The following is a 57671-nucleotide window of genomic DNA, read 5'->3' as shown; positions in this document are numbered from 1 at the left end:
GCCGTCGCCAGCGCAAAACCAAGCGCGTATTGCGCACCTGATGCATTCAGCGGCATTTCCATACCGTGCGCCACGCCATGAAACATTGCAAAGCCTCCTGCAATGGCCGCGCATGCTACAACAGGCAAGCGCTTCGCCCCCAGCACTAAAGTACCGAGTACGATGACAGACAGCACGATACCTTGCTCAACAAACGGCACACTCAACCCAGCCATTGCCGCGCCACCCCCTAGTAACATCATAGCCACAAATGCGACCGGTACAGCATATAATGCACGACCACCTAAACTAGCGGCCCAGAGTCCTACTGCCACCATCGCCAATAAGTGATCTAACCCACCCAGCGGATGACTAAAACCAGACATAAAGCTCGACGTGTGCTCATGACCTGAATGCGCAAGTACTGCGCTTGAACTGACCGCTAACGCGCTTACGAGTACAATTTTCTTTATTACAGACTGCATTTTATTCCCCTTAACACATCGATTTAGCATTACACCACGGCTTTAGCAGGTGGGATTTCTTTTGCTTCCAACATACCTTCAGACACGATCAGCTGAATGATCTCGTCTAATCCCTGTGCCGCTTTTAAATTTGAAAACACAAACGGACGCTCGCCACGCTGTGCTTTTGCATCTTCGTCCATGACTTCAAGGGAAGCTCCCACGAGCGGCGCTAGGTCAATCTTGTTAATAATCAACAGGTCCGACTTAGTAATCCCTGGGCCACCTTTGCGCGGAATTTTATCCCCAGCAGAGACATCGATGACATAGATCGTGAAGTCTGATAACTCCGGACTAAACGTCGCACTGAGGTTGTCTCCTCCCGACTCCACAAACACCACATCCAACTCGCCGTGACGTTCCAACAACTGATCAATTGCCGCAAGGTTCATCGAAGCATCCTCACGAATCGCTGTATGAGGACAACCGCCAGTCTCAACACCAATAATGCGATCCGCCTCCAGTGCTTCATGACGAGTCAAAAACTTGGCGTCTTCCTGGGTATAGATATCATTGGTCACCACGGCTATGTTGTAATGCTCGCGCATGGCCGAGCACAAAGAACGTAACAGTGCAGTTTTACCTGAACCAACCGGTCCACCGACACCAACGCGTAATGTTTGCTTTGGTTTACTCATATTTCGTTCCTCTTCAAAAATGTCACACGGCTTAGACCGACTAAGATCTAAAGAGCCGCGAGTATTGTGTTTCGTGTAAACAACTGGCGATGGCGACTGCAGGCAAGCCCGCGCCAACATCGTCTTCTTCAAGCGTTTTCGCCAAGGTAATGGCATCCGATAACACAGGTTGTAATTCACCGAGCAATAACTGTGCTTGAGTTTGTCCAAGCGGCACTAATTTGGTCGCTGCGGCGATCTGGTTTTCCAGCCAAGACCACGAAAACCCTAATGCGGCGGTATCAAATTCAATTTGCCAATGAGTCGCAGCAATGGCGAACAACACCACAAAACTAATGTCTTCCAAACGCACAAACGGCGTCTCAATCTCTAAGCTACGCAGCAAACGTGCTAAGGCTTCACCCATTGCCGTATCGTTGAGGCGTAACTCTTTCGTCTCTCGACATGCCAGCACTAGATCATTAAGTTCAACAAGACGGGCTTCATCACGTTCCGCCCAAGCTGCCATCGCCAGACGCAATACAGGTAAATCCACTCGAGCCAACGATTGAAGTAGTTGCAACTGAGTCCAATCTAAGACATGTGCTTGCTTAGTCACCCAGCCACGATCAATGGCGTACTCCATACCTTGAGAAAACGCATACCCCCCCACGGGCAGGCTCACGCTACTGAGTTGCAATAAGCGCAACAGGCCATGATCAGTGGTGGTGATGTCCATGGCTATACGCCCCCGACTCTGGATTAAACACACCTTGTTCGTGACTCACGACTAACCCTAATAAGTGCAGCATTTCTTCCAGTACATGATCGGGCTTGATGCGTAACCACCGCTCTCCGACTTCGACTTTGGTGTGGCGATTGCCAAGGTGGTAACACGCTTTCGCGAAGTTCGCCCAATCCTCACAGCTAGCATGGGCAATGTCTTCAACAGCACCAACAATCTGGATCGTTTTACCACATTCGGCGCGTAGGTATTCGCCCACTAGTAGCGGTTTACCGCGGTCTAAAAACACGCGAATGTCTTCACCATTTTCACCGGTCAACTTCAAGCGTCCGCGCTCCCGTTGCTCATGGGTTAATATGACAGTGGTGTACACCTCATCGTGACAATGGGTACCGAGGCGAGTGTAAATATCTAACATAGGACGACTCCTAATCCGATCAGCGTCGCGCATTAAAACAAGTTATAAAGCTGCGACAGTGGCAAGCTTTCCGCTGGCTCACAGGTTAATAATTCGCCGTCTGCACGCACCTCATAGGTTTGCGGATCGACAGTAATATTCGGCATCCAAGCATTGTGAACCATGTCGGACTTGCCAATAGTTCGGGTGTTTTTACAGGCGACTAAGGTACGCTCCAAACCCAGATTTTGTTTGAGATCGTTGCCTAATGCGGCTTGCGAGACAAAGGTTACAGAGGTCGCCGCGCTGGCTTTGCCAAACGAACCGAACATCGGTCGGTAATGTACTGGCTGAGGCGTTGGGATAGACGCGTTCGGATCCCCCATTGGCGCACTGGCAATCATGCCGCCTTTGATAATCAGCGACGGTTTAACCGCAAAAAACGCCGGTTTCCACAACACCAAATCCGCCAATTTACCCGACTCAATCGAGCCCACTTCATGGCTGATACCATGAGCAATAGCAGGGTTAATGGTGTACTTAGCGATATAGCGTTTGGCACGGAAGTTGTCCGCCCCAAGCTCTGCGTCTTCTGGAAGTAGGCCAAATTGCTGTTTCATTTTATGGGCCGTTTGCCATGTACGCGTGACCACTTCACCCACGCGCCCCATGGCTTGGGAATCCGACGAAATCATCGAGAACGCACCACGATCATGGAAGATGTCTTCCGCAGCGATGGTTTCTTTGCGAATACGCGAATCGGCAAACGCCACGTCTTCAGGAATGTTGCTGTCCAAATGATGGCACACCATCAGCATGTCTAAATGCTCATCGACGGTATTATTAGTGTACGGGCGAGTCGGGTTGGTGGACGACGGTAAGACGTTAGTCAGTCCGGCAGCACGGATAATGTCTGGCGCATGGCCTCCGCCAGCGCCTTCGGTATGGTAGGTATGAATGACACGATCTTTAAACGCATCCAAGGTGCTGTCGACAAAGCCTGACTCATTCAAGGTATCGGTATGAATCGCCACCTGTACATCATACTTTTCAGCCACCGTTAGGCAGCAATCAATCGACGCTGGCGTCGTGCCCCAGTCTTCATGCAGCTTCAAACCACAGGCACCGGCTTCCAATTGCTCTTCCAGAGCTTCGGGCAAACTGGCATTACCTTTGCCTAAAAAACCTAAGTTCATTGGCATACTGTCCGTTGCTTGCAACATCTTGCCAAGGTACCAAGGGCCAGACGTACATGTGGTCGCATTGGTGCCCGTCGCTGGACCCGTACCGCCACCGATCATAGTCGTTACACCAGACGTCAGCGCTTCTTCGATTTGCTGTGGGCAAATAAAGTGAATATGCGCATCGATGCCCCCTGCGGTGAGAATAGAACCTTCTCCTGCAATCACTTCGGTACCGGGGCCCACCACGATATCAACATTGTCTTGTACATCAGGGTTGCCCGCTTTGCCAACTTTGAAAATGCGGCCTTCTTTGATGCCCACATCGCCTTTGACAATGCCCCAATGGTCCAGCACCAGTGCATTGGTAATCACCAAATCCACTGCCACTTCATTGGTGAGCTGGCTTTGCCCCATGCCATCGCGAATCACTTTACCACCGCCAAATTTGACCTCGTCACCATAGGTCGTAAAGTCCTTTTCCACCTGAATCCATAAATCTGTATCGCCTAAACGGACGCGATCACCTGTGGTCGGGCCGAACATCTGTGCATAGCTTTGTCTGTCCATCTCCGCCATTATTCTGCTCCCTCTGTTAAGGTGCCCATGACGTCACCACGGAATCCATAAATAGTTTTCGTGCCTGCGTATTCTACCAATTCCACCTCGCGGCCTTGGCCTGGTTCGAAACGCACCGCCGTGCCCGAGGCGATGTTTAAGCGATAACCCTTAGCTTGCTCACGCTCGAATACCAGCGCAGGATTCACTTCGTAAAAGTGGTAATGAGAGCCAATCTGTACTGGGCGATCACCGGTATTTTCAACACGTAACGTCAGCGTTTTACGGTCTTCGTTTAATGTAATCACCCCATCGGCGACCTGAATTTCACCTGGAATCATATGGCCTCCACGGCTAGTTAATCGGGTTATGCACGGTCACTAATTTGGTACCGTCTGGGAACGTCGCTTCCACTTGCACTTCGTGAATCAAGTCAGCGACACCATCCATCACCTGTTCAGCGCTTAGTAGTGTTTTACCGAACGCCATCAGCTCGGCGACGGTTTTGCCATCTCGGGCACCTTCGATAATTTCCATGGTGATAAAGGCCATGGCCTCGGGATAATTCAACTTGAGGCCGCGATTCAAACGTCGCTCGGCTAACAATGCTGCGGTAAACACCAGCAGCTTATCCTTTTCTCTTGGTAGTAATTCCATCGTTCAAACCCTTTATTCGTCGCGATAGCGCGTAATTGATTCCGTGGACAGTAGTGCTTAGGTTGCCCAAATTCTTGGAGCACAGGCTGACTTGTCGAGTAATGCTGGCCTTATAGCCTCCCAGCAAAGTGTAAACAGACGCTTCATTGTTTCGCTGTCGTGGCTCAAGCTACGAATCACGATAAAGCCATCCACTAAAGTCACCCCCGATACGCTGTCATTCACTTGGCATTGCTCACGCAGCGTCTCAAGCAAGGCGTCTGCTACCGAGATAAAAGGACCCGCTAGCATAAGACCATTGACAGGATGCCCTTGAAGCCCTGCTTTACCTGCCATAAGTGTGCGACTGTGTTCGTCTACCAGCAAACGCTCACGTAAGCGAAGACGGCCATCAATGCGCACCTGAAAGCTTTGATCGGCTTGGCCCATACCAAAATCCAGCCGATTCACAGGTAAGCCAAAGCAGGTGATTTCCCAACCGATAAAACGCGCATTACCGTGCAATTCGACGTGATTACGCAAACGAGTATTGGCATCAGGGTAAAGAATGGTTTCTTGAGGTAACCATTCCATGCTGGCATCTGTTGGTACATGCAGATGGGTCGTTTGACATTGCAACGTGCGATCAGGACGGGCTTTGTACACACGCCCTGCTCCGGGTGTGGTGATCAGTACATGAGTATCAGAGGCCTGATTGGACTTAATCACCAATTCATCGCCAGACACCAATCCACCTGGAGGGTGTAAAAGATAGATATGAGCGGTGTCTTTGCCCTCTGGATAAAACGGCTTTTGCACATACAAAGGCCCTTTGTGATCACAGGTTTTCAATACGGTGCCACGCTTACTCTTAGCAAAGCCAAGGGTAAGATACGCTTGCCACTGACTGATAGGGGCGCCTGGTTGAGGAATGTGTGCTTCTAGGACTTGGCTCATACCGCTCCTTAAGCTGACCAAAGCGGCTTATACCGCTAAGTACTGCTTGATTAGGTCGTCGTTAAGGTTTTCCATCTTGTCTGCTGCCACAATCCGCCCCTTTTCCATTAGGCGAAATTCTTTGCCAACGCGGCGCGCAAAGCCCAGCTTTTGCTCAATCAGGATCACCGTCAGACCCTCTTCGGCATTGAGCTTTAGGATGACATCACCGATTTGCTTAACGATGTTCGGCTGTATACCTTCATTTGGCTCATCTAAAATCAGCACTTTGGGCTCCAGAACCAATGCGCGTCCAATCGCCAATTGCTGCTGTTGCCCACCAGATAAGTCACCACCACGGCGGTGTAGCATCTCTTTTAATACGGGAAATAACTCAAAGATCTTTTCAGGAATCTCTTTGCTTTTACGCACCGGTAAACCAATACGCAGGTTTTCTTCAACGGTCAGCATTGGAAAGATATCGCGCCCTTGTGGCACATATCCGATGCCCGCGTAGGCGCGACGTTCTGCACTTTGTTTGTGCAAGGCGTCTTCACCCATTCGAATTTCACCGCTTTTGATCGGTAATAACCCCATAATGGTTTTCATCAAGGTGGTCTTGCCGACACCGTTACGTCCCATAATGCAAGTGATTGATCCGGGGACGATGTCTAAATCCAAATCCCAAAGGATCTGTGTACCACCGTAAAATTGACTGACTTTGTTAATGGAAATCATGGCTACGCCTCCGCTGCTTCTTCGCCGAGGTACACCTCGATCACGTCTTTATTATTCTGAATCTGGTCCATGGTTCCTTCAGCGAGCACAGACCCCTGATGAAGCACCGTTACGGTGCGCGCAATACTGCGCACAAATTCCATATCGTGTTCCACGACAATTACGGTGCGCTCTCCTGCTAACGAGGTCAGAAGCTCTGCTGTGCGCTCCGTCTCTTGTGCCGTCATACCCGCAACAGGCTCATCGATAAGCAACAAACGTGGATCCGCTGCCAATAGCATGCCAATTTCTAACCACTGTTTTTGTCCATGGGATAAGGCACCCGCTTTCATAAAACGATGTTTCTTTAGACCAATGATGGCCAACACTTCGTCAATGCGATCGATTTCGCTTGGCGACAACCTTGCAAACAAGGTTTGGATCACACGCTTGTCGGTTTTCAATGACAGCTCTAAATTGTCAAACACAGTTTGCTCTTCAAATACCGTTGGCTTCTGGAACTTTCGACCGATGCCCAGCTGAGCAATGTCGGCTTCATCCTTGGTTAGCAAATTATGAGTTTGGCCAAAGTACACAGAGCCCGCATCAGGCTTAGATTTACCGGTAATTACATCCATTAAAGTGGTTTTACCAGCGCCATTGGCACCAATTAAACAGCGCAGCTCGCCGTCATTTACGTACAAGTTCAGGTCATTTAACGCCTTAAAGCCGTCAAAACTTAGGTTTAAGCCTTCAACATAGAGAATCATTTGATTCGATACGTCGACCTTACTTTGCTTGTCTATTAGAAAAGGCCAGACTTGATCTCGACGAAACGTCTCACGTAAACCTTGCAATGAATTTTCTAACGCACTCATGATTGCACCTCCTGTTCAGCACTTTGACGACGCTTCGATTGCAACTGGCCGTAAAGCCCCATCAAACCTTTCGGTAAGAACAACGTCACAAGGACAAACAGTGCTCCCAAGGCGAACAGCCAACCATCTGGCATGATCGCGGTAAAACGCGTCTTGGCATAGTTCACCAGCAACGCTCCAATGATTGCGCCGATCAGTGTGCCGCGGCCGCCGACGGCCACCCAAATGACAATCTCAATCGAGTTAATTGGGGAAAATTCACCTGGGTTGATAATGCCGACCTGTGGCACATACAGCGCCCCAGCGACCCCAGCAATCACTGCGGAATAGACAAATAACCATACTTTGTAGCGCTCGGTACGGTAGCCGATAAAGCGCGTACGCGGCTCGGCATCACGTACCGCCAACGTCACCTTACCCAAACGAGATGATAGGATTCGCTGGCTCGCCAGTAACACCAGAGACAAGATCACAGCGGTGGCAATAAACAGCGACACACGGGTGCTGTCAGCTTGTAAATCAAAGCCAAGGATTTCTTTGAAGTCAGTTAAACCATTGTTGCCACCAAAGCCCATTTCGTTGCGGAAGAAAGCCAGCAATAACGCATAGGTCAGCGCCTGTGTCATGATCGACAAATACACCCCCGTCACACGGGAACGAAACGCCAACCAACCAAACACAAATGCCAGCAACCCAGGCACGACCACCGCCATAACCATGGCAAACCAAAACTGATCCATGCCCAGCCAAAACCACGGCAGCTCTTGCCAGTCTAAAAACACCATAAAGTCCGGTAACTCTGGGTGACCATAGACACCGCGGTCACCTATTTGGCGCATTAAATACATGCCCATGGCGTAGCCACCCAGCGCAAAGAATGCGCCATGCCCGAGACTCAAAATGCCGCAGTAGCCCCAAATGATGTCCACCGCCAACGCCAACATGGCGTAACACAAATACTTGCCTAACAAGGTGATGCTGTAGGTGCTGACATACAGTGCGGAATCTTGTGGCAACAACAGATTGGCGGCAGACGCCAACACCGTTACGCCAAGTAACAGGATCACAAACGGCAGCGTGTATTTGCCTGACGAGCGTCCTTCGGTAAACCAATTGATTAGTTTGCTCATTCTGCTGCCCTCCCTTTTTGTGGGAACAGTCCTTTAGGACGCTTCTGAATAAAGAGGATGATGAAGACCAAGACGAAAATGGCGGCCAGTACCGCCCCAGTCGTTGGCTCTAGGAATTTGTTGGCAATGCCCAAGGTAAATGCGGCCACCAAGGTACCCAGTAAGTTACCGACACCGCCGAAAACCACCACCATGAAGGAGTCAATAATGTAAGCTTGGCCTAGGTTTGGCCCGACGTTGGTCAGCTGTGATAAAGCTACCCCTGCGATCCCAGCTATGCCGGAACCTAAGCCAAAGGTCATCGCATCCACCCATTCGGTTTTCACACCCATGGCTTTGGCCATACTACGGTTTTGCGACACCGCTCGGACATTCAGCCCTAGAGAGCTTTTCTTAAGAATCATCACCAGTGCGAAAAAGACCAGCAAGGCAAACGCCAAGATGTATAAACGGTTTAGCGTTAGAGATAACACAGGGTTAATCTCCCACGAGCCGCTCATCCAGCTCGGTGTGGATACTTGACGGTTCAACGGTGAAAAGATGGTACGTACCAGCTGCTGTAAAATCAGACTGATACCGAAGGTCGCCAGCAGCGTTTCCAAAGGTCGCCCATGCAAACGACAAATGACTAAACGTTCAATCACTACGCCCATTAATCCTGAAACGAGAAAGGCGGCTGGAATCGCCACCCAAATTGAGTAGTCGATGTAATTTGGCATCAATAGCTGCACCACATACGTCGTGTACGCGCCTAGCATGATCATTTCGCCATGGGCCATATTGATGACGCCCATCACACCAAAAGTAATTGCTAACCCAATCGACGCAAGCAACAGCACCGAGCCAAGGCTCAAGCCAAAGAACAGCTGATCCACCAACGCATAACGCTCTACTTGTCGATTAATACTCACTAATGCTTGCGTCGCTGCGCTACTGAGCACAGGGTTGTCGCTGCGTTCTAAAGAAAGCAGCACATTACGAACATCGTTTTCTAAGCTATCACCTAACACGTCAATGGCCGCTAGGCGCGCACTTTGACTGCTGTTTTGATCTTGTGCAGTGTAGATCGATAACGCCGTTTGCATCATTGACCTTACATCACTGTTCGGCTCAGTCGGGTAAATGCGCTCCAAGGTTGCAAACGTCTCTCCGTCAATGTCTGCCAACAATGCGCGCACCGCACTTTCACGCACACCGGCATCGCGGGATGTCAGTTGTATGCGAGCGATCACGCCGCGGAGTAATCCACGTAGCTTATTGTTTACTTTAATCTTGCGCACCTGCTTGCTGGTTAATCCCGCAATGGTCGCTTGAGTGTAAGGGTCTTGATAAGTGTCTACACCGTTAACGTCGACTTCAACGACTAGAGTGTTGTCGTCACGGATGTAATGTAGATCTCCGGCAAGCCACGCACGAAACACAGGTAATAGGGATTCATCCCCCGTTGCTTCAAGCTGCTGCACCATGGCCGGCATCTTCGATAATTTGGTTTGCGTCAGTTGCTGTAACAACGCATCTGTCTCGGCACTCGCCGCCAACGCAGGCGTCATACAGGCGGATAAAAAGAGACAGAGTGAGAGAAAGAGTTTCACAAGAATTCTCCAGGATTGATCAGAAGTGGCGTGAGGAAAGGGCTCCCAGAATCTTCTCTGGGAGCCAAGCTTTAACCCTGGGATGCGGTTAAATTAGTAGTTCTGACCAGAACACGATTTAGTTTTCGTGTTGTAATTGCCACACTTGATTGGAGCAGTCCAATCGGCAATCAAATCTTTTGAACCCGGTAGGAAATCAGACCAAGCATCACCTGGGACCACACCGTCCGTTTCCCATACGGTCTCGAACTGTCCATCGTCTTGGATTTCGCCAATCAAGACAGGTTTACTCAAATGGTGGTTCTTGTTCATCACGGCAATACCGCCAGTTAAGTTTGGTGTCTCTTGACCGATCATTGCTTGCTCAACTTCATCGACATCGGTTGTGCCAGCTTCGGTAACGGCATTGGCCCACATGTTAAAACCAATATAGGTTGCTTCCATTGGGTCATTACTTACGCGCTCTGGGTTCTTAGTGAACGCTTGCCATTTGGTGATGAACGCTTCGTTGGCATCGGTTTCAACACTTTGAAAGTAGTTCCAAGCGGCTAAATGACCCACCAATGGTTCAGTATCCAGACCGGACAACTCTTCTTCACCAACAGAAAAGGCGACAACAGGGATGTCTTCTGAAGAAATACCTTGGTTACCTAGCTCTTTGTAGAAGGGCACGTTGGCATCACCATTGATCGTTGATACCACAGCGGTTTTCTTACCTGCGCTACCGAACTTCGCAATGTCAGAGACGATCGACTGCCAGTCAGAATGGCCAAATGGCGTGTAGTTGATCATGATGTCTTCTTCCGCCACACCCATATCTTTAAGGTAGGCTTCTAAGATTTTGTTGGTGGTGCGTGGGTAAACATAATCCGTCCCCGCAAGCACCCAACGTTCAACCCCAAGCTCGTCTTTTAAGTAATTCACCGCGGGGATCGCTTGCTGATTTGGCGCAGCGCCTGTGTAGAAAACGTTTTTAGACGACTCCTCTCCCTCGTATTGTACTGGGTAGAACATCAAGCCATTTAACTCTTCAATGACCGGTAGCACTGACTTTCGCGACACTGATGTCCAGCCACCAAAGATCACATCCACGTCTTCTTCGGTGATCAGCTCACGGGCTTTCTCTGCAAATAAAGGCCAGTTTGATGCAGGGTCAACCACCACGGCTTCAAGCTTTTTGCCCAGTAGGCCGCCTTTTTTGTTTTGTTCTTCTACCATCATCAGCACGGTATCTTTTAGCGTCGTTTCGGATATCGCCATGGTGCCTGACAGCGAATGCAACACACCAACTTTGATGGTATCTGCCGCCATAGAAGGCAGCGCGATGAGCGTTGCACCAGAGAGTGCAATGGCAGAAGCAAGCGTCTTAAGTTTCATGATTGGAGTCGTCCTTTGTGATGTTTGTTGGATTGTCCGATCAAGAGTGCTCGGCTCTGCGGCCATGCTTGTCTTAATCAGTGCATTCAGTATCCAAAAAATCACGACAACGCGGTATGCGCCAAACACACTATAGGTATACGTCATTTGACGTATACAACAACTCAAACGACCTTTGACCCGCTTGCTAGGGCACTTAAACAGCAGGCATAAAAAAGGCCCCTATTTCTAGGAGCCTTCTTAAGTCCGATTAGCGTTGTATTACGCTTTCTTAACGAACTGGGATTTCAGCATCATGTCGCCAGCGCCGTCCACTTTACAGTCGATGTCGTGGTCGCCATCAACGAAGCGTTTGATCGTTGCTTTCGTACCAACTTTAAGCACCTGTGAAGAGCCTTTTACTTTCAGGTCTTTGATTAAAGTGACTTTGTCGCCTTCGGCTAGTAGGTTGCCGTTTGAGTCTTTCAGGATGATCGCATCTTCGTCAACGACTTCTTCGTTTGGATTCCACTCGTGGGCACATTCAGGGCAGATCAACAATGGCTGATCTTCGTAAACGTACTCAGAACCACATTTAGGACATTCTGGAAGACTCATACTTCAATAACCTCAATAAGAATAGGGAATAATGTGCGCTGCATTATAACGCAATGACAATAACATGATAATGTTTTTACGACGTTAACCTTTCTTCGATTCGTCTTCTAGCGTTTCGTTTAGGTAATCCACGTCGTGATCTTCTAAATAACCACGCATCAACTGACGTACCACTTGGGATGGTGTTAAGTCTTGCGACGCGCACAGCTTCTCGAACGCCTTTTTCTTACGCGGGTCGAGCAATACAGTAAAACGGGCAGTTTTGCTTTCCATTAGGCAGCCTTAAACGTTCAATTATTATCATTTGATTATAATGATTGAGACGAGGTAAAGCGACTGATTCTATAGCGGAGAGTTTGAAGAGTAAGATATGAATCGCTAAAGTGGCGTTTTAGGTGAAGAACTCGTAACGGAGTTCTATCAGAATAGGCGTCATAGTCTAGGTCGTCATAATGATCTATTTAGCTATCATTTTTCTATACTGTGATGACCACATTTAATAGTTATAATATAACATATTTTCCAACATCAAAGAGCAACTATGAACGAGCAACCCAAAGCCATCCCGACCAACATCATCTCTGGTTTTCTTGGTGTCGGTAAAACCACAGCCATTAATGCACTCTTGGCAAACAAACCGGACGGCGAGTCTTGGGCGGTGCTGGTCAATGAATTTGGTCAAGTCGGTATCGACCAAGAAATGATGCCCACTGAAGAAGGCCTGTTCGTAAAAGAAATGGCCGGCGGCTGTATCTGCTGTGCCTTAGGTGCCTCTCTGACCCCAACGTTAAAAGCGTTAATCGAACACGCCAATCCAGACCGTTTGATCATCGAGCCTACCGGCATCGGCCACCCTGAAGGCATCATCGACACACTGATGGGACCTGCTTTTAAAGACAAACTCGATCTACGCGCCACGGTTTGCATATTAGACCCGCGTTCACTGCAACTCGAAGAAGTAGTCAACAATGAAACATTCCATGACCAGCTTAACCTTGCTGACGTTGTCATGATCAATAAATGTGACATTGCGGAAACGGACCTGATCGAGCTAGCTGAAACCAGTTTGAGCAATATGTTTCCACCCAAGCAGCACATCGCCCGCACTACCAAAGGCGTGATTGACCCATTCCTGCTCGACCTAGTACGCAATGGCCAATTGAAAGCCCAATTTCCGGAAGCACACCATCATGATCACGGTCATGAGCATCATCACCACGACCATCACCCAGCTCAGGAAACCACGCCAGAGGCCGTCGCGGAACCGAACCAACCGATACGCAAAACAGGTAACGGCAGTGGTTTATTTAGCTGCGGCTGGATCTTTCACCGCGACGACTGCTTCGACTTCTGGGCTCTGGAAAAAATCCTAACAGAACTGGACGACATTGAACGTATCAAAGGCGTGATCCGCATCGGCCATGCATGGGTGTTCTTTAACCGCGTAAAAGACGAACACGACTTCGACAAAGTGGCCTACCGCCGGGATTCACGCATCGAAATCATCAGCTCTAAAGAACTGGATTGGGAGCAACTCGAAAAAGCCATGCTGGCTTGTCAGAGTCAGGAGTAACTTCCCCAAGCCATCGCACTGTGGCCTTAACTTTCGCTTTTTTCTATCAGACAAATCCTATACTATGAACCATATACATTTTATATATGGTTCATAGTATGGGAATTATCAAAATTTCAGATCAAGTACACGATGATGTGCGCCGCTCAGCGACCGTCATGTCACGCTCTATTAATGCGCAAGCTGAGTTCTGGATCAAGATGGGACGTCTTGCTGAACGCAACCCAACACTGAGTTTCGCTGAAATCATTCAAATGGAACTGGATAAAGCAGATCTTGCTGAAGGTGAACAAGATGATACCGTGCAGGCCATCGCATGACTGATGCAGTTTTCATCAAAACACCCGACGAAATCGAATTAATGCGGGAAGCGGGACGCTTGCTAGCACAGGTGTTTAAGCACCTGGATACCTTCGTTAAAGAAGACGTCACCACCATGGCAATCAACGACGAAGTCGAACGTTATATTCGTCATGAGCTCAATGCACGCCCAGCCAGCCTAGGGCAATACGATTACCCGTACGTGTTGAATGCGTCCGTCAACGAAGTCGTCTGCCATGGTCTACCCAAAGAGCATTACGCCCTGCACCCTAGGGATACCATCAATCTGGACATCACGTTGGAAAAGAACGGTTTTATCGCCGACTCCAGCAAGATGTACGTGATGCCCAATGCAGGACCAGAGGCACGTCGCTTGGTCAAAGCCACCTATGAAGCTATGTGGCAAGGCATTAAACAGGTCAAGCCTGGGGCCACACTGGGGGACATTGGTCACGCCATCGCCAGCCATGCTCACGCCCATCAATACAGCGTAGTGCAGGAATACTGTGGTCACGGCATCGGGCGCGAAATGCACGAAGCTCCACAAGTCATGCACATGGGTCGTCCAGGCCAAGGGTTAGCGCTTCAAGCCGGCATGACCTTTACGATTGAACCCATGATCAATCAAGGCCGCGCCAAGACCAAAACCAAGAAAGACGGTTGGACGGTAGTGACCGCCGATCGCAAGTTATCAGCCCAGTGGGAACATACAATTTTGGTGACAGAATCGGGCTATGAAGTGCTGACACTGCGTGAAGAAGAGCGAGTATGAACATAGCAGAACCCTCTTTGTAGGCGATGTTCCATGCCATTCAATTGGCTTGCGCATTGTCTTGCTTCGTTCCTCAGCATCGACGCGTCAGCACCAATCAAACGCATGGAACAGAGCTTAAGTTTAACGAATGTAATGGATCTACTCCTCTCCTATTAACTGACCTTCGCGATCTCGGTTCTTGCTGGTAACTTAATTTCGCTTACGGCGACACCCAACAAGATCACCACTGCCGCGATGGCTTGTACCACATCAAGGCTTTCTCCGAAGAAGATATAGCCGCCGATGAGGGCAAATACAGGTACCAGCAGTGTCATGGGGGCGACGCTGGAGACGGAGTATTTGACGATCATTTTGTTCCAGAACCAGTAACCTAAAAGCGTGGTTGGGTACGCTTGGAAGGCGGCCGAGAACAGTACCGAGCCGTTGATGTCGGCAATAGATTGCATCACGGATGCAGGGCCGCTGACGATCAATGCCAGTAACAACAATGGGATCGGTGCGAACGCCATGCCCCAGATATTAAACGCAAAGACTTCGCGTGTTCCGGAGCGTTTCACGATTAAGCCATTGATGCTCCAAAATACTGAGGCACTCAATACCAGCGCCAACCCCAGCGGTGTGACGGTGCCGTCTTGGTGCCAGATAATCAGGCCAAGTCCTAGCAAGGCCAACAGCGAGCCAAGCACTTTGCTGACAGTGACGTGTTCTTTGAGTAAGTAACGACCCACTAACAAGCTACTGATGACGCTCATGTCTAATAATAACGAGGCCAAACCGCCGCTCAGTCCTGCGCCAACGGACAATGTGGTCAGACCCCAAACACCAACTCCGAAGGTCAACCCATAGGTCATTAAGTAACGCCATGGCACATTGGGGCGGCGTACGAAGAAGATCAATGGTAAGACCGCTAAGCTAAAGCGTAATGCTGTTAATAAAAATGGATCGATGTTGTTCACACCGAGCTTAATCACACTGAAGTTAAAGCCCCAAAGCGCCATCAGCAGCACCAGTAACAGGCTATCTTGTCGAGTCATATCCTTGTCCTCTTTGCAGGTTGGTAAGCACTTAGTATGCCGACAGACTTGCAAAGAGATCAGATTCAATTTTTAATAAAAATAAGAGTACAATTTTAGAAAATCGATTGATGACATGAACAGGTAAGCATGATGACACTGTACGAATCGTTAGCTCAAACCTTTATTGATGACATTGTAAGTGAGCGCTTACCTATTGGCTCTCGTCTGCCTGCTTTGCGTCAGCTTGCGCAACAGCAAGGCGTTAGCCTAACGACCGCGGGTAAAGCCTACGACTACTTACAGGATGGTGGCTGGATTTATGCACGCCCGCAGGCCGGCTATTTTGTTGCCAGTCGCAGCGAAGTCGCCGAGTTCCCCACACTCAAACACCCCCGTTTAACATCACGAGACCCCCGTCAATTCGCCCCCAAACAAGGCTATAACTCAGGATTAACGGGCTTTACACCGCTCGGAACTTCGTTGCTCGCGCCAGCTTTATTACCAGAAGTCGAACTCAGCCGTACCATTAAGCGCGTGACACGTCGTGCCAGCCAAACAATTTTCAGTTATCCCGAATTACAAGGTGTGGCCAGTTTACGCCTAGCTTTGTCGGAGCACTTCTTAGACAGCCATTTTGCGTTTTCTGCGCAGGAGTTAGTAATCACTAACTCCTGCTTGGATTCAGTACGCATCGCTTTGGAATGTCTAACCAACGCAGGCGATACCATCGCCGTATGCTCGCCCTGTTTCAGTGGTTTGCTGGATCTTTTGACCACGTTAAAGAGACGTATTATTGAAATCCCCGTGACGCATGAAGGCATCGACCTTGCCGCACTCGAAACGTGTTTTTCCGAGCGAAAAGTCACCGCAGCCCTACTCAGCACTACACATTTAAACCCGCTTGGTATCACGCTGCCAACAGAGCAAAAGCAAGCCATCGCGCAGCTAGCCGCGCAATATCAGATGCCGATTATTGAGGACGATGTCTACTTTGAGTTAAGTCACCACAAGGACAAGCCGCTGCCGGCAAAGTATTGGGATAAGGAAGGTTACATTTTGTGGTGCAGTTCGATTTCCAAGACATTGGCACCGGGCCTGAGATTGGGTTGGTGTTTACCCGGCCGCTACTTTGAGCCATTCTTACATCACCACAGCCAAACCAGCATGGGCGTAAACAGCCTTGTGCAGGCGTGCATTGCTGAGTTTATCTTGTGTGGAGACTACCGCCGCCATATCCATCAGGTTCGTCCAGTGCTGCAGCATCAGATCAATCAGTATCGACAGTTTCTGAGTGAGCATTTACCCAAAGAAGCTCAAATCAGCGCCCCGCAAGGAGGGATCGTACTTTGGTTACGTATTCCAATGTTGAACAGTCATGATCTGGTACAACAAGCCGAGACTCACGGTATCGACTTTCGCCAAGGCCAATGTTTCAGCACCCATCCTGACTACAATGATTGCCTACGGATTAACTGTGGCTGGCCGCTCTATCTTGAGATAGATAATCAATCTGCAGCATCGCAACTCAAGCATCTTTGCGAATTGATTGTTAAGCAAACCAACTCTTTTACTGCAACGGCCTAATGAAGAAGCCTTGGCGATGCTTTAGCAATTTCTAGGAACAAAAAAAGCCAGCGTTAAGCTGGCTTTGTTTTTCTAGGGCTAGTTATAGTGTGAACTAGCCACCTTCCCCTTTATTCACAGCCTCTTCCATGCCTCGTTTGGCTCTTGATTCAAACAGTTTGCTGATCAAAGGCATAATTAACAAGATGAAAGCAATCACAATGATCGTTAACGTAAGTGGACGTTCCCAGATGAAGTCTAAGCTACCATCAGACATGACCAATGAACGACTTAGGTTTTGTTCCATGATGCCGCCCAGTATGTAACCTAGCAACATCGGTGCCATTGGGAATTCAAGCAGTTTTAAGAACAATGCAATCACGGTAATAAACACCATCATTTGAATATCAAAGGTATTAAAACTCACCAAATAAACGCCCGTGACCGAGAAGAATAAGATCAACGGAATCAGTATTTGACGTGGAATCGCTAACAATCGTGAGATGTATGGGATCAGAGGTAAGTTCAGGATCAACAGTACCAAGTTACCGAAGTACATTGAAATGATTACAGACCAGAATACGTCTGGATTATCAACGAACAAACGTGGACCAGGCTGTACACCCGCCGCAATTAGCGCACCCAGCATGATTGCCGTCGTACCAGAGCCCGGAATACCCAAGGTAAGCAGTGGTACAAACGACCCTGTAGACGCTGCATTATTGGCTGTTTCTGGTGCTGCTAGACCACGTAATGCACCTTTACCAAACTTCAGCTTTTCTTTTGCTGACGCAAAGTTACGCTCCATACCATACGCTAAGAAAGACGCAATGGTCGCACCAGCACCCGGTAGTACACCGATGATGAAACCAAACACAGAAGATCGAGCGACGGTTGGCGCAACTTCTTTCACTTCTTCTTTGCTAAGCTTCATGCTGCCTAACGCAGCCATATCGATTTCAGGCTCTTCTTCCAAATGCTGACGTTTCATGATGGACATAATCACTTCTGTTAACGCGAAGGTCGCCATCGCCAACAATAAGAAACTCACACCATCTAATAGATCAATCGTGCCGAATGTAAAACGAGGCGCTCCGGTCATGGTGTCGATACCGACCGTCGAGATCATCAAACCGAAAACCACCATGATCATGGCCTTGATCACCTGACCTTTACCAGAAAATGCAGCGACCGCGGTCAAACCCATTACCATCAAGGCAAAGTAATCGCCTGACTGGAAACTCAATGACACTTTGGCCAGTGCTGGCGCGGCAAATAACAAAATGATGGCACCGATCGTACCGCCGGTGAACGAACAGTAAGCAGCCAATGCCAGCGCTTTACCCGCTTGGCCTTTTTGCGCTAATGGGTAGCCGTCAAACGACGTCACCACCGTACTGGCACAGCCGGGGGCATTAATCAAAATAGAGGATGTCGAACCACCAAACACCGCACCGTAATACACACCCGCCATCAAGATAATACCCGATGCTGGGTCAAGACCATACGTGATTGGTATCATCAGTGCGACCGCAGAAATCGGCCCAAGACCTGGTAACATACCGATGAACGTACCGGCGAAACAGCCGACTACCACCATCATTATATTAAATGGCATTATCGCTGTGCCAAGGCCTGTAAATATACCTTCTAACATTGTTTTACCCTCCGAACATCGTGGTAAATAAACGCCCAGGGGCTAGATAAATATCGAGTAACTGAGAGAGCGCAAACCAAATAAAGACGGCAAACGGAATCGATGCGATAAGCAATATTTTCACTCGACGCTCGCCCAACAGCCAATAACCACCAATCAAGAATAAAATGGTAGATAACAAGAACCCTACCCACTCCAGCGCAACACTGAAAAGGATAACCAGCACCAATAATTTGACCACGATTGGGAAGTCGTATCCTTTAAGGGATAAGCGATCACCTGGGTCACGGCTCGCGGTTAAGATCAAGGCAATCGACAGAATACCGCCTAAATAGGCTAATATATTGGGTAACGTTTGCGCATTGAAGGGTTGGTATTCATCACCAGGTAACATTGAAATGTCACCTGTGTAGTAACCATAGGCAGCAGACAGGCACAGAAATACCAAACCGCCAATATGATCCTTAGTAATAATCATTGGGCTCACCTTCGACGGTCCAGATGTCCGCCTATCTAGTATCATAGGAAATAAGGGGCTTCAAAGGGGGTAGAGTGTTTGAAGCCCCGAGAAAATCGCTACGAGCGTGCGATTCTTATCTTAGGAAACCAAGCTCACGCATTAGGTTACCTACAGAGACTTCTTGTGCTTCTAGGAAAGACACAAAGTCCTTACGTGGAACGAAGATTTCAGTCCAACCGTTACGGTCACGTACTGTTGCCCACTCTTCAGTTGCGTACATTTTTTCAAGCGCCGCTGCGTATTCGTCTGCTTCTGCGTCAGGTAGACCTGGCGCACCGAAGAAACCACGCCAGTTAACGAATGATGCATCGTAACCAAGTTCTTGTAGCGTCGGTACTTCAGGCGCTGTCACTGAACGAGTATCACCTGTGATGGCTAGAATACGAACTTCTCCCGCTTCCGCTAGAGCAATCGCTTCACTGAAACCTGTAGACAATACTTGTGCATCGCCAGATAGGATACCAGCCATCGCTTTACCACCTGCATCGTATGCTACGTATTTCAGTTTACGAGCATCGCCACCCGCAGCCTTAAAGGCCATCGCTGCGACTAAGTGGTCCATGCTACCACGAGCAGAGCCGCCCGCAATCGCAACAGAGCGAGGGTCTTCTTGGAAGTCAGCAACAACATCTTTGAATGTTTGGTATTTAGAGTCTTTTGGTACAACAAATGCGCCGTAGTCACCAATAACCGCGGCAACAGGCGTTAGGTCACGGAAAGATTGCGGGAATACTTTTGTCAAAGAACGAATCACGATAGGTGTAGAGTTCACCATTAACGTGTCGTGACTTTGATCTGCTTTTTCGATTAGGCTTGCGATTGCTTTACCGCCACCGCCGCCAGATAGGTTTTCGTATGAGGCGCTTTCAATCAAACCAGACTTGGTTAGGGCTTCACCCACACCACGAGCTGTACCGTCCCAACCGCCGCCGGCGCCGCCAGGGATAAGGAAATGGATTTCATCGACTTCTGCATAAGCATTGCCCATACACAGGGTAGACGCAATCGCAGCAGCTAATAAAGTAGATTTCTTACGAGCAAGAAGTTTGGAGATCATATTGTGCCTCATTTTTATATTTGTATTGAGAAAGCCAAATATAGTCACCAATTTCGCAAGAAAAAATATTATGCACTTAAAGGCTATATGGTCCTTTAAATGCATTTTGTTCATTAAGTTCACGCAAGCGTTTAAACGAACTGGGTTATCTTTGAAACAAACTTCGTTATCATAGAATAAAAAAAGAGCAACATTGATATGGCTAAAGGTTTACGTGGTTTAAAGCTGAAAACCCGCATGACCCTAATTCTCGGAATGATCGCGTTACTACAAACGGGTTTTGTGGGCGTGTTTGCTCTGAACTATCTAAGCGAATCATTGGAAGAGCAAGTCGCTGAGCGCGCACTCAATGTGGCCAAAACCATCGCCGCGATGCCAGAAATCATTAACGCAGTTGAGCAAGGCAACACCGAGTATTTACAACCCTTAAGCTTAAAGCTTGCAGACACCACTCACGCTCGGTTTGTCGTCATTGGTGATCGCCTTGGCATCCGTTTGGCTCACCCTACCCCGACGCGTATCGGCAAGCCGATGTACGATGATGAAGGTGACTTCAACGAACCTGCTTTATTAGAAGGTCTCCCCTATGTACGCAAAGCGATTGGCAGCTTAGGCGCGTCGATTCGTGGCAAAGCCCCTATTTTTGATCAAGCGGGTGAACATGTGGTCGGCATTGTGTCAGTGGGTTTTATGCTCGACACCGTCGATACCATCATTGCCCGGTATCGAACCACTTTATGGGGGGTGATCTTGTGTGCCTTTTTATTCAGTATTCTCACCGCGGTGTGGTTTTCCAATCATTTTAAGCGCGCTATTTTCGGACTGGAGCCTGAGCAAATTGGATTGTTATTTGAGGAACGCAACGCGACCCTTGAATCCATTCGTGAAGGTATTATATCGATCAACGCCGAAGGACTCATAACCACCTTTAACCAAGCAGCAGTCAATACGCTTAATCTGTCCGACAAGTCCCTATTATTGGGTAAGCCCATTCAAGATGTGCTACCCGACAGTCTACTCATTGAAGTTTTAAACGATGGCGAGCCACAATTCGACCAAGAGTTTTGGTTGGGAGATTTGTGTCTGATTACCAACCGATTACCCGTTCGACAAGATGGAAAAATAATTGGTGTGGTCTCAAGCTTTAGACCCAAAGATGAGCTCGATATGGTCAGCCGAAAACTCACCCGGATCAAGCAATATGCAGACAGTTTACGTAGCCAAACCCATGAATATTCAAACAAACTTCATACGATTGCAGGGCTAATCCAAATCGGCGCAACCAACGAAGCTTTGACCCTTATTGGTCAAGAAACGGCTAATCATCAAGCACTGATCAAGCTACTTGTGGCTGCCGTGCCCGATCCTATTTTGGCAGGTTGCTTATTAGGAAAGTATAATAGAGCCCATGAGCTTGGGCTCACCTTGAGCATTGATCCAGACAGTCATATGACTGACATTCCGTCCCGTATACCACGTGAGCACTTGGTTAGCATCATTGGCAACCTGCTGGATAACGCTTTTGAGGCGACTCTCGCACATCAAGGCACAAGCGGCGAAGTCAGTTTGACCATGACAGATTTAGGCAACGATCTAATCTTTGAAATTGAAGATCAAGGGGCTGGAGTACCTCTTGCTGAACAGGAGCGTATATTTGAAAAAGGCGTTTCTTCTAAGCAAGAGTCCGGGCATGGAATAGGACTACATTTAGTCTACAGCCTTCTCACTCGAATTGGTGGCTATGTCACAATTGACCCCGGCGATCAGGAAGGCAGCCGCTTTACTGTTTATATACCAAAACACACACCGTCTACCGATCCAGCAAAAACGATGGGAGAGAGTTCATGAGTTCTAACATACGCGTGGTTATCGCTGAAGATGACCCACAGATCGCAGAAATTCAAAAACGCTTTCTAGAGCGCATTGATGGGTTTGAACTGGTTGGCATTGCACATGGCCTCGACGAAGCCCGCGACCTGATTGACGTATTAAAGCCGGAACTGTTGTTGCTGGATGTGCACTTTCCAACAGGTACAGGGCTAGATCTACTGCGAGATATCCGTTCGGAAGACAGCTCAACCGATGTCATACTCATCACGGCCGCCCGCGAAACGGACACCCTAAGAGCGGCTTTACGTGGCGGCATCTTCGATTACATACTCAAACCCCTTGTATTCGAGCGTTTAAAAGAAGCTTTGACGAACTATGCCACACACCTTGCGAAGCTGCGTGCGATGGAAACCTTAGCACAAGTGGATGTCGACCAATTACTGCCGCGAAACGGCCAAGCTGCTCCAGCGCCGGCCGTACAACACCTTCCAAAAGGCATCGACTCGCTCACCCTAAACAAGGTTATTGAAGTGGTGAACGACACTAAAGCGTCGCTTAATGCAGAGGATATGGGCAAAGAAATCAACGCCAGTCGAACCACCGCACGCCGTTACCTTGAATATCTCGTCAGCCGCGGTGACCTAATTGCCGAAGTCAGCTACGGCAGTGTTGGGCGCCCAGAAAGACGTTATTTAAGCAAAGCTAAATAACACTGAGCGCCTAAGCGTAAAGCGAACAACACCGTCGTATGATAGGCCTGCTTTTAGGTTTAAGCGGCTTGCTGTGTCAGAGCAATACGGCGATATTGCAAGATAATTAATAGAATCAAGAAACCAACTGCTAAGCAGAACGGAAACAGGACTGTCGTCACAGAGTACGCCTCAAGAGCAATGACAGAACACACGTTCCGTAAGATCATAATGATGAAAAACACTCGACTGTCTTCAAAAGGTCGGTGGTAAGCTTTGCGGAAGGTTGGACCAAACCCAATCATATCAATGGTTGTCAGAATAACGACCGTCCATAATGGATCATTAGTAAGGTACCACAATGGCAAGGAGGCAAAGGCTGCAATTAAGAAACCCCAATCCATTCGTGTGATCGTTGCATCGCCTCGCTTTAAGTAGGCTAAGATCGCAATCAAAATAGTGACAAAGCCTGACAGCCCTATCGGCCAAGCACCAACACCGCCCTCGGCTTCCAACTGGGCAAAGAAAATAACCGTCGTAGTAATGCCCCAAATCACCCATGAAAACACGTGAGGCTTTACCTTTCCCCGAATGATCAAAGCAATGTAAGGCACAAAGCCAACCAAAGCCAAAGCAATGGCAATAACACTAAAAATAAGCTTTATATTGAATTCCATGTGCCCTCCTAACTCCCATTAACATCGTAAACCCGATTCTACCGAGTTCACTTTCAAACAGACGGACAATATACGCCAGATTTATATCAAATGTGGTCGTTTACTGGCCTGTCCTCTTAATGTCGGAGAAAGTGCAGCTGCCTGCTGATTAACAGGGCTAGATATTCGTTTAGCCAACAACTAAACAGGGGAATGGCGTCTTAAAGTCGTATCACAAGCCTAAAGACTTGGATCAGCAGCAATACTATGCACCTGAATACCACTGTCTATTTCAAATGGACGGCTATTGTATTGGGATGGATACTGACGAATACAGTTTACGAACCAACTCAGCCTGACGATTTATGCCCATTTTCGCAAACACACTTTTCAACTGAATGCGTGTCGTACCAATTGAGATACCCTTAATGTCAGCATACTCGGACAGCGTTAGCCCATCCGCCAAAGCCACGGCAATGTTCGCTTCCGCAGGGGTTAGGGAGAATAGTATTTGCACTTCTTTTGGATCGATTGACGTGGCGGATTGCATGTCTTTTAAATACACCAATGCATAAGGCAATGCGCCCTTATTATGGAAAGGCGTCAGCATAATTTCTAAGGCACTGGTGCATTCTTCTCTAACAACCAAAATGTGACGTTCAAAGCCGCTAGATTGCTCTGTGAGACGAGATAAGATATCTCGAAACGAGTGGTTAACACTGGTATTTAAAAAGCGTAAATGTTGATTGTGCAGTGTCATAACAGCACTGCTTCGAATCATTTTTTCAGCGGCTTGGCTTTCCCAGAGAACGCCGCCTTTTTCATCAATAAGCAACAGTCCCATGGAGATATGGTCAACAATACTCTCTAACAAATGCTGCTGACAGAGATTGTTTTTGAAAGCTTGTGATATTTCTAAAGCTTGCGATAGATGCGGAGCCAAAGCATATAAAAATTGCTCAATATCCGAATCATAAGGTTGGTCATCGTTACTATGTCGATGAGCAATGAGTGACAGCAAAGTATCATTCGGCAGCACGATATCAAGCATGATGGCTTTGCCAAGCCCAGCTAAAGCCAGTCGTTTTAGGAAGCCTCGAAAAACAGGGCAGTCCTCTTTAAACACATCAACATCGCGAACTACTTGTAGAGGCTGGTTTACTTCTATCAACAGCCTTGGGTTATCCGCATTGTTCACCCACTTGTCATGCAATGCTGAATGCTCAAGGGAAAAGGAATCGCGTGCTTCCCATTGCAGGTCAACGGTTCCACTGTATTGTTTTTTGATGACCTGTATCGCCACACTGGCGACGTTCATACGGGCTTTTACTTGATCCAGAACAGAAACCCAATGAGAAGGCGCTGTGATACAGCGATATATATCAGCAAAGAGCTGATTGTCTTCTTCGTATTGCATATCCACCCCGATTGATCAAACTTCGTACGGTTAGACTATTCCTTATGAACTTAAGAAACCAATACCCACTCCGAGGTATATATTTATAAGAATACCTTACACATTAAAACCAATAAGATCATTTTATAATTTCTTCTAATAATGATTGCAAACACCACTTTAAGTCGGTTTGAAATCCGCTCTATGAAGACATCAGCTATAAAAAAAGGCTTCTAAATAGAAGCCTTTTGGTTGCTCTTAAATGTATGCCCAATCGCTATTGCAAGATCTCGTACACTCGAACAATTACATAGCTTTCATCTTTTGCAGCAACTACCGTGCCGGCAAACTGCGACTGTTTAAGCCAACTGTATTTGCCATCGGGCGCAAGGAATGTTGGATTGGTCGCAATATACCATTCGTCAGCAGGTAGCTTAGGGTCATCACTCTTATTAACTGCCACACCACGGTTATCAATCACGATATTGACACCGTCATCAGTGGTAATGGAGTACAAAGCAAAAATCTCCCAAACACCGTCCGTTCGAGCTAACTGCCAATCTGCCCCACCCGGTTTTACTGTCGCTTTGAAGCCATTACGGCCTTGGAATTCACCCCCAGTAATGGGTGCAATACCACGCAAGCCTTTGGCGGTTTCACCCACTTCAATCCATTCACCTAAATCAACGATGCCTTCAAGCACCAATTCAAGCTCTGGGGTTTCTGCTTTAGGTAACGTATCTAAAGTAGGACGTACCACCTCTGCGGCAGCGTTAAAAGCCGTTACTGTCAGCGCCATCACACACCACAGTCTCAACACTTTAGAAATAGTCATAGTATGCCTCCGTTGTTGATACTTAAAGGTGCCTTAGTGAGTCTGCCAGTTAGAGACTTTATCAAAGAAAGTAAGCGTCTCTTCTTCTAGATCGAACATCTCTTCTTGTGGGAAGTAACTCAATTTCACAATCACGGTATCGGTATCTGGATCGATGTATACAAACTGCCCTTGCAGACCAATCGCTGAGAAGGCATTTGAATTAGGCATGGTCCACCACTGGTATCCATAGCCGCCCATTTTGTCATCTTCTGGTAAGACCGGATTGGTCGATTTTTTGATGTAATCTGCACTCACAATACGGTGACCATTAAATTCACCTTCGTTTAGCACCATCTGTCCAAAACGCGCCCAGTCACGCAACGTAGCGTTAAAACCAGCTCCGGTGAATTCACGGCCTACTCCTGGCTCTCCATCCATGATAAAGAAACCGTTTTGCTGCGCACCCATTGGTTCCCATAGTTTTTGAGCCGCATAAGAGGCGACATTAGTACCACCTAATACACGCTCTAACAGCCAACCCAATACAGCTGTATCGATGGTTTTATATTCGGAAACGGTGCCTGGCTCGTACTTACGTTCAAGGGAGGTGGAAGCATCCGCAAAGCGTGCCACATTTTTAACTAAGGCTAATATGTGGTTTTTAGCTGCAACGCCCGGATTAGCGAAATCATAACGTTCTTCGTAATCGACGCCAGACGTCATCTCTAGGACTTGGCGAATGGTAACGCCTGCGTAACCACTGTCAGAAAGCTCTGGAATGTAATCCGTAATCGGCTGATCTAACGATTCAATGCGTCCTTCTTCATGAGCAATGCCCACTAACACCGACGTAATGGATTTGGTCATTGACCAGCCCATGTGTCGAGTATCCGGACGCATATTATTAAGATAGTTCTCGTAGACAATTTTACCGTCTTTCATCACCAACAATGCGTTTGTATAGGTTCGATCTAGGAACTCATCAGCGCTATACGTCTCGCCGTTATACTCATAGGTTAAGTCCATCGGTTGTTCGGTTTTCACCAGCTTAGAAATATCGCCTGACCGTCCAACCTGTCGCGTATCAAATAATGTATCCATAGAGCGGAAGGAAAGAGAGTTAACGTCTCGGTCTAACATGTGCCAACGCAGCGTTTGCACGGCGACAGGAACATCTGATTCAGGACCAACATTTGCTACTAAAGGGTCAACAACATTGGCAGCGATGCTCTGTGTAGACGCTAGAGCACATGGAAGAAGGGAAACGAGGAGGACTTTTTTGAACGTTTTTATTGTCTTCATGAGAGTTCCTATTTGCTTTATGATTTTTAATTAAATACGCAACAGCACTAAGCAGATGATTAGTAGCTATCTATATTTGACCTTTACATAAAGCCCGTCATATCCCATTTGGGATAGCGGTTTAATTAGGAATATTAATGACTATAAAACTGTATTTGACTCAAAAAACGCTCTATTAATTTAACAGACTTAGATACATTATATCGGATTTTCACGTTATTTAAGCGACAATCACGTACACCTTGACGCAGATAAAATGTCATAAGCATACACCTTGGTGAGATTAATAAACTCTTCTTTGACTCGATTAATCGCTTGAGTAATCACTACCGAAATTGGATTGCTGGGTTCAACATGGCATTGAATTTTACGCAATTCCAAGCTCAACGAGGAGTAGGTTTCTACCGCTTCTTCAAAACACTCTAGTCGGCATTGCGCTTCCACAACTTTTAAATCACTAGAGACTAAGGCCGACAAAACCGCTTGCGTATCATACCAACAGCCTAACTGCTGGCGCGCACAGGCAGAGGCTTGTTTATAACAGCTAATCGCTACATGGTTTTCACAGTGCTGAAATGCTTGATCGCCCGCTACAATGTATTGCTGCCAATTTTCCATTGGATATCTCCCAAGAAATTCAGTTCGCGCAAATAATAACAATTATCATTTGAAAAAGTCTACGCGCTTCTCGAATATTTATATTGACCTATTTGCTGCCAAAGTTTGGCACGCATCCGCCAATTGCTTAATCCAAGTGTCTAACTGCAGTTCCGTTGGGCCGGTAAAACCTAACACCAGTCCCTTTGGTGCTGCGTTGGCTACTCCGTAATGATCTTGCAACCACGACAATCTTAGTCCGTTTTTTAAACAATGTTGGTTCAATTCACGACACCAATCTTCGTCAGAAAAAGCCTTTTTGACAGAGATCACGACATGCATTCCGCCCGTCGGCTTATGCCACGTAAACCAAGGGGACAGATATTGCTCTAACAGTGCGAGCAAATAGTCGCGTTTACTGCGGTAATGACGTTTCATGCGGTTAAGATGACGATAAAAAACACCACTGGCGAGAAAGTCGGTCACAACCGGCTGCAGTGTTTGCGACGCAAACAGTCCCAACGTTTTTTGGCTGTTTAACACTCGCGGAATCTGACTCAGTGGCGCCACAATGAACCCTAATCGTAGCCCTCGAAACAGCACTTTCGAAAAGCTACCAATGTAAAATATCTGTTCACGGATACCTTGACGGTGTTGAGCTGCTTGAAACCAAGGTTTGGCAACATGACCTTGATACACAAACTCATTATCATAGTCGTCTTCTATGACAAAATTATGACCTTCTGACAATGCCGAAAACCACGCTTCGCGTGTCGCAGAGCTGGCACATACGCCTAATGGATATTGACGATTCGGCGTCAGCACAGCAGCCCAAGGCTGCGCTAATCGCAGCGGCTGAACACCCTGTTCTGTGATTGCTAAGTCTTGTGTTTGCGCGGCAGAAAAACTGGCTCGTAAAGGCGGATACGTGGGGTTCTCCAACAACCAGTTTTGCACCGTATCGGACAACACATGCTGCAACAGCGACACGGCATCATGATTACCAGCGACCAAAATGATTTGTTCGGGCTTACACTCTAGTCCACGCAGGGCATATAAGTAGTCACAAATAGCTTGCTGTAATGGAGGATAACCCGCTTCATATTCACCTTTAAGCAAGCGTGGATCAGGATTCAACCATGCTCTTCGCATGCTCGCTGCCCACGCTTTGTTTGGAAACACGTTAACATCCACACCTGAGTCAAAGCGCTGTAAACTCGGCATCGTCGACTTTGGTGCGACAGTCGCAACAGGAGAGTGAAGCCACTCACGTTGCGCAACAAATACCCCTCGCTTGGGCTGGCTTGACAGCAAACCTTCCGATATTAACTGATCGTAGGTTTGCATCACGACACTGCGCGACACCCCTAACATTTGGGCCAACGCGCGACTTGATGGCAATTTATCACCGACCTTCAGACGCTCCTGCTCTATGGCACTAAGCAACTGCTGACGCAGCTGCTCGTAACGCGGCGTGCCATTGTCTTCAATGCATAATGTCAGACTTGCGATCATTTGACGCTATCCACCCTTTGTCGCTCAATTTGACCATTCCTACCTACAAAAGCACTGTTATTTGCACTGCTGATGTAGCCATTCGTTAAATTTTTCAACCACAGAACCATCCACTCTAGAGGGTGAGACGACCGAGAAATAACCATTTGACGAGTGGGTCGTAAAATCAGTGAAAGACACTAAAAGCTCTGATTCAAGCATATCATCCAATAAAGAGCGCCACCCCAAAGCGACACCTTGACCTGCAATGGCCGCCTGTACAAGCAACGTGTAATTGTCGAACTCCATCACCGTCTGTGATGGCGACCACAACATGTTGTGCTGCTCAAAGAGTTTTTCCCATACCATCCATTTTTCTTCAGGTTCCGCATACAACTTCAACAATGGCGCTCGAGTGAGATCCTCAAGCGTATTAAAAGGACCATACTCTTCTAACAGCTTCGGGCTACACACCGGGACCACTTCCTCTTCAAACAGCTTTTTAGCCACAAAGCCTTTGTGTCTTCCATCACTAAAAAGAATCGCCAGATCAATATCTTGCAGCGCCACATCGGCATTGCTTTGCGAGGTCTGCAAGCGAATTTCTACGTCTGGGTAAAGACGACGAAAGTCCGGTAATCGCGGCATTAGCCAATACGCGGCAAAAGCAAAATCGGTCGCGACATTGATTCGCGGGGCTTTGTTTTTGTTGCGGATATAGCTGATCACTTTGCGGATCTCATTGAAGCTAGACTGGGTCGTTTTCAGCAAGATATGACCTTCATCCGTCAACTCAACCCCACGATAAACACGCCGAAATAGTGGCGTATTTAGAAACTGCTCTAATGCCTTCACTTGCTGGCTAATAGCCGGTTGAGTAGTGCCCAATTCACGGGCGGCGGCCGTAAAGCTTAGGTGGCGCGCGGAGGATTCAAATACCACAAGCATTTGTAAAGGCGGCATGTCGCTTTCAGATAACATAAGCTCAACTAATCCCACTCATAAATTTTTGGTTAGTTTACAGCATAACTAATAACGTTCAATCTAGCACGCATAAGGAATTCAGCGCTGAAACAAACATTAACCAAACTTATTTATAAGAGTCATCTGGAGTTTTGCAAAATGTCTCAAAAGCAGCCCAACATACTATTTATCATGGCCGACCAAATGGCCGCCTCTGCGCTGCCATTTTATGGTGGCAAAACAGCCAAAGTTCCACATTTAGCATCACTGGCGGAACGTGGTGTTGTCTTTGATTCAGCTTATACCAATAGCCCGCTTTGTGCGCCTTCTCGCTATGTTTTGATGACAGGCCAATTACCAACTCGCATTGGCGCTTGGGACAATGCGGCCGATTTTCCAGCCGATATTCCAACGTTCCCGTACTACTTACGCGAGCGCGGTTACCACACGGCGCTCACGGGTAAGATGCACTTCTGTGGTCCAGATCAGCTACACGGTTTTGAGCAGCGTTTAACCACCGATATCTACCCTGCAGACTATGGCTGGTTTCCTAATTGGGACGACCCAGATACACGCCCAACGTGGTACCACAACATGGCTTCCGTGACGGATGCTGGCACCTGTGTGCGCAGTAACCAACTCGACTTTGATGACGAAGTGGTGTTTCACGCTGAGCGTTATCTATACGACTACGCACGTGGTAAACAAGACCGTCCATTCTGTCTAACCGTCTCCATGACGCACCCACACGACCCTTATGCCATTACACAAGAGTATTGGGATCGTTACGACCACGATGACATCGATCTGCCAAAAGTTCGCATTCCGGAAGCAGAGCAAGACCCTCATTCTCGTCGTCTGCAAGATGTATTTGCCTACTACGATCAAGACATCAGCGATGATGACATTCGTAACGCCCGTCACGCTTACTACGGCGCTTGCAGCTACGTCGATGACCAAGTAGGCCGCGTGCTTAAAGCGTTGAAAGAGTGTGGCTTAGAAGACGATACCATCATTGTTTTCTCTGGCGACCACGGCGACATGCTGGGTGAACGCGACCTGTGGTTCAAAATGTCGTACTTCGAAGGTTCTGCTCGCGTGCCATTGATTGTATGTGCACCGAATCGTTTTGAACCTAAGCGCGTGAAAGAATCCGTCTCCACTATGGACTTACTACCCACTTTCGTGGACTGGGCGACAGACAACCAAGGCACCGAGTTTGCGATGCCGATTGATGGCCGTACATTGACCCCACATGTGGAAGGCAAAACGGGCGGACACGACGAAGTGATCGGCGAATATTGCGGCGAAGGCGCCATTGCGCCGTTGTTTATGATCCGTCGCGGTCAGTACAAATACGTACATTGCTGCATCGATCCAGACCAGCTGTACGATCTAGAGAAAGATCCGCTAGAGCTGACTAATTTGGCTAACGACCCAGCTCACGCTGAGACCGTTAAAGCGTTCCGCGATGAAGCCCTGCAACGCTGGGATTCCGACGCGATTACAGAAGCGGTCAAAATCAGCCAGCGTCGTCGTCGCTTAATCGTACGCGCAGTAAGCCAAGGCGAAACGAACATCGCATGGGACCATCAGCCACATTTCCCAGCCACCGAAATGTACATGCGTAACCATATTGACTTAGACGACTTGGAAGCAAAATCTCGCTACCCACGCGTCGTTTAATGCCGTCCAAAAACGCGTCCTGATGGGCGCGTTTTTGCTCTATTACTACCCTTGTATAAGGCCGAATATCGATAAACCCCAACGTAGACCTACTCACATAAAAAATATCCCAGAGGAACCGACTGATGAAAAAGATAAGCCTACAAAAAACGCTGCTTGCCGCGCTTGTTTCTACCACCGCTAGCGGCGCTTTCGCGGCGGTACCAGAGCAATGCCAAACGGTCACTATGACTGACCCAGGCTGGACTGATATTAGTGCAACCAATGGCTTCGCTACGACAGTATTAGAAGCGCTTGGCTACAAAACGGACATCAAATTATTAGCGGTTCCAATTGGTTTTGAGAGTATTAAAAACGGGGAGATAGATGTTTTCTTAGGCAACTGGATGCCGGCTCAAAGCACTTTCATTGAAAAGTACGCCGACAATTTAGATGTCATCCGTACCAACCTAACCGGCGTAAAATTCACGCTAGCGGTGCCTGAATACATGTACGACAAAGGAGTGCAGGACTTTAAAGACCTGAACAATTTCGCTAAAGACTTCGGCGAGCGTATTTATGGCATTGGAGCAGGCTCACCTGCCAACCAAAACCTAATGAATATGATCGACAAAAACGATTTTGACTTAGGGGACTGGCGCGTTGTTGAATCTGGCGAGCAAGCCATGCTGTCGCAAGTAGCGCGCGCGGTCAAACGCGAAAAAGGCATTGTGTTCCTAGCTTGGGAGCCGCACCCAATGAATGTTAATTTTGATCTTAAATATCTATCCGGTGGCGACGATTACTTTGGTCCAAACTACGGTGGTGCCACCATTCATACGGTAACTCGTAAAGACTACGCCAGTGAATGCCACAACGTCACTCAGTTGCTAAAAAATATGGAATTCACGTTAGACATGGAAAACACCGCGATTGCCATGGCCAGTGACGGACTGTCTCCAAATGACGCCGCAAGCCAATGGTTAGTACAGAACCCAGAGGTGCTAGATGCTTGGTTAAAAGACGTATCCACAACATCTGGCCAACCAGGTTTAGTCGCTGTAAAAAGTGCTCTAGGCCTGTAAAAAAATCACGTATATAGCCCATTAATAACACCGCTAGCGTTAGCCCATCTTCGGATGGGCTTTTTTTACACCACAATCTGGACCGGTAAAATAGTTAAAAACTGGCTATTTTTAACACCGCCAACTACTCGTATCCTAATCTCATTCGCCACATTTACATAGGATATTGAACATGAGCGACACCTTGAAAACTTCCAACAGTACCGTCAAAAGAGGACCGAAGCGGGCTCAGTACGATGTCGCGACGGCGCATAAAATTATCGATGACACACTCATTTGCCATGTCGGTCAACAGATGAACGACCAAGTGTTTGTCACACCAACCTGTCATTGGCGTGAAGGGGACTACCTCTACTGGCACGGCCATGGCAAAGCACGTAATACCCATGGCGCGAGTAAAACGGCAGCCAAAGTCTGCATCAATATTTGTGAGTTAGACGGGTTAGTACTGGCGCGCTCGGCATTTCATCATACGGTAAACTATCGCTCCGTGACTTTGTTTGGCGTCCCAGAAAACATTGAAGATTATGACGAAAAAATGCGCCATTTTGAGCTCTTTGTGAACAAGGTTTCACCTGAGCGTTGGTCACAGCTGCGTCCTGTCACCGACCAAGAAGTCAATGCGACCAGTTTAGTCCGCATAAAAATCGACGAAGCCAGTGTCAAACTTAGAGCCGAGGGTGCAATTGATGACGCTGAAGACATGGACTGGCCTGTGTGGGCCGGTGTGATGCCTCTTGAAAAGCACTGGCAACCAGTGCAACAAGATAGCCACCAAACTGAGACTTACCCTGAACCAATACCACCTAAAGCATTTTAGGCATAACCCATCCAACACGGCCAGAACAAAATCAGCATTCTGGCTGTGTTGGATGCTAGTCGCATCTTTCTTCGTAACCTTTCTTTAACATCATCGGCTGACGAAACGTCGATGGCTAATCGACATTCTCGTCGTTAAATACGGAAATCCGGCAGAGTTCTTGCTTGCTACCTTCTCTATGGGCTCAACATTTCATACACTGACCCAGATGGCTCTACGCGCCATCAATGTTTTCACTGTATCTGTTTTCGTCCACTTTTTTCTGTAGATCCCAGCATGACTATTGAAATTTCGAGCCAATATATTTTTCTTGCAGGCTTGCTCGCACTGCTCAGCATTTTAGCGAGCGTATTGTCGAGCCGTTTAGGCACACCGTTGCTATTAGTGTTCTTAGTCATCGGAATGTTGGCTGGAGAAGACGGGATTGGCGGGATTCAATTTGATGATTCGGGGCTAGCTTTCTTATTTGGTAACCTCGCTCTAGCCACCATTCTGCTCGACGGTGGTTTGGGTACTCGACGTGAATCGTTCGCGATTAGTTTAAAGCCCGCCTTTTTATTAGCTACGGTAGGCGTGCTGCTGACGGCTGGGATAACGGCTTCAGCGGTGTATTGGTTGTTTGGACTGCCATGGAAAGAGAGCCTACTGCTCGGTGCCATCATTGGCTCAACCGATGCCGCCGCGGTATTTGGCTTAATTCGTAACGCAGGCTTACGCATTAAGGAACGAACGGGGGCAACCCTTGAAGTGGAATCAGGTGCCAACGACCCGATGGCCATTTTCTTGACGATCACCATGGTCAGCTTGATCAGCAACCCGGAACAGGGCCTTGGCTGGCCCATATTGGTCAAGTTTATTCAACAAATGGGGCTGGGGCTAACCATTGGTGTATTGGGCGGTTTGCTGCTCAAACGGGTGCTACCAAAACTGCATTTAGCCAGCTCGTTGTACCCGCTTTTAGTCACCAGTGCGGGACTGAGTATTTTTGGCATCACCAACTTATGGGGCGGCAGCGGTTTCCTCGCCATCTATATTGTTGGCGTTATTTTAGGTAACTCGAATAACATGCCCTACAAACGTGATGTTCACCGTTTCCATGATGGTATGGCGTGGCTCAGCCAAATAGGTATGTTCTTGATGCTTGGCCTATTGGTCACACCGAGCGACATTGCTCCTGTTATATTACCGGCTTTGGCTATCGGCGCGGTATTAATCTTTATTGCACGTCCTGTGGCGGTACTAATATCGTTATTGCCGTTTCATTTTCCGTGGCGAGAACAGCTGTTTATCAGCTGGTGTGGCTTACGCGGCGCCGTGCCGATCATCCTTGCTATGTATCCATCTTTGTCTGGAGTCGAGCAAACCCCCGTTTACTTTAATTTCGTTTTTGTTGTGGTCATCATGTCGCTGGTTTTACAAGGCTGGACCATCCCTCAAGTCGCACGTTGGCTCAAGATCGAGCTACCGGACAAAGAAGCGACACCAAAAGCGTTTAGCATTACCTTTGATGACTACAATAATCGCCATATTTTGATTTACGAAGTACCTGATGACAGTGACCTGGTAGGGTGTTCTGTGGAATCACTACCGTCGACACCATATTCACGACCAATGGGCGTGATGCGTGGTGGACAACTGCTGGTCGAATACGATGAAGTGTTACGTGGAACAGACAAAGCAGCGTTTTTCTCTCAATTAGAAAATGACTCCGAGCTGAACCGATATTTCACCCCAGGCCAACGCATGCAACAAACTTCCATGAGTCAGTTTTATGGTGACTTTGTGGTCAACAGTGATGCAAAAATGCGCGACATTGCCTACGTCTACTTTTTCAGAGTTGAAGAGGCGTACCTCGATAGCAGTGTGAAAGAGTTCTTTCAAGAGAAATTCCACGGACGAGTCGTGATCGGCGACCGTTACCGCTTTGGCGAGATCGAATTGACGGTCAGAGAGTTTGAAAACGGTGAAATCAGCAAGTTTGGTCTTAAAATCATTCGTCAGAAGTAAGCATTTAAACGTTTACGTCATGATCACCCAGCGCTTCATGGCGCGCCGAAAATTGCTGACATCGTAGAAGCATAACGTGTCAGCAATTTGCTCAGAGCTGTAGCCTAATACATGAGCGTAATGATGACTTAGTAAGGCGCGCACGCTGTCGACTTGCTTCTGATAACTGGTGCGATGCGCTTTTAACTTGCGCTTCAGGGTTGCAGGACTCATCGCCAGCCGGTCGGCCATGTGCTGCAGTGACGGCATATCGGTTACCTGCTCCAGTAAGTAACTTTGTATGGCCCCAAGAAAGCTCGCAGGGACACTTCCAATCTGCTGACACGTCATCTGATAAAGGCTATCAGAAGCGTGAATAAACGGCTGCGTCAACTGTGCTTTAGGAATCGTCAAACAAGCAAACGCGGCGTGCTGCACATCCCCCAATAGCCAGTGGCTTTGACACTCCGAATTTAGTGCTGGCGATAAGCTGTTTAGCTCATAACGCCATTGGCGACCGTCGACGCCTTGCCCTAACCAGCAGAGCGCAGAACGCAATGCTTCCATGGTTGCCACAAACAATGTATTACGCTCGTAAGCGTCTAACAGTACACCTTGGGCATCGCTGAAATACCAGTGCAAATGACCCACACTGGTCAATGAAGTGATGTGGACCAGTGGCGACCACAGTGCTTGAGTGTGTTCTAAAAAACCCAACGCTCGCGCCACATCTGGGGCATACATTAAACCGGCGCTGTACTGCACTAAATTGCTGGGCAAAAGTTGCTGCCCGAGCCGCAATGCTAAATCGGGGTGAGTCGTCATAGCGCTGGTATTGCGATACAGCTGGGCCAGCTGCGTCGCCGAAAGCGTGACATCTGGACACTGTAAATCGTTTTGAAAGAGTTTGGTTTTACGCAGGAAAACATCAAGATGTTCGCCATTTTGGAGCATAAAATCGGTTAATTGCGCCGACCCAGCCTGTAAAGGCAGATACGAGTCGTGGTTTTCGCGCCATTCAGTCATCACTTAAGCGACTTGTACATCAGTCACTGAGTGGCGTGACCGAATGCCATCGCACTCATCCGAGAGAGTCTTTTGTACACACTGAACTTTGTCTCGCAACGCTCGCTCGCTCAAAACGCCCTCAATCAATACCGTACACGCTTTGACGTGCAAATGGCTGGCTAACACACGCTTCTCGCCATGAAAGCGCATCGCACGCAGCAGCAAGACCACATCATTGATTTGTTCTTGCGCAATCGGATTAGAGCAAAACAGCGCATAGCTCTCGCCCGTTAAATGGAATACCTTGATCGACTCAGGAACGTTCCACAGCAACATTTCCGCCAACAAAAAGCGTAGTTTACTGGTATCAGACACCGACAAAGGGGGTTGATTCGTGGTTTCGGGGGTCGCTCGCAACAGCACTAACGTGGACTGTCGATTCGGTGCTTGATCAATGGCGTTCACAAGCCCAGCCCAAGAGGGCAGCAAACTGTCCTCGTTTAGCGGTGGCTGATTCTGAAACGCTGGCGCCCGCTTGCCTAGATAGTGGTCCAATTGACGCTGCTCGCGATACCAAAATAACAGCCCAATCGCCAAGGCCGCTAATCCAAGAGGAAAAGATTCCACCCAGCCATCCCAATGCATGTGCGCCGGAATCAAAAACATTTCATCCATCACATCCTGCAAGCACGCCACATACATACCAAGAAAACCGAATGCGAGCCAATTGGTTGTGTGACCTTTCTTACGGGTCGCTAACACGATCATCATCCAAAATACGGAAAACAGTGCGAAACCACCTTCTCCGGCAATGTCTAACCAAGTCCATTCAGAAGTGGGAATGAATGCTCCCGCCGCACTGTTTGCCAATAGAATCAATGTTGTAGCAACCGGAATAGACATTAGCCAAACCCAATGCAAACTGACTAACTTAATAAACTTATGGGTATTTAGGGCGACATAATGTAGGTGTCGAATCATATAACTCTCCTAGAAACTGTACCGTTTTGTACTCCGATCACATGACATTTATGTGACAACCAAAGTCCGATCGGCTCACAGAAGACGCTAATTTTTATCAAACAACAGAATCTGGCGTTAAATATCGTCTGTTCATGCTGATAAAACACCGCTAAACCCCAGTCAAATAAGCTCAAACAGCGTCGATCTCCCACGAAACCTCCCTTATAAAGAGTTTGGGGATGATACCTGTCACAAATCTGCCATGAGTAGGTCGTACTGTGCCTGCATCGCTTTTCTTAAGACACATTTTTGGAGCATGACCATGAGCTTTTTCAAACCCACACTGATCGCCACAGCCATTCTGGCCGCTAATAGTAGTTACGCCGTTGTCACGGACACCAGCTATGAAGACATTGCCGACAGTGCGGTCTGGCAGTCCAGCGATCAGCAACAGTCTCTATTGATCGCGACCCTTGAGGGCGATGGCATTGCTGTGTATGACGCGCAAGGCAAAGAACGCCAGCGTATCGAAGGCGTTGAAGCCATGGGAGCGGACGTGCGTTATGGCATTCAAGCAGCGAATGGTGCACGCATCGACATTGCAGCCATCGCGCTGCCAGACGAAGACGCAATTGGCTTTTACCGTATTGATCCAGAGAGTAGTACCCCTTTAACAAAGCTAAATCAGCTGTCTGTTTCCATGACACCCGAAGGCGTATGTTTGGGTAAAAACGCAACGACCAGCGCATTATTTGTCGCCGCTTACGATGAAGAAGGTACCGTTAAGCAATACAAGTTAGGCTTCTATGGACATCAGATACAAAGCATTATCAACAATACTGACGGCCCGTTACCGGTTCGTATTACTCAAGTGGGCGGAGAGTTAAGCGCCTGCGCCATCGACGATGCCACCAGCACGCTATACATTGCCGAGCAAAATGTCGGCATCTGGGTGTACGGCGCCGATCCTGAAAATGTCAAAGACCGTACTTTGGTTGACGTGGTCGCCCCCATTGGCCAGTTACAAGAAATCGAAGACATGGACATTCTTTACTCTGCCGAAGGCAAAGGGGCCTTAGTGGTCGCAGACGAAGGCCAAGGCTTTTTACTCTACGACCGCGAATCGCACGCCTTCATCAATAGATTTGCGGTCGACAACATCGAAGAAGCCAAATTAATCACCACAGCCAGCAACCAGCTGTGGCTCGGCAACACAGAATTGGACGCACCGGTTTATCAGACATTATCGTGGTCAGAGCTGAAAACCTTGTCTGGCTATGATGTCACTAACGCCATCACGCCCCGTCAGCTAGAGATCACCGGTGTTGAACTGGTGCCCGCGAAAGCCGAAACAAAAGCCGTGGCGAACGGTGGCGATGCAGCCGATGATCCGGCTTTGTGGATCAATCAAGAGCATCCAGAAAAGAGTCTTATCATTGCCACCAACAAAAAAGGCGGCTTGATGGCATACAACCTATCCGGTGAAGAGGTTCAATACCTAGAAGGTGGTCGACCAAATAACGTTGATCTACGCCAAGACCTACGCGACGCCCAAGGCAACACACTAACGTTGGCGGCCGCGTCAAATCGCGACTTAAACACGATCGCTCTTTACACCATTGATGGCAGCAACACCCCGATTAAACCTCTGCCAGTGAAGCAGGGTCCCGTTCACTCGGAAGCACCAGAGCTGCTGTCTAACGTCGACGAAGTGTACGGCCTCTGTATGTCTCGCGGTGAAGACGGTACGCCGTACGTGTTTGTAAACGGCAAAGATGGGCAGATTGAACAATGGCGCATCGGCGTCGACCAGGGTGTCGCAGAAGGCAAGCGAGTCCGCACCTTGCAGGTGGCCACGCAACCAGAAGGTTGTGTCGTCGATGACGCGACTCAAACGCTTTATGTTGGCGAAGAAGACCACGCGATCTGGTCGTTTGATGCGCGCCCTGATGGTCATGATAAAGCCACCTTGTTTGCCAAGGTCGATGGCGAGCACTTGATTGATGATATCGAAGGTCTAACGCTGTATCAGACCGCGCAACAAAACCTGCTGATCGCTTCAAGCCAAGGCAATAATACCTATGCCGTGTTCGATTTAAACAACAACGGTGCGTTTGTGAAAAGCTTCGCTATTGTCGGCGATGACGCATTGGGCACGGATGGCGCGACGGATACCGATGGTATTCACGCGGTATCCGCGAACTTAGGTAAAGACTACCCTAATGGTCTGTTTATCGCGCAAGACTGGTACAACATTGACCACCAATACCAAGTCGAGAATCAAAATTTCAAGATTGTAGATTGGGATGCGATCCAAGCCATTTTGAAATAAAAAATCGCGGCTTCTATTAGTCACAAAGACGGCCTCACATGAGGACGTCTTTGTGTCGCAATGGCACAGTAGATAATTGAAAAGCTGCACCATGCCAACTCGGCATTCTTAGCAAAGAGGACAAAAAACAGAGATCATTCTCTGAAATTCGCACCAATACGAAGCTTTAGCAAGCAAAGTGCACCAAATATGAGCATTTCTTGACCTTTTCCTATTGCCAAATCCCACAGAATCGCTAGGCTTAGCCCCCTTCATTGCTTCCTCAGGAAGCATGTAATGCTTCTAGGACTCTTTAAGAGCCCATTCCCCCTGCAAATAACGACAAATAACCGGGAGTGCCTAATGGCAACACTTATCGATTCTTTGAACACCCTATTCTGGGGCTATATTCTGATTTATGGCCTGTTAGCAGTCGGCGTGTTCTTTACCCTACGTTTGGGTTTCATTCAGATTCGCCACTTTCCAGAATTTATTCGTACCGTTTTCAAAGCCCCTCAAGCTGACCGCGGCGGAATTACCCCTTTCCAAGCACTGTGTACCAGTCTGGCATCACGTGTTGGTACGGGTAACCTTGCTGGCGTCGCGGTTGCATTGGCATTAGGCGGTGCTGGTGCGATTTTCTGGATGTGGGTCGTCGCTTTGATCGGCATGGCAACAGCCTACGCTGAGAGTACCTTAGCGCAGCTGTACAAAGTGCGTGACCAAAATGGTCAGCTACGTGGTGGCCCTGCGTTTTACATCAGTAAAGGCTTAAAAGCCCCTTGGGCAGGCGCGGTCTTCTCGCTGGCATTGATCCTAGCGTTTGGCTTGGTCTTCAATGCTGTTCAAGCCAACTCGATTGCCGGTGCAATGGAAGGTGCGTTCGGTATTCCAAAGCTGACCACAGGCTTGATCATCATGGCCTTAGCCGCGATCGTGATTTTTGGCGGCATTCGTAAAATCGCTCGTTTTGCTGAAATCGTTGTGCCATTTATGGCCATTGCCTACTTGCTGTTGGCCTTGTTCGTTATTGCGATGAACATCACCGAAGTGCCGGCCATGTTTGCGCTGATCTTCAAGAGTGCCTTTGGTATCGAGCAAGCAGCTGGTGGTGTGGCGGGTGCCCTATTAAACGGTGTGAAACGCGGCCTGTTCTCTAACGAAGCCGGTATGGGTTCTGCTCCGAACATTGCGGCGGTTGCAACCCCTAACCCGCATCACCCATCGTCACAAGGTATGGTTCAGGCACTGGGTGTCTTCATTGATACGCTACTGATCTGTACGGCGACGGCACTGATGATCTTGTTATCTGGTGTACTTGGTAACGGCGAGTCAGGCATTGTACTGACTCAGACTGCTTTGTCTCACCACATCGGTGGCGCAGGTCATTACTTTGTTGCGATTGCGATCTTCTTCTTCGCCTTCACGTCGATCATTGGTAACTACAGCTACGCGGAAAACGCCCTAACCTACCTAAAATGGGCCAGCAAACCGGGTATCTTTATTCTACGCATCTTAGCGCTGGCGATGATTCCTTGGGGCGCTTACGAAAGTGTTGCGATGGTATTCAATGCCGCCGATGCGGCGATGGGTCTAATGGCGACAATCAACTTAATCGCAATCGTATTGCTGTCCGGTCTGGTTGTGAAACTGACCAAAGATTACTTCGAGCAAAACAAAACGCATACACCGACGTTTAACTCGGACGACTATCCAGAAGTCCAGAAAGACATCGACCTAAGTGTGTGGGACGAGAAACCAAAACAAGACTAATCCAGTCTCTGGAAAAGCAAAAAAGCGGTTGGCATAAGCCAACCGCTTTTTTTATACCTGTTAACCAGACTACCCAACATTCCGTTTAAATAAATACTTAAATAATGTCATCACACGTTTAGCAACAAGTGCTCACGTTCCCAAGAGCTAATTACGCGGTTAAACGTTTCAAACTCACTGCGTTTCACCCCCATATAGGCGGTCACAAAATCATTGCCTAAGATGTCACACAGTGGCTCGCAATCTTCCAACAAACGCAGACCTTCTTCGAGCGTTCGAGCAATCTCAACTTCAGGGTATTCCGAAGGTGGCTCATTACCTTGTATCGGGTCAGTGGGGTTGAGCTGTTGTTTCATACCAAGATATCCACAGGCCAGTGTCGCGGCGATCGCAAGATAAGGGTTACAGTCCGCACCAGGGAAACGGTTTTCGATGCGTGTCGCTTCAGGCACAGCATAGGGAATACGCAACCCGGCCGTACGGTTATCAAACCCCCAGTTCATGTTGATCGGCGCCGCCATCTCTGGTGAGAATCGACGATAGGAATTTACATTCGGCGCAAAGAACGAAATCGCATTGGGCGTATATCGCTGTAAGCCTCCCAAATAATGATAAAACAGCGCACTGGGCTCGCCGTTATCATCAAACACATTTCTGCCCGTCTTGGCATCAATAAGACTTTGATGAATGTGCATGGAGCTACCAGGCTCATTCCTCATAGGTTTCGCCATAAACGTGGCATAAACCCCATGTTTCAACGCGGCTTCACGCAAAGTACGTTTGAATACAAAAACTTGATCGGCTAAATCCAAAGGGTCACCGTGGATAAAGTTGATCTCCATCTGGGCCGCACCCGATTCATGAATCAAAGTATCGACGTCTAGGTTCTGTGCTTCACAGTAACTGTAGAGTGTGTCGATGATGGTATTGAACTCATTCACTGCATCAATGCTGTAGGAACGTCTAGAAGTCTCACGTTTACCAGAGCGACCAGCCGCAGGTTTCAGCTCATAATCAGGGTCGGTGTTTGGATCAATCAGGTAAAACTCCACCTCGGGTGCAATCACCGGTTGCCAGCCTTCTTTCTCATACAAAGACAAGATGTGGCGCAATATGGTGCGACTGGAAAGTGGGTGCAAGCGACCGTCCGTGGTGTAACAATCATTAATCACTTGCGCTGTCGGTTCATCTGCCCAAGGCACCATGCGCAAGGTATTTGGGTCAGGCTTGAGTACCATATCGCGGTCACTGGCGTCGACAATATCGTAGTGGTTATCGGCCCAATCTCCGGTGACACTTTGTACTAACACGGTTTCAGGAAGGCGTCCGGTTTTCTCTGCCAAGAACTTAAATGTTGGATAGAACTTGCCTCGGGCATTACCTGTCATGTCTGCTAACGTTGATTCGACTTCCGTAATGGCGTGCTCTTTTAAAAACGTCTCGAATTCTGTCATAACTCACCTTACGTGGACGGCCTTGAACATCATACAAAGCCGTACTTTGCTCTTGCGATCTGTTTGTATTGGGTTATGCTTGGCAATAAACCGAACAATACTTCGGTTTAACCATATTTTAGATTACGGGTTAAATCAACCATATCAGTTACATCGATATCAGAAAGTGATGACACATTTATAAACTGACGAAGCAACCAATTTTTAGGCTTTGATAGCAACAGGAGTGTCCTTGTTTGAGCACACATGAAACGTCTTATTACACCGCTACCGCCGCAAAAATTAAAGAGCATCCCCAGCTTGTCGGCGAACACAGCAGTGATATTTGCATCATTGGTGGCGGCTTTACCGGCACCTCTGCGGCGTTGCATTTGGCACAAGCGGGCTTTAACGTCACCATACTCGAAGCGAATAAAATAGGCTGGGGGGCCTCCGGACGTAACGGTGGACAACTTTGCCCAGGTCACAACATGAGCCATACGGATATCGCCAAACAAGTCGGCAGAGCGACAGCCGACATATTGTGGCAGAGCTCAGTTGACTCAGTGGCCTTGGTTAAATCTTTAATCAACGCCTATCAGATCGACTGCGACCTGACCGATGGCGTCTTACACGTCGCAAATAAAGCGAGGCATGCCCAAGAGATACAAGCGGCCGTCGACTATAAACACTCCACGTTGCATTACGAGGCTGTTGAATACCTTGATGCGAGCGCCGTTGCCCAAACACTGGGCACCGACCGTTATCACGGGGGCGAGTGGTACAAAGAAGGCGCTCACATCCACCCGTTAAATTTTGCATTGGGATTGGCCGACGCAGCGCAATCTCATGGGGCTCAGCTGTATGAAGATTCTGAGGTCATCGAATACACGACGGGACCGCGACCTGTGATCACCACGGCGAAAGGGCAAGTAACCTGTCGTTATGTCTTGTTTGCCTGCAACGGCTATCTAGGACACCTAAATGGCCCAGCGGCACGTAAAATCATGCCGATCAACAATTTCATCATCGCCACTGACCCCTTGCCTGAGGCTGTAGCAAATCGTATCAACCCGCACCGCTTGGCCGTTGCCGATTCAAAATTCGTGGTGAACTATTACCGCCTATCTAAAGATAGGCGCATGCTATGGGGCGGCGGTGAAAACTACAGCGCCCGCTTTCCAACAGACATCGCCAGTTTCGTTAAAAAGCACATGCTGCAAACCTATCCCGAGCTAGGCGACTATCAAATTGACTACGCTTGGGGCGGTACATTAGCCATCACACTCAATCGTATGCCACACATAGCACGTCAAGAAGACAATATCTTTGTGGCACATGGCTACTCAGGTCATGGTGTGGCCATGGCCACTTATGCAGGTGCTATCTTTGCCAAAGCCGTGCAAGGCTCACTGGAAGGCATCGATGCGTTTGAGCGGCTGCCGATGCGAGACTTCCCTGGTGGCACGCTATTACGCTGGCCCGGCTTAGTCGCAGGTATGCTCTATTATTCTATGCTCGACCGGTTACCCTAGCGCCACAAACCACGTGCTGACACTGAACAAAGATATTCAGTGTGAAATCGGAAGTGTATAATTTCAGTCTACGACTCACCGTCATTAGCTAACAAGGATGCCACCTCATTATGGCCAAGCCCAACGAGACGATGAAAACCCTGCAATCTGTTTCTCCACGCAGCGAGCCGGTACAATCGCGCTCGATTAAACGCACACAACAGATTTTAGATGTCACCAGTGAACTGCTCGAAACGGTTGGTTTAAATGACTTAAATACGGCGATCATCGCTAAAGAAGTGGGGATCTCCGTTGGTTCTCTGTATCACTATTTTCCTAACAAGCAGGCCATTTTATACGCCATGGGCAAAACTTGGCTCGACAGTATCGAGGTCGTACTGAAAGAAATTCAAGAGTGGAATTTAGAAGCGCTGAGCCTATCGGAATTCATCGATCAGGTGGTCGATATCAACCTGCATACCTACCGCCAGCAGCGCGCGGTACTGCGACTAGTACAAGCGATGTTCTCCGTGCCTGAACTGCGTGAGCTCGACGAGCGTCATGACGACATGGTGATCTCGCAAATGTCGAAAGTCTTTAAACGCATTGGTTTGAAAAAGCATATCCGAGAGCGTGAGCGAATTGCTCGTTTATACCTTGAATTCACACACAGCACCTACCTAGTTGTGGTAAACCAAAACGAGCGCCGTGCCTTACGTACCCTTGAAGACCTGAAACTGATGCTAACCAGCCTGCTGGCGCACCACCTAAAAGCAACCGACTGATCGTACCTTCTTAACAGAAAAGCCTTGAGACACTATGTGTTCAAGACTTTTCTCGTCCTTGGCTTAATGGTTCTTTTCAAGCGCTAGGTAGTTATCAATGCCTGATATCTGGTCTTCCGCATGATGATTTACATACAATACCGTTGTTTCATGGCCTGCGCAGATTTTCTCAATCAACGCTAGCACCAGCTGGCGGTTCATGTCGTCCAACCCTAAGCACGGCTCGTCTAGGATCAATAATGACGGGTGTTTGACCATGGCACGAGCAATCAGTAACAAACGCTGATCGCCGTATGAAAGCTTATTAAACGGCTGATCAGCACGGTCTTTCATACCGAGCAGCGCAAGCCACTCATCGGCAATCTTTTTCTGATTATCCGTCGATTTTGAGTACATACCGATACTGTCGTAGAAGCCAGAAATAATCACGTTTTTACAGCTCACGCTGACGCGGTATTCCCACTGCAACGACGTCGAAACATACCCAATAAACTGTTTAATCTGCCAGATGCTTTCACCGTTACCACGCTGAAAACCAAACACAAAAATATCGTTGCTGTAACACTGCGGATGGTCACCAGTAATCAATGACAATACGCCCGTTTTACCGCTGCCGTTGGGGCCGCTTAACTGCCAATGCTTACCCGGTTCAATCGTCCAATTGAGCTTGTCGACAATCACCGTTTCATCGTATTTTATGGTGGCATCGGTGAGCTTTACCAGCGGTTGAGCAGGGTCGAGGCTTGGGAACTTAGACGCTGAATCCGGCGCGGGCACTTGCAGATCGGTGGTCTTCAGATGCAGCAGTTGGTACAACTCCGAAAAGGCGCTTTTATCCTGACGATCCACTTTGAACGCTAATAGGCCGCAATCATCGGCGGCTTTTTCTAAGTACGCCACATGGGTAATAAAGTCGGGCATTTCGTCAAAGCGGTTCAGCACCATCACCATCGGCGTGGTATCGATAATCGACGCCAAGTGCTGCTGTAACATCGCCAAGGTATCCACGTCCAAACCATCAAATGGCTCGTCTAAAATCAGTAAATCTGGCTTGCTGGAAAGCGCGCGGATCAACATCACTTTACGGGTTTCACCGGTCGATAACTTACGAAACGCACGGTCTAATAAATGGCTTAGACCAAACTTCTCAACTAAATCAGCGGCCAACTCAGGATCGGCACACGCTTCAAAAATCATCTCTTGAACAGGCGTTCCTAACGAAATGACATCCATAATGTCGGCGTCGTCTTTTTTCAGCTCTTTGGCAATCAACTCGGCTTGCGCTTCAAAGGACACCAAGCCTACGCGGCTCGGCACGCCGGATAACGTACCTTGCTCGATATCGCCAACGCCCGCCAACACCGCCGCCAGAGCCGACTTCCCTGAACCATTGGTGCCGGTAATGACCCAGTGCTGGTTCGGCTCAATCGTCCAGTTGATGTGATGTAGGTGAAAGCGATCATCAAAGTTAACGCTCAGATCGTCTAAGCAGATGGCAGTATCCATGAGAGATTCCTTTTCAAAGACTAAAACAAAAAGTAACGCGACAAAAAAGCCGAGTGCTCAATGAGTCACTCGGCTTTTTAAGCGTTTAATTTCTAAGGGAAATTAAACGATTTTTTTCATGTCAGCCATATGGCCACGTAATACAGAACCGATCGCTTCAACTGGGTGAGAACGTAGTGCTGTGTTTACTTCGATTAGGCGAGCGTTATCAACGCCGTTGTCATCAGAAGAAAGACCTTTACCGATCACGTCAGTTTTGATGTCTTTCATGAAGTCAGCCAATAGAGGTAGACACGCGTGGTTGTATAGGTAACAACCGTACTCAGCTGTATCAGAGATCGTCGCGTTCATTTCGTAAAGTTTCTTACGAGCGATTGTGTTCGCGATTAGCGGAGTTTCGTGTAGAGACTCGTAGTAAGCAGATTCAGCGATGATGCCGGCAGCTGTCATTGTTTCGAATGCTAGCTCAACGCCCGCTTTAACCATAGCAACCATCAAGATACCGTTGTCGAAGAACTCTTGCTCAGAGATTTCAACGTCACCCGCTGGTGTTTTCTCGAAGTTAGTTTCAGCAGTGTCTGCACGCCATTGTAGAAGGTTCTTATCATCGTTCGCCCAGTCTTCCATCATCACGCGAGAGAAAGTGCCGTCGATGATGTCATCTTGGTGCTTGTTGTAAAGTGGGCGCATGATCACTTTAAGCTCTTCCGCTAGATCGAATGCTTTGATCTTAGCTGGGTTAGAAAGACGGTCTAGCATGTTAGTCACGCCGCCGTACTTAAGTGCTTCAGTGATGGTTTCCCAACCGTACTGGATTAGGCGAGATGCGTAACCTGCGTCAACACCTTCTTCAACCATTTTGTCGAAGCAAAGGATCGAACCAGTTTGCAACATACCACAAAGGATCGTTTGCTCACCCATAAGGTCAGACTTAACTTCCGCGATGAAAGAAGACATTAGAACGCCTGCTTTGTGACCGCCAGTACCAACAGCGTACGCTTTTGCTAGTGCAAGACCTTCGCCTTTAGGATCGTTGTCTTCGTGAACAGCGATAAGTGTTGGCACACCGAAGCCACGAACGTATTCTGCACGTACTTCAGAACCAGGACACTTAGGCGCTACCATGATTACTGTTAGGTCGTCACGGATTTGCATGCCTTCTTCCACGATGTTGAAACCGTGAGAGTAAGATAGGCAAGCGCCTTCTTTCATAAGAGGCATAACCGCTTTAACAACTGGTGTGTGTTGCTTATCAGGCGTTAGGTTAAGAACAACGTCCGCCGTTGGGATCAAATCTTCGTAAGTGCCTACAACGAAACCGTTTTCAGTCGCGTTTTTCCAAGACTGACGCTTTTGCTCAATCGCTTCAGGACGTAGCGCGTAAGACACGTCTAGGCCAGAATCACGTAGGTTAAGACCTTGGTTAAGACCTTGTGCACCACAACCGATAACAACTAGTTTTTTGCCTTTAAGCGCTTCTACGCCATCAGAGAATTCAGAGCTGTCCATAAAACGACATTTTGCTAGTTGAGCTAATTGCTCACGTAGCGGCAAAGTATTGAAGTAGTTAGCCATGGTAAACACATCCTAAAATTTTATGTTTAAAGTACCGACATCTAAACACGCCGATATTAAAAAAGAGTGACACAAACACGCCTTGAACAAATAAGACCGTGTTGCGAGTGGGATCAATGTATAGAAGCGCAACCCTTTCGTAAATTGATATATTTGCAATATAACGTCCCATTTTTTGCAAAACAGAGCTATCATAGGATCTATGAACACAAAAGCACTTAAACAATTCCTCGCGTTAGCGGAAACACTCCACTTTGGCCGCGCCAGTGACGAGTGCCACATCAGCATTTCCGCCCTGTCCCGTAACATCCGAAGCTTAGAAGAAGAGCTGGGGGTCGACTTATTTAATCGGGACAACCGTACCGTCGCACTGACTCGCGAGGGTAAGCGCTTTGTTAAATACGCACGGGAAACCACCAGCCAGTGGAACTTAATTCGTCACGAGTTAACCGACAACTCTGATCAACTGAGTGGTGAAATCAGCATCTATTGCTCCGTCACCGCCAGTTACAGCTTTCTATTCGAACTATTGAACCGCTTTCGTCAGGTACACCCACATATTGAAATCAAGCTACACACCGGCGACCCAGACAAAGCCATCACACGCATTTTAGATGGCATCGAAGAAATCACCATCGCCGCCCGCCCAGTGTCCATACATCGAGGTCTGGCGTTTAAACCCATTACCAAATCCCCCTTGGTATTTATCGCGCCCGTCGAGCAACAACCCAACGTACCTACGACGTCACCCACTACCTTACAAGATTGGGAAAAAATACCGATGATCGTGTCAGAAGGCGGTGTCTCGCGTATTCGCGTAGACGATTGGTTTAGCGAACTCAACATCACACCGAATATCTACGCGCAAGTCGCTGGTAATGAAGCGATCGTCAGCATGGTGAGTCTAGGGTTTGGCATCGGCGTAGTACCGAAAATCGTACTGGATAACAGCCCATTGATGGAACGGGTACAGATTTTAGACGTACAACCCGAACTGGAACCGTACGACATCGGCTTGTTTACGTTAAAGAAAAGCCTGAAAAACCCACTGGTGGAAGCGTTCTGGGAACTGATGTAGTGATCAAAGCACATACGCATCAAAACAGTCGCATTAGTCTGCAAGAATGAGGCAACGCTAATCCAAACTGGCTTAGATTAGCCGATTATGCAAAAGCTAGGGGGTTGAGAAACAGTAAGTTGGGATAGGGGCAGATTATTTTTCATCTGACCCGGATTATTATATGGTTCAATCTATAACAAGTATGTCAATTATTTTGGGAATGTAAGATGCTGACTAAAATTACAGCATTTGAAAATGCGACAGGCGTTAAATGTAAAGATTTTGTGTTCGTGCTCATATTCTCAGAATTACTTTGGAATGTGGGCTTAGCTCTTATGTTAATAGACAGGGGCATGATGATAGAGTGGGAGTGGAGTATAGAAGTCTTATCGAAATATTCAGCTGCTTTTGACTCTCTGAATTTTTCATTATCTACTCTATTTATACTAGGTTTTCTCATAAATAGAGTAGGAAGCATTATAACATCTGGCTATGTCTTACTTTTTCAAAAAAAAGACTCTTTATTGTCGAAGCCTGTTGCCGTTTTCGCCTGGTTAGATCTTTCCATCGCGCTAGCTGTGACTTTTGCTTTTTTTGTCCCAACGTTGAATAAGTCAATAATGTTACTGGTAGGGATTTTATCAGTTATATTTTTATTCATTTTAAAATATTTTTTCATAAAGTTTAGTGTTAATAAAAATATTAGTTAGGAATACCAGACCAATGCAAACTAAAACACCCAAAAACGATGAGCATTTTTATACATTTAAATCCGTTGAAGATGATGACGTTGATAAATTGCTTGAGCTAGAAGAAATCGTTTGGAAAGAGCAAGGGTGCTCCAGAGAAATGATCACATCTCGAATTCAAACATTTCAAGAAGGCCAAATCATTGCTGTTACACCAACAGGTGAAGTCGTCGGTTATATTGGTACTCAATTTGTAAACGATCTTTCTGACAGCTGCCACACATGGAATCAAATCACGGACTTTGGAACAATAAAAAACTCTCATGTGAAGTCTGGCAACTACATGTTTGGTATCAGTCTAACAGCTCATCCTCAGCACCCAGGTGTTGGGATGCAATTGCAGCTGAAAGCCGGGGTAATAGGTGTCAAACATAGAAAACACGGCTGCTTCCTTGGTAGTCGTGTTCCAAAATTTCATATGGGCTCTGCTGATTACTCCATAGAAGAGTGGGTACATGGAAAAAATGATCGCTCTCGTGATCGAGAAGTAAGATACTACCAACGTGCTGGATTTAACATCGTGAAGGTAATACCTGATTATTTTCCTGATCCTGAAAGCCTTAACTATGGGGCATTAATGTTCAATACAAATCCATTTAGGTTCTTACCATTCCCTACTATATGGGCAAATCTTATCCATCGTTATGGGCATCGTCTATTCAAATAAATATGAAGAAGACATTCGTAATGTTTAAGCAAGACACACAGGTTTATAAAACAACTATTCTAATAACCACTACAAACGATATGCATTTCTGTTTACTGGGCTATTTTTTATCTGACCCCAATTATTATTCTGATTTCCAAGTATGTCCAACACCTACAAGTCTCCGATTTATTGGAGATATTTCTGTTATCCCTTGAAGATTATTTTTCATCTGACCCTAATTATTCCAAATGCGCTATAACGCCAAGCTCTCCGCAATATGTGTCCGCGTGCAGCTTTTTGTTATAGCTTAACTCTGGATCGGAGTACATAACTCGATTAAGATGCCAGACGGACAACGAACGTAAGAAACAACTTGCCCCCAAGGTTTTGTTTCAGGTGACTTTAACTCAACTGCACCATATTGTATTGCGCGCTGATGTATGCCACTAACATCATCGGTTATGAGTGCTATTTCAATGCCTAATGGTTTTTCTGAATCAGTAGAACTTATATATCCGCCAGAGAAGTTTGATAGTCCTAATTCATGAGATGCGAAAGCCAGAACTGTTTCACCCGTATCCAATTCACCATAGTCATTTTCGTCAGTGATAAAGCGTCGTGTCATTTCAAATGCTTTCTCAAAGAATGACAAGGCTATATCCACATCACGCACATAATTGATTGTATATCCGAATTTCACCATTCGATAGTTTCCTTTAGTTGTTCACTGCTTGACTAACAAAGTACTCGACGTTTTTTTGAACGACATCGTCATTTTCGTATATCTTTATGTGCCGCCTCTTTTTACCAGCACCCTCCAAGATCGAATAATTATCAATAAAGTCCGCGCCATTACTGAACTCAATTGAAACATGTTCTTTATATGAATAAATGCCTCCTATCAACGCATCTGACACGTTAAAGACCAGACCACCATATTTAACACCTTCAACTAATTCTTCATTGGCCCTTAAGAAGATATCTCTTATTGCAATCACCATATCAAACTGCTCAGAGGATATGGACTGTATATCAGAAAGGAAATCGTTTACTTTGTCGCTCGTTGAAATATTCATATTTTTCATACTCCGGATGCTGAAGAGCTATAACATTTTATTAATGCGCACGCTCGTTTATCCAATAAACCGTGCGTGCGTATTATTCTGGTTTAGCTACTTGTATCAATCACATTAACCCTTTGATTTATTTAATATAAACCATAAAAACATATTTACTCTTCGCATAATCCGGCCTGCTTGTTTTTATAAATAACCGTGCGAGTTAAGGAGGGGAGAAGATGTGCGGGTTCTCGTCTTCCTTGACGCTATGCTGACACCCTAATCTATTTTCAAATGAGTGCCAATAAAAATAGGCTGAAAGAGTTGAACCCTGCTCATTGACATCCAGGGTGCTGGCTTGTACCCGATACAATCGGGTCGTACAAACGCCTTGCTAGCGATGCCATGCGTTTGATTAGCGCTGACGGTCTCGGAACGAGACATTGCACAAGCGAAGGAAATGCATGGCTGCTCCAGCCAGCAGATGAGAAGCGGAGCAGAGGCGGATTGCCTCGCGCAACGAGGTACAACTTGTCCCCGATACAATCGGGTCGTACAAGCGCCTTGCTAAGCGATGCCATGCGTTTGATTCGCGCTGACGGTCTCGGCACGAGACATTGCGCAAGCGAATGAATTGCATGGCAGCGCATGCCAGCAGTAATTCGGCGAAGCTCATTGTTGCTGAGAACGCTAGTTTTTTCCCACGCGCAGCGAGGCCGTTTATAGGGGGTTTTAGATGAAACGCAGCAGATAACAATATCCCCTAGGCATTACCTAGTCGGGGGTATATGTTCCATATTGTGTTTCAAGGTAGTTTTTAAGTCATAACAATTATTCTACTAATCGGGAACACGTCATGGAACAAGTCATTAAGGTAATGAAAGCCATTCATCCTAAGCGACATCTGTTGCTCTCTATATTAATTACGCTCGCCGCTATTGCTCTATTTTGGTCACTGTCGGTCAACCACTCACCGGGGGAAGAGTGGGGTATTCAATCTCTATTTCCCACACTGTTCGTCCTCGCGATTGCTCTGATATCACGCGCGCCGTTTGAATCTCTACTGATCGGTGTTGTCGCCGGTTTAATCATGCTGGACAACACAACGGTGGTCACGTCATTCACGGATACTATTTCTGCTGTCATGGGCAACGACACCATTGTCTGGGTAGTGTTGGTCTGTGGTTTGATGGGCGGGTTGATTGTGCTACTGGAAAAAAGCGGCTGTCTTAATAGCTTCAGTGACTGGCTCAAAGGGCGCATAAAGTCCCGTCGCCAATCGTTATTAACGACCTTTTTTATCGGTTTAGTGGTTTTCATAGACGACTATTTAAACTGTCTAGCCGTCTCGTCTACGGTTAAAAAAGTCACCGACCATTACAAAGTATCCCGTGAAAAACTGGCGTACATCATCGACTCGACGGCGGCGCCAATGTGTATCTTGGTGCCTGTGTCTACTTGGGCGGTGTTCTTCTCTGGTCTGTTAGAAGAAAACGACTTAGCCGCTACAGGCAAAGGTCTTAGCGTTTATATGTCGGCAATCCCATTCATGGTCTATGGCTGGGTTGCACTGGTAGTGGTGTTCTTGGTTGCCAGTGGCATGCTGGGTAACTTCGGCCCGATGAAGAAAGCTGAACAGCGCGCGATGAATGGTCAGCCATTGCCGGATGACTACACTGGGGACAACATGGAAGCGGCTGCACCTGAATACCGCAAAACCAGCAACTTGGTCGGCATGCTTAACTTTATCGTCCCTATGTTGATCCTTATTGGTGCCACCATCTACTACGATATTGACCTTTTGAAAGGGATTATCGTCACGCTCGCCATCACTGTAGCAATGTACTATGTGCAAGGCTTGCTTTCATTAGAAGATCAAATGAAGGGCATCTTTGAAGGCTTTAAAGTGATGCTGTACCCACTTTCGACGGTAATCGCCGGTTTTATGCTTAAAAGCGTGAACGATGACTTGGGCATGACCAGCTACATAGTGAGCGTTGTAGCACCACTGATGACGGCAGAATTGATGCCTGCACTGGTATTTGTCGTAATGGCCGCCGTGGTCTTTGGTACCGCTTCAAGCTGGGGATCGTTCATCATTGCCATTCCAATCGTGGTACCAATTGCTTTGGGCGTAGATGCCAATATGGCATTGATCATTGGTGCCCTGTTGTCGGCGTCATCATTCGGTAGCCATGCGTGTTTCTTCAGTGACTCGACGGTGCTCGCGGCCCAAGGTGCAGGTTGTTCGCCTATGTCGCACGCGCTTACTCAACTCCCGTATGTCGCCATCGGCGCCGTTATAAGCTTCGCTATCTTTGTTGTACTGGGCTACACCGTTTAGCAAGCACATACCTCTCAACGCAAAAACCAGAGCGCTCACTCTGGTTTTTTGAATCTAAAGTCCGTCATTTTTCCAACGTCATATCAATGTGCTCAATACCGTCTTCCAAATACATCGTCGACGAGGGCTGAAAACCGTGGCGCTGATAAAAAGCGGACAAATGATGCTGCGCACCGATCTCGATCGACTCATTAGGCCATAGCGTTTCACAGGCCTTTAACGCCTCTTGCAACAATTGATGCCCCAAACCCCCTCCACGATGCTTTTCTGAAATCGCCACCCGACCAATACTGACCGAAGGGTAGCTCAGCCCTTGAGGCAATAGACGCGCGCACGCAACAAGCACCTCTCTTTGATAGCCTAATAGATGATGTACCCCTTGATGGTGGTCTTTATCATCCAGCTCGGCATAAGCACACTGTTGCTCAACAACGAACACATCCACTCTGAGTTTGAGCATTTGGTACAACTGCAAGGTTGTCAGCTGAGAGAAACGTCTAATTTGCCAATTGATCATGTTATGTCTTCTTTCGAGTTTGTTGACTTGAAATTAAGGGTAAGGATGCCCCGGCTCACAGTCCAACAAACAGTGTCATTTTTAACGACCTTGAATAACGAAATTCAGCAAAGGTCGTTAAACTTCCACGCACAGCGAGATCGTACAACGCGTCCTCGATACAATCGGGTCGTACAAAAGTCTTGCTAAGAGGTGCCATGCGTTTTGATTCGCGCAGACGCTCTCGGCACGAGACATTGCGCAAGCGAAGGAAATGTATGGCATCTCTAGCCAGAAATTTAGAAGTGAGCAGGACGGGTTCCCTTGCGCAGCGGGGTCGTACAACGTGTCCCCGATACAATCGGGTTGTACAAAAACCTTGCGAAAAGGTGCCATGCGTTTTGATTCGCGCAGACGGTCTCGGCACGAGACATTGCGCAAGCGAATGAATTGCATGGCAACTAAAATCAGCGAATTAGAAGGGGAGGCGGGGGAGAATCCTCGCACGGCGCGGTCTTACAACGTGTCCCCCGAAGAATCGGGTCGTACAAAAGCCTTACTGAGAGATTCCATGCGTTTTGATTCGTGATGACGGTCTCGGCACGAGACATTGCGCAAGCGAATGAAATGTCATGGATTCTCTCTAAGACTCTTCCCCTAAGAGGATTTGGCTTTTAGGAATTGTCCGATCCAAGCCATGAGTTGAGGGCTTTGAATGTCGTCTTGTGCCACACTATGACGTGCTTTGCTGGCGACTTCAGACGTTAACGTAACCCCATCATACAGCTCGATCAGTTCGTTTTCGTATTGCTTCGAAAACTCTGGATGACCTTGGAAGGTCAATATACGATCTTGATAAATAAGCCCTGCATGCTGACAGAAGTCACTGGTTAAAAACGTCTCTAGCTTCTCTGGTTTCTCAAGCACTTGGTCTTGGTGAAACGCACAGAACGCAATGTCTTTTTGGCCTACTGGCGTATCAAATCCATCCACGACTTGGTAGTGATGAACCCCCACGCCCCAGCCGTTTTGGAATTTTGCCACACGACCACCCAATGCTCGGGCAATCACTTGATGCCCAAAGCAGATACCGACCAAGACTTGGCCTTTAGCATCCACCTCGCGAATAAAATCACACAGCTGAAGAATCCACGGCTCATCGCCGTAGGCATCCGATTTAGAGCCCGTAATGAGCCAACCATCACACACATCGATGCTGGCTGGAAACTCATCTAGGCGTACGTCGAAGATTTCAAACGCGAGCTCAGGTTCATGCGCTTGAAGCTGTTGTGCAAACATTTGAGCGTAAGTCGGATACTGCGACTGCAATACCTCGGGGGTAATGCCCGCCGCGAGAATACCTATTTTCATTGACTATCTTCCTCTAACTAACCGCAATTAGGGCCCTTGAGATGGATTTTGACGACATCGTGATCAGAACCGCCAGCGATCAAAATACGCATGCATTACGTTTTATTTTGGGCCCCATTATAGGCCAACCATGATTGGCCTATTCCAGTTGTGACATTATTTTTTTGTTTGCTTATAAATAGGCTTCATATTCTACATTGGATATGCGCGCATAAATTTTTTGTTGTTCCTGTTCTTTTGCTGAGCCATAAACGCGGACAAATTCAGGCCCTAAGTAATCCAATAAAAAGGCGCTATCTAGGAACGATTCAGACGCTAACTCCCATCGATTAGGCAGTGCTTCAAAGCGTTCAGACATTGCGTAGGCATCGCCTTCAATAGGTTCTGGTGGCGACATTTTCGCTTCAATACCATGTAGGGCAGCGCCCAGCACGGCGGCTAAAACAAGGTAAGGGTTCGCATCAGCACCCGAAACACGGTGCTCAATACGGCGGGCAATGTTTTCGCTTTCCGGTATACGAACCGCTACGGTGCGGTTTTCATAGCCCCAGCTGGCGAAGGTGGGTGCATGAGCGCCATTCTGAAAACGGCGATAAGAGTTTAAATGCGGCGCAAACACCAACATAGAATCTGACATGTGATTCAGCAGTCCGGCAACGGCTTGTTTTAATAAACCTGAGCCTTCTTCCGTGCCATTGTCGAACACGTTATTACCTTGCTCATCCAGCAAGCTGAAATGTACGTGGAAGCCATTACCACTCTTATCCGCGTACGGTTTCGCCATGAAGGTCGCGCCGAAATCATGTTGGCGAGCCACGCCTTTGATTAAACGCTTGAACATGATCGCGTGGTCCGCAGCAAGTACCGCATCATCGGTGTGCTTCATATTAATTTCGAATTGACCTGGGCCTAACTCCGAAATGATCGTATCCGCTGGAATGCCTTGCGCTTCACAGGCGGCACGTACTTCGGCGAAAAAGCCTTCTAGGCCATCCATTTCTTCAATGGAATAACAATCTGTCTTGCTAAGACGGCAGCCATTGCCATCAACAATGACCGGTGGCGAAGGGACACGCTTGGCTTCAGACGAGCCATCCAACAGATAAAACTCTAATTCTGTTGCAACCACTGGGGTATAACCGAGATCTTTAAAGCGCTTTACGATGCGCGTTAGGATTTGACGAGGATCTGGGTAAAACGGTGTGCCATCGGCATTAAACATCATCGCTAAGAGCTGATCACGTGCCGACTCGGCCCAAGGTACAGAAATCGGTGCATCATGAACAGGTAAACAAATACCGTCGCTGTCGCCTGTTTCAAACACCATGCCATTTTCAAGCACGTCATCTCCCCAGTGATCAAAACCGATGACAGAGTGAGGCAATTTCACTCCTTGCGTCATCACGCTTTTCAAACCACTCGAAGGCATA

At 47.7% G+C, this 57671-nt stretch carries 54 protein-coding genes (2 of these 54 cut by a window edge); 18 read left to right on the top strand and 36 right to left on the bottom strand.

The annotated features are described in order from the left end of the window. The 15 genes from AYW75_RS00795 to AYW75_RS00725 all read right to left on the bottom strand — a co-directional run. A protein-coding gene (locus AYW75_RS00795) for a HupE/UreJ family protein (protein WP_067035053.1) crosses the window boundary here: on the bottom strand, positions 1-464 show its 5' portion. It extends 121 nt beyond the left edge of the window; 464 of the gene's 585 nt are visible here — the first part of the coding sequence; it begins with the start codon at positions 462-464; its stop codon lies off the left edge, out of view. A gap of 29 nt (positions 465-493) precedes the next feature. Then, on the bottom strand, positions 494-1141 hold the full coding sequence (gene ureG / locus AYW75_RS00790) for an urease accessory protein UreG (RefSeq protein WP_067035055.1): 648 nt from the start codon (positions 1139-1141) through the stop codon (positions 494-496). A 40-nt stretch (positions 1142-1181) separates the two neighbouring features. Next, positions 1182-1859: an urease accessory protein UreF gene (locus AYW75_RS00785; RefSeq protein ID WP_067094010.1), complete on the bottom strand. Its 678-nt coding sequence runs from the start codon at positions 1857-1859 to the stop codon at positions 1182-1184. Next, the gene (ureE, locus tag AYW75_RS00780; RefSeq protein ID WP_067035061.1) at positions 1840-2283 is read right to left on the bottom strand and encodes an urease accessory protein UreE; all 444 of its coding nucleotides are present in this window, start codon (positions 2281-2283) and stop codon (positions 1840-1842) included. Before ureE ends, AYW75_RS00785 begins: the two co-directional genes overlap by 20 nt. Before the next feature lie 32 nt (positions 2284-2315). Beyond that, on the bottom strand, positions 2316-4022 hold the full coding sequence (gene ureC, locus AYW75_RS00775; protein ID WP_067094007.1) for an urease subunit alpha: 1707 nt from the start codon (positions 4020-4022) through the stop codon (positions 2316-2318). Next, positions 4022-4342, bottom strand: coding sequence for an urease subunit beta (locus tag AYW75_RS00770; protein ID WP_067094004.1), 321 nt, complete (start codon positions 4340-4342; stop codon positions 4022-4024). The genes ureC and AYW75_RS00770 overlap by 1 nt, the downstream gene beginning before the upstream one ends. 13 nt (positions 4343-4355) lie before the next feature. Next, positions 4356-4658 (bottom strand): urease subunit gamma, encoded by a 303-nt coding sequence (locus tag AYW75_RS00765; RefSeq protein ID WP_067035070.1) that lies wholly within the window; start codon positions 4656-4658, stop codon positions 4356-4358. Positions 4659-4715: 57 nt separating this feature from the next. Further along, positions 4716-5594 carry an urease accessory protein UreD gene (locus tag AYW75_RS00760; RefSeq protein WP_067094001.1) on the bottom strand — a complete coding sequence of 293 codons (879 nt, stop codon included), beginning with the start codon at positions 5592-5594 and terminating at the stop codon, positions 4716-4718. 27 nt (positions 5595-5621) lie between these two features. Continuing rightward, complete coding sequence (gene urtE, locus AYW75_RS00755; protein ID WP_067093999.1) at positions 5622-6311, bottom strand: urea ABC transporter ATP-binding subunit UrtE; 690 nt, start codon at positions 6309-6311, stop codon at positions 5622-5624. Between the two features lie 2 nt (positions 6312-6313). Beyond that, on the bottom strand, positions 6314-7168 hold the full coding sequence (gene urtD, locus AYW75_RS00750) for an urea ABC transporter ATP-binding protein UrtD (RefSeq protein ID WP_067035078.1): 855 nt from the start codon (positions 7166-7168) through the stop codon (positions 6314-6316). Further along, entirely contained in the window at positions 7165-8298 is a 1134-nt protein-coding gene (gene urtC, locus AYW75_RS00745) for an urea ABC transporter permease subunit UrtC (RefSeq protein WP_067035081.1), read from the bottom strand. Before urtC ends, urtD begins: the two co-directional genes overlap by 4 nt. Further along, complete coding sequence (gene urtB, locus AYW75_RS00740; protein WP_067093996.1) at positions 8295-9848, bottom strand: urea ABC transporter permease subunit UrtB; 1554 nt, start codon at positions 9846-9848, stop codon at positions 8295-8297. The genes urtC and urtB overlap by 4 nt, the downstream gene beginning before the upstream one ends. Positions 9849-9983: 135 nt before the next feature. Then, positions 9984-11267 (bottom strand): urea ABC transporter substrate-binding protein, encoded by a 1284-nt coding sequence (gene urtA, locus AYW75_RS00735; RefSeq protein ID WP_067035086.1) that lies wholly within the window; start codon positions 11265-11267, stop codon positions 9984-9986. A 261-nt stretch (positions 11268-11528) separates the two neighbouring features. After that, positions 11529-11864 (bottom strand): zinc ribbon domain-containing protein YjdM, encoded by a 336-nt coding sequence (locus AYW75_RS00730; RefSeq protein WP_067035089.1) that lies wholly within the window; start codon positions 11862-11864, stop codon positions 11529-11531. Between the two features lie 84 nt (positions 11865-11948). Next, positions 11949-12137 carry a CopG family transcriptional regulator gene (locus tag AYW75_RS00725; RefSeq protein ID WP_067093993.1) on the bottom strand — a complete coding sequence of 63 codons (189 nt, stop codon included), beginning with the start codon at positions 12135-12137 and terminating at the stop codon, positions 11949-11951. A gap of 268 nt (positions 12138-12405) precedes the next feature. Between AYW75_RS00725 and AYW75_RS00720 the strand changes: the two genes are divergently transcribed. The 3 genes from AYW75_RS00720 (at position 12406) to map (ending at position 14530) form a co-directional block, all read left to right on the top strand. Continuing rightward, entirely contained in the window at positions 12406-13437 is a 1032-nt protein-coding gene (locus tag AYW75_RS00720; RefSeq protein ID WP_067093990.1) for a CobW family GTP-binding protein, read from the top strand. 98 nt (positions 13438-13535) lie between these two features. Further along, positions 13536-13757: a ParD-like family protein gene (locus AYW75_RS00715; protein ID WP_067093987.1), complete on the top strand. Its 222-nt coding sequence runs from the start codon at positions 13536-13538 to the stop codon at positions 13755-13757. Then, complete coding sequence (gene map, locus AYW75_RS00710; protein WP_067093984.1) at positions 13754-14530, top strand: type I methionyl aminopeptidase; 777 nt, start codon at positions 13754-13756, stop codon at positions 14528-14530. The genes AYW75_RS00715 and map overlap by 4 nt, the downstream gene beginning before the upstream one ends. A gap of 155 nt (positions 14531-14685) precedes the next feature. Here map and AYW75_RS00705 read toward each other — a convergent pair whose 3' ends face one another. Beyond that, complete coding sequence (locus tag AYW75_RS00705; RefSeq protein ID WP_067093981.1) at positions 14686-15567, bottom strand: EamA family transporter; 882 nt, start codon at positions 15565-15567, stop codon at positions 14686-14688. 129 nt (positions 15568-15696) lie between these two features. Here AYW75_RS00705 and AYW75_RS00700 point away from each other — a divergent pair, with 129 nt between their 5' ends. After that, positions 15697-17133: an aminotransferase-like domain-containing protein gene (locus tag AYW75_RS00700; protein ID WP_231886116.1), complete on the top strand. Its 1437-nt coding sequence runs from the start codon at positions 15697-15699 to the stop codon at positions 17131-17133. Between the two features lie 94 nt (positions 17134-17227). On the opposite strand, the gene AYW75_RS00695 is transcribed toward AYW75_RS00700, so the two are convergent. From AYW75_RS00695 to AYW75_RS00685, 3 genes are all read right to left on the bottom strand, one after another. Then, entirely contained in the window at positions 17228-18769 is a 1542-nt protein-coding gene (locus AYW75_RS00695; protein ID WP_067093975.1) for a tripartite tricarboxylate transporter permease, read from the bottom strand. Positions 18770-18773: 4 nt separating this feature from the next. Continuing rightward, positions 18774-19247, bottom strand: coding sequence for a tripartite tricarboxylate transporter TctB family protein (locus tag AYW75_RS00690; RefSeq protein WP_067093972.1), 474 nt, complete (start codon positions 19245-19247; stop codon positions 18774-18776). 115 nt (positions 19248-19362) lie between these two features. Continuing rightward, a complete protein-coding gene (locus AYW75_RS00685; protein WP_067093969.1) occupies positions 19363-20346 on the bottom strand; it encodes a tripartite tricarboxylate transporter substrate binding protein in 984 nt (327 codons plus the stop codon). A 198-nt stretch (positions 20347-20544) separates the two neighbouring features. Here AYW75_RS00685 and AYW75_RS00680 point away from each other — a divergent pair, with 198 nt between their 5' ends. Together AYW75_RS00680 and AYW75_RS00675 are read left to right on the top strand one after the other, a co-directional pair. Then, positions 20545-22194 (top strand): ATP-binding protein, encoded by a 1650-nt coding sequence (locus tag AYW75_RS00680; protein ID WP_067093966.1) that lies wholly within the window; start codon positions 20545-20547, stop codon positions 22192-22194. Further along, on the top strand, positions 22191-22886 hold the full coding sequence (locus AYW75_RS00675; RefSeq protein WP_067093963.1) for a response regulator: 696 nt from the start codon (positions 22191-22193) through the stop codon (positions 22884-22886). Before AYW75_RS00680 ends, AYW75_RS00675 begins: the two co-directional genes overlap by 4 nt. A 59-nt stretch (positions 22887-22945) precedes the next feature. On the opposite strand, the gene AYW75_RS00670 is transcribed toward AYW75_RS00675, so the two are convergent. The 7 genes from AYW75_RS00670 to AYW75_RS00640 all read right to left on the bottom strand — a co-directional run bounded on the left by AYW75_RS00670 (position 22946) and on the right by AYW75_RS00640 (position 30108). Next, a complete protein-coding gene (locus AYW75_RS00670) occupies positions 22946-23542 on the bottom strand; it encodes a hypothetical protein (protein ID WP_067093961.1) in 597 nt (198 codons plus the stop codon). A 283-nt stretch (positions 23543-23825) separates the two neighbouring features. Continuing rightward, positions 23826-24938 (bottom strand): helix-turn-helix domain-containing protein, encoded by a 1113-nt coding sequence (locus AYW75_RS00665; protein ID WP_067093958.1) that lies wholly within the window; start codon positions 24936-24938, stop codon positions 23826-23828. A gap of 256 nt (positions 24939-25194) precedes the next feature. Next, entirely contained in the window at positions 25195-25752 is a 558-nt protein-coding gene (locus AYW75_RS00660; protein WP_082856326.1) for a DUF3237 family protein, read from the bottom strand. Positions 25753-25785: 33 nt separating this feature from the next. Then, the gene (locus AYW75_RS00655) at positions 25786-27036 is read right to left on the bottom strand and encodes a serine hydrolase domain-containing protein (RefSeq protein WP_067093955.1); all 1251 of its coding nucleotides are present in this window, start codon (positions 27034-27036) and stop codon (positions 25786-25788) included. A 231-nt stretch (positions 27037-27267) separates the two neighbouring features. Then, complete coding sequence (locus AYW75_RS00650) at positions 27268-27654, bottom strand: hypothetical protein (protein WP_067093952.1); 387 nt, start codon at positions 27652-27654, stop codon at positions 27268-27270. A gap of 78 nt (positions 27655-27732) precedes the next feature. Continuing rightward, entirely contained in the window at positions 27733-29148 is a 1416-nt protein-coding gene (gene pdxR / locus AYW75_RS00645; protein ID WP_067093949.1) for a MocR-like pyridoxine biosynthesis transcription factor PdxR, read from the bottom strand. A 57-nt stretch (positions 29149-29205) separates the two neighbouring features. After that, a complete protein-coding gene (locus AYW75_RS00640; protein WP_067093946.1) occupies positions 29206-30108 on the bottom strand; it encodes a choline sulfate utilization transcriptional regulator in 903 nt (300 codons plus the stop codon). Positions 30109-30249: 141 nt separating this feature from the next. Here AYW75_RS00640 and betC point away from each other — a divergent pair, with 141 nt between their 5' ends. The 4 genes from betC to AYW75_RS00620 all read left to right on the top strand — a co-directional run bounded on the left by betC (position 30250) and on the right by AYW75_RS00620 (position 35667). After that, positions 30250-31776 (top strand): choline-sulfatase, encoded by a 1527-nt coding sequence (gene betC, locus AYW75_RS00635; RefSeq protein ID WP_067093943.1) that lies wholly within the window; start codon positions 30250-30252, stop codon positions 31774-31776. A 125-nt stretch (positions 31777-31901) separates the two neighbouring features. Further along, positions 31902-32840, top strand: coding sequence for a choline ABC transporter substrate-binding protein (choX, locus tag AYW75_RS00630; protein ID WP_067093941.1), 939 nt, complete (start codon positions 31902-31904; stop codon positions 32838-32840). Positions 32841-33012: 172 nt separating this feature from the next. Then, positions 33013-33660, top strand: a complete 648-nt coding sequence (locus AYW75_RS00625; protein ID WP_067093938.1) for a pyridoxamine 5'-phosphate oxidase family protein — start codon at positions 33013-33015, stop codon at positions 33658-33660. A gap of 276 nt (positions 33661-33936) precedes the next feature. After that, positions 33937-35667 carry a potassium/proton antiporter gene (locus AYW75_RS00620; RefSeq protein WP_067093936.1) on the top strand — a complete coding sequence of 577 codons (1731 nt, stop codon included), beginning with the start codon at positions 33937-33939 and terminating at the stop codon, positions 35665-35667. Between the two features lie 12 nt (positions 35668-35679). On the opposite strand, the gene AYW75_RS00615 is transcribed toward AYW75_RS00620, so the two are convergent. Further along, positions 35680-36672: an AraC family transcriptional regulator gene (locus AYW75_RS00615; protein WP_067093934.1), complete on the bottom strand. Its 993-nt coding sequence runs from the start codon at positions 36670-36672 to the stop codon at positions 35680-35682. Between the two features lie 3 nt (positions 36673-36675). Continuing rightward, positions 36676-37635, bottom strand: coding sequence for a hypothetical protein (locus AYW75_RS00610; RefSeq protein WP_067093931.1), 960 nt, complete (start codon positions 37633-37635; stop codon positions 36676-36678). Between the two features lie 304 nt (positions 37636-37939). On the opposite strand from AYW75_RS00610, the gene AYW75_RS00605 reads away from it, so the two are divergent. Together AYW75_RS00605 and AYW75_RS00600 are read left to right on the top strand one after the other, a co-directional pair. Next, positions 37940-39949: a phytase gene (locus AYW75_RS00605; protein ID WP_067093929.1), complete on the top strand. Its 2010-nt coding sequence runs from the start codon at positions 37940-37942 to the stop codon at positions 39947-39949. A gap of 342 nt (positions 39950-40291) precedes the next feature. Next, positions 40292-41701, top strand: coding sequence for an alanine/glycine:cation symporter family protein (locus AYW75_RS00600; RefSeq protein ID WP_067093926.1), 1410 nt, complete (start codon positions 40292-40294; stop codon positions 41699-41701). Between the two features lie 110 nt (positions 41702-41811). Here AYW75_RS00600 and AYW75_RS00595 read toward each other — a convergent pair whose 3' ends face one another. Continuing rightward, on the bottom strand, positions 41812-43155 hold the full coding sequence (locus AYW75_RS00595) for a glutamine synthetase family protein (protein ID WP_067093924.1): 1344 nt from the start codon (positions 43153-43155) through the stop codon (positions 41812-41814). A gap of 236 nt (positions 43156-43391) precedes the next feature. On the opposite strand from AYW75_RS00595, the gene AYW75_RS00590 reads away from it, so the two are divergent. Together AYW75_RS00590 and AYW75_RS00585 are read left to right on the top strand one after the other, a co-directional pair. Further along, complete coding sequence (locus AYW75_RS00590) at positions 43392-44669, top strand: NAD(P)/FAD-dependent oxidoreductase (protein WP_067093921.1); 1278 nt, start codon at positions 43392-43394, stop codon at positions 44667-44669. A 110-nt stretch (positions 44670-44779) separates the two neighbouring features. Beyond that, entirely contained in the window at positions 44780-45433 is a 654-nt protein-coding gene (locus AYW75_RS00585; protein WP_067093918.1) for a TetR/AcrR family transcriptional regulator, read from the top strand. Between the two features lie 63 nt (positions 45434-45496). Here the strand turns inward: AYW75_RS00585 and modF are convergent, their stop codons facing one another. Together modF and ilvC are read right to left on the bottom strand one after the other, a co-directional pair. Further along, on the bottom strand, positions 45497-46939 hold the full coding sequence (gene modF / locus AYW75_RS00580; RefSeq protein WP_067093915.1) for a molybdate ABC transporter ATP-binding protein ModF: 1443 nt from the start codon (positions 46937-46939) through the stop codon (positions 45497-45499). Positions 46940-47041: 102 nt separating this feature from the next. Next, entirely contained in the window at positions 47042-48514 is a 1473-nt protein-coding gene (gene ilvC / locus AYW75_RS00575) for a ketol-acid reductoisomerase (RefSeq protein ID WP_067093912.1), read from the bottom strand. A 202-nt stretch (positions 48515-48716) separates the two neighbouring features. Between ilvC and ilvY the strand changes: the two genes are divergently transcribed. The 3 genes from ilvY (at position 48717) to AYW75_RS00560 (ending at position 50990) form a co-directional block, all read left to right on the top strand. Then, positions 48717-49592 (top strand): HTH-type transcriptional activator IlvY, encoded by an 876-nt coding sequence (ilvY, locus tag AYW75_RS00570; RefSeq protein ID WP_067093909.1) that lies wholly within the window; start codon positions 48717-48719, stop codon positions 49590-49592. A gap of 209 nt (positions 49593-49801) precedes the next feature. After that, positions 49802-50284 (top strand): hypothetical protein, encoded by a 483-nt coding sequence (locus tag AYW75_RS00565; RefSeq protein ID WP_067093907.1) that lies wholly within the window; start codon positions 49802-49804, stop codon positions 50282-50284. A 13-nt stretch (positions 50285-50297) separates the two neighbouring features. Continuing rightward, a complete protein-coding gene (locus AYW75_RS00560; protein WP_067093904.1) occupies positions 50298-50990 on the top strand; it encodes a hypothetical protein in 693 nt (230 codons plus the stop codon). A gap of 289 nt (positions 50991-51279) precedes the next feature. Here the strand turns inward: AYW75_RS00560 and AYW75_RS00555 are convergent, their stop codons facing one another. Continuing rightward, the gene (locus AYW75_RS00555; RefSeq protein ID WP_156490787.1) at positions 51280-51675 is read right to left on the bottom strand and encodes a VOC family protein; all 396 of its coding nucleotides are present in this window, start codon (positions 51673-51675) and stop codon (positions 51280-51282) included. 13 nt (positions 51676-51688) lie between these two features. After that, positions 51689-52048 (bottom strand): DUF1801 domain-containing protein, encoded by a 360-nt coding sequence (locus AYW75_RS00550; protein ID WP_067093900.1) that lies wholly within the window; start codon positions 52046-52048, stop codon positions 51689-51691. A gap of 838 nt (positions 52049-52886) precedes the next feature. Here AYW75_RS00550 and AYW75_RS00545 point away from each other — a divergent pair. Next, complete coding sequence (locus AYW75_RS00545) at positions 52887-54374, top strand: Na+/H+ antiporter NhaC family protein (protein ID WP_067093897.1); 1488 nt, start codon at positions 52887-52889, stop codon at positions 54372-54374. A gap of 64 nt (positions 54375-54438) precedes the next feature. On the opposite strand, the gene AYW75_RS00540 is transcribed toward AYW75_RS00545, so the two are convergent. The 3 genes from AYW75_RS00540 to AYW75_RS00530 all read right to left on the bottom strand — a co-directional run. Further along, positions 54439-54891, bottom strand: a complete 453-nt coding sequence (locus AYW75_RS00540) for a GNAT family N-acetyltransferase (protein WP_067093895.1) — start codon at positions 54889-54891, stop codon at positions 54439-54441. A 636-nt stretch (positions 54892-55527) separates the two neighbouring features. Further along, a complete protein-coding gene (locus AYW75_RS00535) occupies positions 55528-56241 on the bottom strand; it encodes a glutamine amidotransferase-related protein (protein ID WP_067093892.1) in 714 nt (237 codons plus the stop codon). Positions 56242-56413: 172 nt separating this feature from the next. Further along, positions 56414-57671: the 3' portion of a glutamine synthetase family protein gene (locus AYW75_RS00530; protein WP_067093889.1), read on the bottom strand. 77 nt of this gene lie beyond the right edge of the window; the window shows 1258 of its 1335 coding nt (coding positions 78-1335); its start codon lies beyond the right edge, outside the window — the gene reads right to left on this strand; the stop codon is at positions 56414-56416.

The organism is Marinomonas atlantica, from assembly GCF_001639725.1.
GTDB lineage: Bacteria > Pseudomonadota > Gammaproteobacteria > Pseudomonadales > Marinomonadaceae > Marinomonas > Marinomonas atlantica.
The sequence above is the reverse complement of the archived record's forward strand: the minus strand, read 5'-3'. Positions and strand labels throughout refer to the sequence as shown.

Bases quoted from the DNA above. Each gene is read 5' to 3' on its own strand.
- ureG (WP_067035055.1), bottom strand. From the start codon at position 1,141: ATGAGTAAACCAAAGCAAACATTACGCGTTGGTGTCGGTGGACCGGTT.
- AYW75_RS00785 (WP_067094010.1), bottom strand. From the start codon at position 1,859: ATGGACATCACCACCACTGATCATGGCCTGTTGCGCTTATTGCAACTC.
- ureE (WP_067035061.1), bottom strand. From the start codon at position 2,283: ATGTTAGATATTTACACTCGCCTCGGTACCCATTGTCACGATGAGGTG.
- ureC (WP_067094007.1), bottom strand. From the start codon at position 4,022: ATGGCGGAGATGGACAGACAAAGCTATGCACAGATGTTCGGCCCGACC.
- AYW75_RS00770 (WP_067094004.1), bottom strand. From the start codon at position 4,342: ATGATTCCAGGTGAAATTCAGGTCGCCGATGGGGTGATTACATTAAAC.
- AYW75_RS00765 (WP_067035070.1), bottom strand. From the start codon at position 4,658: ATGGAATTACTACCAAGAGAAAAGGATAAGCTGCTGGTGTTTACCGCA.
- AYW75_RS00760 (WP_067094001.1), bottom strand. From the start codon at position 5,594: ATGAGCCAAGTCCTAGAAGCACACATTCCTCAACCAGGCGCCCCTATC.
- urtE (WP_067093999.1), bottom strand. From the start codon at position 6,311: ATGATTTCCATTAACAAAGTCAGTCAATTTTACGGTGGTACACAGATC.
- urtD (WP_067035078.1), bottom strand. From the start codon at position 7,168: ATGAGTGCGTTAGAAAATTCATTGCAAGGTTTACGTGAGACGTTTCGT.
- urtC (WP_067035081.1), bottom strand. From the start codon at position 8,298: ATGAGCAAACTAATCAATTGGTTTACCGAAGGACGCTCGTCAGGCAAA.
- urtB (WP_067093996.1), bottom strand. From the start codon at position 9,848: ATGACGCCTGCGTTGGCGGCGAGTGCCGAGACAGATGCGTTGTTACAG.
- urtA (WP_067035086.1), bottom strand. From the start codon at position 11,267: ATGAAACTTAAGACGCTTGCTTCTGCCATTGCACTCTCTGGTGCAACG.
- AYW75_RS00730 (WP_067035089.1), bottom strand. From the start codon at position 11,864: ATGAGTCTTCCAGAATGTCCTAAATGTGGTTCTGAGTACGTTTACGAA.
- AYW75_RS00725 (WP_067093993.1), bottom strand. From the start codon at position 12,137: ATGGAAAGCAAAACTGCCCGTTTTACTGTATTGCTCGACCCGCGTAAG.
- AYW75_RS00720 (WP_067093990.1), top strand. From the start codon at position 12,406: ATGAACGAGCAACCCAAAGCCATCCCGACCAACATCATCTCTGGTTTT.
- AYW75_RS00715 (WP_067093987.1), top strand. From the start codon at position 13,536: ATGGGAATTATCAAAATTTCAGATCAAGTACACGATGATGTGCGCCGC.
- map (WP_067093984.1), top strand. From the start codon at position 13,754: ATGACTGATGCAGTTTTCATCAAAACACCCGACGAAATCGAATTAATG.
- AYW75_RS00705 (WP_067093981.1), bottom strand. From the start codon at position 15,567: ATGACTCGACAAGATAGCCTGTTACTGGTGCTGCTGATGGCGCTTTGG.
- AYW75_RS00700 (WP_231886116.1), top strand. From the start codon at position 15,697: ATGATGACACTGTACGAATCGTTAGCTCAAACCTTTATTGATGACATT.
- AYW75_RS00695 (WP_067093975.1), bottom strand. From the start codon at position 18,769: ATGTTAGAAGGTATATTTACAGGCCTTGGCACAGCGATAATGCCATTT.
- AYW75_RS00690 (WP_067093972.1), bottom strand. From the start codon at position 19,247: ATGATTATTACTAAGGATCATATTGGCGGTTTGGTATTTCTGTGCCTG.
- AYW75_RS00685 (WP_067093969.1), bottom strand. From the start codon at position 20,346: ATGATCTCCAAACTTCTTGCTCGTAAGAAATCTACTTTATTAGCTGCT.
- AYW75_RS00680 (WP_067093966.1), top strand. From the start codon at position 20,545: ATGGCTAAAGGTTTACGTGGTTTAAAGCTGAAAACCCGCATGACCCTA.
- AYW75_RS00675 (WP_067093963.1), top strand. From the start codon at position 22,191: ATGAGTTCTAACATACGCGTGGTTATCGCTGAAGATGACCCACAGATC.
- AYW75_RS00670 (WP_067093961.1), bottom strand. From the start codon at position 23,542: ATGGAATTCAATATAAAGCTTATTTTTAGTGTTATTGCCATTGCTTTG.
- AYW75_RS00665 (WP_067093958.1), bottom strand. From the start codon at position 24,938: ATGCAATACGAAGAAGACAATCAGCTCTTTGCTGATATATATCGCTGT.
- AYW75_RS00660 (WP_082856326.1), bottom strand. From the start codon at position 25,752: ATGACTATTTCTAAAGTGTTGAGACTGTGGTGTGTGATGGCGCTGACA.
- AYW75_RS00655 (WP_067093955.1), bottom strand. From the start codon at position 27,036: ATGAAGACAATAAAAACGTTCAAAAAAGTCCTCCTCGTTTCCCTTCTT.
- AYW75_RS00650 (WP_067093952.1), bottom strand. From the start codon at position 27,654: ATGGAAAATTGGCAGCAATACATTGTAGCGGGCGATCAAGCATTTCAG.
- pdxR (WP_067093949.1), bottom strand. From the start codon at position 29,148: ATGATCGCAAGTCTGACATTATGCATTGAAGACAATGGCACGCCGCGT.
- AYW75_RS00640 (WP_067093946.1), bottom strand. From the start codon at position 30,108: ATGTTATCTGAAAGCGACATGCCGCCTTTACAAATGCTTGTGGTATTT.
- betC (WP_067093943.1), top strand. From the start codon at position 30,250: ATGTCTCAAAAGCAGCCCAACATACTATTTATCATGGCCGACCAAATG.
- choX (WP_067093941.1), top strand. From the start codon at position 31,902: ATGAAAAAGATAAGCCTACAAAAAACGCTGCTTGCCGCGCTTGTTTCT.
- AYW75_RS00625 (WP_067093938.1), top strand. From the start codon at position 33,013: ATGAGCGACACCTTGAAAACTTCCAACAGTACCGTCAAAAGAGGACCG.
- AYW75_RS00620 (WP_067093936.1), top strand. From the start codon at position 33,937: ATGACTATTGAAATTTCGAGCCAATATATTTTTCTTGCAGGCTTGCTC.
- AYW75_RS00615 (WP_067093934.1), bottom strand. From the start codon at position 36,672: ATGACTGAATGGCGCGAAAACCACGACTCGTATCTGCCTTTACAGGCT.
- AYW75_RS00610 (WP_067093931.1), bottom strand. From the start codon at position 37,635: ATGATTCGACACCTACATTATGTCGCCCTAAATACCCATAAGTTTATT.
- AYW75_RS00605 (WP_067093929.1), top strand. From the start codon at position 37,940: ATGAGCTTTTTCAAACCCACACTGATCGCCACAGCCATTCTGGCCGCT.
- AYW75_RS00600 (WP_067093926.1), top strand. From the start codon at position 40,292: ATGGCAACACTTATCGATTCTTTGAACACCCTATTCTGGGGCTATATT.
- AYW75_RS00595 (WP_067093924.1), bottom strand. From the start codon at position 43,155: ATGACAGAATTCGAGACGTTTTTAAAAGAGCACGCCATTACGGAAGTC.
- AYW75_RS00585 (WP_067093918.1), top strand. From the start codon at position 44,780: ATGGCCAAGCCCAACGAGACGATGAAAACCCTGCAATCTGTTTCTCCA.
- modF (WP_067093915.1), bottom strand. From the start codon at position 46,939: ATGGATACTGCCATCTGCTTAGACGATCTGAGCGTTAACTTTGATGAT.
- ilvC (WP_067093912.1), bottom strand. From the start codon at position 48,514: ATGGCTAACTACTTCAATACTTTGCCGCTACGTGAGCAATTAGCTCAA.
- ilvY (WP_067093909.1), top strand. From the start codon at position 48,717: ATGAACACAAAAGCACTTAAACAATTCCTCGCGTTAGCGGAAACACTC.
- AYW75_RS00565 (WP_067093907.1), top strand. From the start codon at position 49,802: ATGCTGACTAAAATTACAGCATTTGAAAATGCGACAGGCGTTAAATGT.
- AYW75_RS00560 (WP_067093904.1), top strand. From the start codon at position 50,298: ATGCAAACTAAAACACCCAAAAACGATGAGCATTTTTATACATTTAAA.
- AYW75_RS00555 (WP_156490787.1), bottom strand. From the start codon at position 51,675: ATGGTGAAATTCGGATATACAATCAATTATGTGCGTGATGTGGATATA.
- AYW75_RS00550 (WP_067093900.1), bottom strand. From the start codon at position 52,048: ATGAATATTTCAACGAGCGACAAAGTAAACGATTTCCTTTCTGATATA.
- AYW75_RS00545 (WP_067093897.1), top strand. From the start codon at position 52,887: ATGGAACAAGTCATTAAGGTAATGAAAGCCATTCATCCTAAGCGACAT.
- AYW75_RS00540 (WP_067093895.1), bottom strand. From the start codon at position 54,891: ATGATCAATTGGCAAATTAGACGTTTCTCTCAGCTGACAACCTTGCAG.
- AYW75_RS00535 (WP_067093892.1), bottom strand. From the start codon at position 56,241: ATGAAAATAGGTATTCTCGCGGCGGGCATTACCCCCGAGGTATTGCAG.